Genomic DNA, 57,671 nt, shown 5'->3' on the forward strand with positions numbered 1-57,671 from the left:
AAGGCCACCAAAAGGCGGACGGTCACTCCTCCCTGCGCAGCAGATACTAGCAATGCGACTAAGTTTTTACAATCACAGGAAGGCGCAGCGCGCTTGTGGAGCGTTTTTTAATATCTCGTTCTCAACCCTGAGCTGCTTCACTTCTTCCCGCAGGCGACGATTCTCGTCCAGGGCGTCTAGTCGCTTCTCTGCGTTTTCCAGCTCACCATCCTCCATCAACTCCGAGCGCCACTTGGACAGATACTGCGGGGAAATCCCAAGCTCATCCGCCACCTCGCCTACCGTGATGCCCTCTTTCTGGGACATGGCGACAGCCTTCTTCTTAAACTCTAGAGGATAGCTCTTTCTAACCTTCTTCCGTCCCATTCTGAAACCTCCGTAGAATGATGAGTCATTATACAGAGTGTCCGGTGATATGGGGCCACTTCAAACACCGACTTGATAGACAATCGGCAGTTCAGTGAGTTAAACCGCTGTATGAATGTCACCAGCGTTAAGGTATTTATCTGTACGTCATCAAAGTGCATGCCATCTCGCAGTCATCACAAAACAAGCCAATCATCTGGAACTTCGGAGACCTTAATTTGGAGTTCAGGATCAGGTACAGTAAATTGCCGATTATTTTGGATCAGCTCTTTCAATTTTTTAACTACGATAGATCTTTTTTGGGCTTTATTCCAAGCGACTAATAACTTGATTTTTATCGGATCTCCCACGTGGAATCCGATTATGCTTTCCCGATTTTGGGGAAGATCAATAGTCTGAGTTGAAAGCGTACCAATAGCGCGACCTCGTCTGATCAAATTCAAGCAAAATTCCCGATGATCGGTGTTTACAACCTCCCGCGAATAGATTCCAGCTTGCTGGAGCCGGCTAACGACAGCGTTATTAATCTCTAAATCCCAATTGGTCCGTACTAACGGCAGCACTCTCAGAATTTTGAGCGGATCGCGAAATTTTTTGTAAATCGATTTTGCGCAGGAGAATGCGATTTCGAACTCACCAATTTCAGCATATTCGATGCCGGGGATCTCTGGTGAGGATAGCAAAATCGCCCAGTCGATTTCGTTGCAAATGAGTCGCTCTAAAAGTCGACTTGAAAGCACTTCGCGGATTGTGGTGACTATCCCAAAGGGGGCGAACGTATCCCAGTAATCGCAGACAAAATTCATACCAACCAACAGACTAGTTTCTGGCATGCCAACTTTGACCGTCTGGCCGCCTAGTTGATGTGGTGTCATCATCTCCAACATTTTGTGGCCAGCACTAAAAATAGTTTTTGCATGCTCAAAAAGAGCAAAACCATCATCTGTAAGACCGAGAGATCGATGCTGGCGAATAAACAAATTGAGTCCTAGTAAAGATTCCAGGCTTTTGATCTGCTCGCTAATGGTTGGAACTGACACGCCAAGGCGCTTCGCTGCTTGACTCATAGAAAGTGACTTGCCAACCTCATAAAAGCAATAAAACTGGTTCCAGTTTACATCTTTGAGGTTCATGCTGTTAGGCTTCTTTTCGTTGCAATTAGTCTTTCAATGGAAATCGAATTAGGTAAATCCTAATCTAGCCATAATGTCAATGGATGTAAATCTGAACTACTACCGATGTTTCTTCGCTACCGATTTATAGCTCTCAATTCCTGCTGTAATAGGGACTCCGATCGTCCCAGTCACTTGGCCGTGGCGGGTCCTGCCTATTGCAGTATCAGAGAAACGCATTTGCTGTAGTTCGGCTCTTTAGTCTGGAAAAGTGTGCGAAATCACAGGGTCGGTTTAGTTGGGTTAGATTGGGCATATCCGAGGTAAAGTTCTAAATTAGGTAACGCGATGATCCAGCAACGTGATTAGTAACTTTATTCTTGGGCGCTAGGGATTCATTTGAAAACGCCAATGTGGGTCTCCAGTCCGAAGTAACGCTAGAGCATAGTATTTGCGTTCATCGAGCCACCATTGATCGATTGAAAAACCACATGCATCAGCATATCTCTGAAGTGCATCTTTCGTGAACTTGCGAGAATTTTCTGTATGGATGCTTTCACCTGCAGCCAAAGTGAACATGCGATCTTTGACCGTGACCGTCTGACGGGTGGTACTCACTAAATGCATTTCAATTCTAGAATGCATCTGATTGTATCTAACTACATGCCTAAATTTATTTAAATCAAAATCACCACCCAATTCATTATTAATTCGGTGGAGCAAGTTTTTATTGAAATTAGCAGTCACACCATTTTTATCAGCATAGGCCGGAATTAAAATTGACTCAGGTTTTACCAAATCGCAACCAAGCAAAAGGTATCCACGCCCACCTAATATTTTTTGACAGAAATTTATAACTTGCAGGGCCTCCGCTTCCGATAAATTCCCAATCGTCGATCCAGGAAAAAAGACCATAGGGGTGTAATTGTGGTCTGGATAAAACGCGGAGAGACTCTCAATCTGCAAATAATCGGCGCATACAGCCGTAACATCAATGTTCGGAAAGTCTCTTGCCAAAGCAAAAGCATCTTCAAAAAGTGCATCGCGGGAGATATCGATGGGCATATATGCACTTATCTCAGGTAAAACTTGCAAAAGATTTCGAAACTTATAACTGGAAGCACCACCCAACTCTACCACTAGTAAAGGGCTTTGATTGGCATCAATGCGTGATGAAAGTGATCTAATGATCGACATCTCAGTTCGCGTGACATAGTACTCATCCAATTGACAAATCTGATCAAATATCTCGGATCCTCTTCGATCATAGAAATACTTTGGAGAAATTGACTTCTGTTCTCGTTCGAGTCCCGCGAGCACATCAGTGGCAAAGTCTGAACTTTGGGGAGAAAGATCTATGGTCTTCAAATTTGCAAGAGTCACTTTGATCACCGTTTCACTAAGGTAAGTTTTCTATGACCGATTGAAATAGGGAGGAACCCGCACGACCTATACCTTTGTCCCAGAGGTCAGACGTAGTGTCGAAAAGTCGGATCCCTCCCCGGACAGGAGATGCCTCGGTATCGTTGCCATACCGAGTGACCACTGTAGTCAGTTTATTCGCGTAGCTTGTTGCTGCATTCTGTTATTTGACAGGTTCGGTGGTTTTTGTGTCAGCTGGCGATGATTCCCCCGTTGGTTGTTTTGCCGATTCTGTCGGCTTTGAGGTTTCGACCTTTATTGCCTCTTTGGTCTTATTCTTGGCTTCCGTGCTACTAGGGGCATTTTTTTTCTTGGACTTGCCTTTTGTTTTTTCTACTTCAGCCTTAGGAGCTTCAGCCTTAGGAGCTTCAGCCTTAGGAGCTTCAGCCTTAGGAGCTTCAGCCTCAGGAGCTTCAGCCTTAGGAGCTTCAGCCTTAGGAGCTTCAGCCTTGAGGTCGTTACCTGAATCTTTAGAAGCTCCTGCGACCCGTGATTTTGTCACTGGAGGGGAAATGCCTTCTTTTTGTCCGCAGTCCTTAGATGTACCCACGCAACCCACAGAAAAACCCAACATTAGACTCAGTCCCAGAAACTTCGAACTTCTCAAAAACATCTTCTTCTCCCCCCAAACAATTGCATAAGCCTGTTCTATTAACTCATAGTCCATGAAACGCCAAATCAGGTCAAACACATGAGATTTAGAGTTAGGTAAAACCTAACTGTATTTTGGCTAAACATGATTTGTAAAATAACAAAACGATGCATATGCAAGACATTAACTCGAGCCAATTTTAATGTTTTTACTACATCGCTAAAAATCATTCGTTGATGAGGGGTGCGAACTAAGCCCTGCCGAAAAAATATTTGGCGTGCGAGATTGATTAGGCTAGTCACGCGCGCCATGCCTAAGCCTATTTGCAGTAGGATTGTCTCAAGAATGGAAGAGATGGTCGACATTTCAATAGAGTACCGTTGCCCTCACGACCATTTCATAGCGTCTCATACCAGCCAGGGCTAGCCGCAAATGCAGCGTTGATAAGACCAACGTGTGAATAGGTTTGAGGGAAATTACCTAGTTGAAATCCTGTCTTTGATTCGAAATGTTCCGCAAATAAACCTAGATTCGTTGCGCATTTCAACGTTGATTTTATTATTTCTCGACTCAATTGCTGCTGACTAGCTAAAGCATATGCATGAGCCATCCAGAAAGAACAGACGACAAACGGATCCTCCGGTGCGCCAAAGTCATCTTGCCGCCGATAGCGGTACAGTAAATACCGGTCCGCTTCACCTGAACCGTCCCGGACCTGCAAGCCCTCTGCAATCGCCTTTAAGGTCGAAAATGTGAGATTCGGATCCGGAAACCTTAACGGTGCCATCAGAAGCATAGACGCATCTAGGCTTGGGTCACTAGGGCTGTTGCGCACACTTCCATCCACTACTGCCGCACGTATCCTGCCTACCGCGCGATCCCGAGCCAAGTTAGCGGTCGAAATGAGTTCTGTTGACGGCGCATTTATTTTGCGAGATGTAGCCAGGTTTAGCCAGCGATCTAGTCCCGCCCAGCTCATTAAATTTGTGAATGAATGCTCCAGTTGGATACCGCGCATTTCCCATAGACCAGCGTCTTTTTTGCCGACAACGTCGACGCATTTACTGGCAAGCCAATGCATAGTTCTGTCCAATTGAGTCGAGCGTAAGTGATGGAATCGCTCGTCAAGAAATATTGGCGCTAAACTAAGTATCAACTCACCGTATACATCATTTTGAACCTGAGCAGCGGCAGCATTGTTGGTTCTCACCGGACTTGAATTTAGATAACCTGTCCACTGCCTGTGTTCCACCTCAGGCAGCGGTATCTTCTGATCGATGGAATAAACTGGCAGCAAGTTGTCATTGAAGTTCACTATATTCAGAATAAACTGGAGAAAACGCTCCATCTCGTCAAAATGACCCAGTTGATGAAGCGCATTTAATGTAAATGCAGCGTCTCTTATCCAGCAAAGCCTGTAGTCCCAATTGCGGACGCCTCCCCTTTTTTCGGGCAAACTTGTGGTCGTAGCTGCAATGATAGCCCCGGTGTCCTCGTAACAATGAAGTTTGAGTGTGAGAGCCGATCTGATCACTTCTTCCTGAAAAAGCGTGGGAATCGAGCAGTGCTTGACCCAGGTGCGCCAGTAGTGCTCAGTCCGCGTACAAAAGTCTTGGGAAACCTGCTTAAGATCCGCCTCCAGAGGCATATCCCATAGAATCGCTAAATAGGCGGTCTCCTGGAGCAAAAAGGACTCGCCTGAAAGTAGATAAGTTAAAGGAATATTGGTCACCACTCGCAATTGTCCAGTCGTCATTTCGTAACGTATGTGGCTATTGCCTCGGAGTGGCTGAAGCTGAGTTTTATTCCAGCCATCGATGGGGTTGCATTTCACATTGATGCGAATTCCAGTCTCTAAAGGCTCGATGATTCGAAAAACAGAAGCGGGCCTGTACATGCGTCCATGCTGCTCGAATCGAGGGCAAAAGTCTTTGATCTTGATTACGGGCTTTTGATGGTGATCGAATTCAGTCACCAAGATGTTGGTGTTTTTCAAGTAGGCTTGCCGACTGGCATCAAAAGACTGGGGCTTCGACTCAAGGTATCCAGCCTTGGTATCGAGCAGCCTACCAAAGATCGGGGGGCTATCCAGACGGGGCATACAAAGCCAGTTGATAGTGCCATCCCGTTCAACAAGTGCTGAGACCTGGCAGTTGCCTATCAGACCGAAATTATACATAATCCTCCCTAGGGGCTGTTATTATTTTGATATCAAAATAATTGGCGGGGTGGAAGGTGAAGTTCTTGCTCAGGTTCCTTTTGCCGCTAGCATTGGTGCTAGGTTGTATTCTCGTAGCAGCGGCTCCATTTGTAGACCGTTTGATTACTAAATGGTTTACCCGTGATCTCGATATCCGTGCCAGATTAATTTCGAATGTATTGGATGAGCCGCTGTCAGTCCTATTGGCCGACTCAACGCCCTCCAGTCGACTAAAGATAAAGAAGATCCTCACAAAAGTGACTCAAGATGAGCGCCTATTGGCAATCGCTCTCTGCGAAGATTCTGGAGAGATACTAATTCAGACTGATTTGTTTCCAAGTCAGTTGGGCTGTAGTGGGTTGGGTAATTCTCAACTGGTTGCGGGGAACACGTATCATTTGCCAAATGGCGATGTGCACGTTGCTACCTTTGAGACAGTCATTGATGATAAACCAGTTAACACCTACGCAAATGTTAATAGCTCAAGCCCAGGCGATACAGGACGGAGAATTCGCGTCCTTTTGCTCCATGATTTAAGTTTTGCCTCGCGGCGCAGTGAGGATACAAAGTTTTACTTGTTTCTTCTTTTTCTGTTCATGGGCCTAGTGACATCAGCGATTACAATATTGGTCGCTAGATGGAGTAGGGCTTCATGGGTCAAATCAGTACGCCAGTTGGTTGGTGGTGTTCGTAACACTCAAGGCAGGCCTGAGAGTATAAATGAAAATCGTGATTTTCTACCAATCCTTAAGGATTTAAAGGGTTTAGTTCGCGATCTTGAATCAGCGAACACGGGAGCAATTGGTCCCGTTGGTGAGTGGGACGCTCAAGCACTTAGAAGCATTTTGACAGAGAAATTGTCAGAGGATGAGATTCTTGTTTTATCAAATCGGCAACCGTATATCCACAACAGAAGTGGCGACAAGATAGAGGTTCAATCGCCAGCCAGCGGTCTTGTTACGGCCCTAGAACCCATTTTGAAAGCGTGTTCGGGTGTGTGGATTGCCCACGGAAACGGAACTGCCGATGGTGAGGTTGTTGACGACCAAGACCGCATAGCCGTGCCGCCGGGTCGTCCTCAGTATGATATTCACCGAGTCTGGCTAACCGCCGAGGAGGAGCATGGATATTATTACGGCCTCGCCAATGAGGGTATTTGGCCGTTGTGTCACATAGCTCATACACGCCCAATTTTTCGCCAGTCGGATTGGGCACAGTATGTAGCAGTGAATAAGAAATTTGCTGAGGCCGCAATTAAGGACTCAAAAACTGAAGATCCAGTCATTCTTGTGCAGGATTACCATTTTTCGATGGTACCTAGGCTGATCAGAGAGCGGTTACCCAGGGCGACCATTATCACGTTCTGGCATATTCCATGGCCAAATGCGGAGTCCTTTGGCATTTGTCCTTGGCGGCAGGAAATCCTTGAGGGATTACTCGGGAGTTCGATCATTGGATTTCATACACAGTTCCACTGCAATAATTTCATGGAGAGTTGTGACCGATACCTAGAGTCCCGCGTTGATCGAGAGGTTGATTCGATTTCGTATCGGGGTGAGGTGACTGAGGTGAGGCCGTATCCCATATCTATCGAGTGGCCTCCGGAGAGGATGGCAGATGTCTCCGATGGTGCGGAATGCCGAAGGACGATCAAGTTAAAGTATGGCCTGAAAAATAACGTGAAGATTGGCATTGGTGTGGATCGCTTAGACTACACCAAAGGGCTTATTGAACGTTTTCGAGCCGTAGAGCGCTTTTTGGAGCTCTTTCCGCAGTGGATTGGGGAATTTGTTTTTATTCAAATTGCGGCACCATCGCGTTCGAACATTACTGCCTATCATCGATTCGCCGATGACTTGAGGTTGGTTGTTGAGGAGATTAATAGTCGCTTCGGCAGGCCAGGCTATTATCCAATTATATTGGTAGAGTCCCATCACGATCCACTAGATGTTTTTGCCCATATGCGCGCTGCCGACCTGTGTATGGTTACAAGCCTGCATGATGGAATGAATTTAGTGGCAAAAGAGTTTGTTGCGGCACGGGAAGACGAACAAGGAGTATTGATTCTAAGCATGTTCGCTGGCGCCTCTAGAGAACTCGCTGAGGCACTGGTTGTAAATCCATACGATGCTGAATTGTGCGCCTATGCATTGGCGACAGCACTCACTATGCCTGTATCTGAGCAGCGAGATCGGATGCGCACACTGCGAGCTATCGTTAAGGAGCGAAATGTCTATCGTTGGGCGGGTCGGATGTTGATAGATGCTTCACGTATGAGAGCAAGAAATCGTTTTATGGGCCGAGTTAAGGAGTTCTATCAAGGCAACGGCGAGAGTATAGATCCAGATCGAGTCAGATTTGCACGTGCGCTTTCGAGTATCGATATTATCGGTGGCAGAGGGGTTATAAGAATATGAAGTATTTACTTGGAGTTGATGGCGTTCGGGCTCTTGAGGCTTTTGCAATGGCTAATACGCTAGTCGCATTTGATTATGATGGTACGCTTGCCCCTATCGTTGAAAACCCAAGAGATGCAAAAATGGGTCAGCAAACTAGAATCCTTCTCGATGAAATTGTTTGCATGGCCCCGGTTGCTATCATATCCGGGCGAGCACGAGATGATTTGCGTAATATTATCGACGCAAAAGTTGATTTTTTCATCGGTAACCACGGACTCGAAGGATTGCCGAGCGGATCAGCATCACTAAAGAACGCGAACTCGGCCACACAGAAATGGAGCGAAGTACTCAGAAGCGATTTGGATTTTAATGGCGTCTGGGTTGAGGACAAGGTGTACAGTCTGGCTGTACACTACCGTAGTGCAGAGGATAAGCGATTTGTTAAGGGTGAAATTCTGCGGATCTGTTCGCAGCTGGATCCGGCACCACGAATTGTTATGGGTAAGTTCGTGGTAAATCTAATTTCGGCTGGTTCGCCCCACAAGGGAGTTGCGCTGCTCGAGTTGATGTTGAAGGTTGGATGTCGATCCGCCGTTTATTTTGGTGACGATGATAATGATGAAGATGTTTTTAGATTAAGTGATGAAAGCCTATTGACTGTTCGAGTCGGCAACAACACAAACTCGGCTGCTCTCTTCTACATCAAGGACCAGGGTGAAATTGATCGAGCGCTATCGATCATGGCGCGCGTCATGCGTGATTCTGGCAAGCCTAAACGACAGTCTTTCGACTGTGTCGGGATTCTAGATGCAAATAGACCAAATTAAGATAAAGGCCAGTGCTGCTAACTTTAATGGACGTAGTTTTTTTACTGCTCTTATAGAGTTGAGTGTCGACCTGCATAATCTCAACGCTCGGGTACAGCGAGTGTGCGGAGTATCGTTGGTGCAATGGATGGTGCTCAATAGAATTTTAGACCAACCGGGTATTTCAGCAGGGTCGTTAGCAGAGACCACAGGAGTGCACCCAAGTACCTTAACCCCGACCATCACGAGACTAGAGGCAGCAGGGTATATTTACATTCAGGATCGACCTACGGATTTGCGACGACGTATGCTCCTCGGGAGTCGGGATGGGGTTCTTAAAAATAACCGATGCATAGCCTACTTGGAATCAATCATAGGTTCGATTTGTGAGGCTGACAGGCTTGAGAATGAAGCTAGAGGGCTCGCCTCAGTGGCTAAACATCTGATAAAAAATATGGTATAAAATCCACAAGTTAGGGTGACACCATGCTGCCAGTTTATGTTGAGCTGATCTTATTGACGGGCGCAATTTTATTTATCGGCTCCCTGCTTGTTCGTTACGCTGAGAGCCTGTCGGAGATCACTGGTATCGGACAAATATTTATCGGCAGTATTGTCCTTGCAGGTGCAACGTCGCTTCCAGAACTTGCAGTCGATGCTCATGCTGTCCTAAAGGGTATGCCAAATCTTGCAGTCGGCGACTTGTTTGGTAGTTGTCTGTTCAATCTACTTATTTTGGCTGTCGCTGACTTGATCCACAAGGAAAGGGGAGCGATGTTTGGGCCCGCTGCTGCTCGACATGCGCTATCTGGCGTGTTGAGTATTGCGATGGTGAGTATCGTCGCGATGATGGTGCTACTTTCTAAATTCGACCGTCATCTAACAATTGGTGGCTTGGGTTCTGGGCCAATCATTGTTGGGATTGTTTATATATTTGGGTCCAGAATAATATATAGAGACGCTTTGAGATCTGGTCAAATAAAGACGTCAATTAATCTAAAATTAAATATGTCACACCCCCTTTGGGGTGTGCTGATTAAATACGCCTTATGCACCATAGCTCTGCTGATTGTGGCGCCAGAATTAGCTAGAGTTGCAGATCAGATAGCAACCAACTCAAACCTTGGCCGCACCTTTATAGGTACCACTTTGGTTGCAGGTATCACTTCGATGCCGGAAATGGTCGCAACTATCATTGCAGTGAGACGTGGTTCGTTTGGGCTAGCCGCAGGGAATATATTCGGCAGCAATGCATTCAATATGGTCATCTTATTGCCATTGGATGCGCTTTTTCCCGGTGATTTGTTAGGCAAAGTCGATTTTTCTCATATGATCACATGTCTTTCCGTTGTGTTCATTACTTCGATAGCTGTGTCAGCTCAGTTGTATCAAGTCGCTCAACGTCGGCGCTTTATTGATCCAGATGCATGGGTGGTTATTGGTCTAGTGATAACGGCGCTTTTTTTACTATATTTGACGCATGACTTTGCTGGGGTTTTTTAATTACACTCAGCAAATAGCGCTCGTTCTTTTTCGACATCGCGTACTGATTCTAGACTTCCTAACGTGCCCAATTCAGTCAGGGTTTAGGGACGATATTGACGGACTCTGTTTCAGCATCAAAAACGAGTATCACCGTACCTGATCGTAACTGGCGCATCACTTGATTGATTTTGGCTTCAAGTGAAACTTCATGATCACCGTAATCGGTACCTTCCCGAGTGATGAAGTTTTCGATCACGTTGCGGAGGGTGTCTTGTTCCAGTAAGTCGATAGGTATCTGCATGATATAGCGCGCTGACCTCGTTTTTTTTCCGATTTGGGAGTGTGAAAGGTGTCACCGTTAACGATCCTGAGACAGGTGAACCTCTAGATAACTCAGTTATGTTGAGGGAACCTGTCAGTTCTGAGGTTTGCACCCAGATTTTTCGATATACCATAAAATACTAAAAATATTGAAATAATATAATCCTCTAAAGATTTCGTCTCATTTTGCCGAAAGATATTTTTGCGAGCGCTCCGGTTAGCGTAGTGCTCTTTAGGCTGGGCTTGCACCAGCGCGTAGAGGCAGAACGGTCTAAACACACCAGAGAGACACTGCCTTTATGACTTTGATGCGACACACTCTGCAATCTTTCAGAGCCGTTGGGCTCTGCGCGATCGTTTTGGGCGCGTCGGTTTTGCCATGGGGCTGCTCCAAACAGGATAAAGGGCTCGCCGCAGCAAAGTCGGTTGATCTTCGGAGCGGCAACAAATGTGACAAGGGTGGTGCCTGCGAAGCAAATTTGGGTAACGTCACCAAGGCGGAGAGCTTACTGAGTTTGGATAAACTACTTGAGAGCGTTCAACCTCTGAGCGACGAGGCTGCCATCAAGTACCTCATCAGTCAGTGTGCCACGTGTCACGATACCAAGACTGGTTCTGTGCCTAGCTTTTGGCCGATGGAGCTGGATAGTTTCAGCAAACAGACTTTGATTGTCGACACAGCCGCCCCCAAAGTGTTCGCCTCAGTCCTCTTTAAGGCTCGAGATCTCATGGGTACTAAGCCGGAACCAATGCCCCTGGGGCAGATGTCACCTGAGGCTAAAGCACAGTTACTGCCATTGGTGAAATGGATGACCATCGAGATGCCAGCGGCTGTTCAGGATGCACTGCCGATCTTGTCCGGTAGCGAGCTGAAAAATGAAATTGGCAACGTAGGCGTGATCCTGAACTTCAAATGTACCCAGCCGTCGACCGCGAGAGAATTTATCCGCCGGCTGATCAATGATGCGTTTAGTCGAGAGCCTCTTGAATCTGAGTTTAAACTTGCGACAGGCCCTCTCGATGACCCAGTCTCTGAGGCAGATCGCCGAGCGCTCAGTGCGCGTATCCTGAGTGATGCTGCTTGGAAGGCCGAGTTCGAGGGTAAAACGCTGCGTAAGTTTGCCAATAAGCTCTCAGGAAGTGGCAGCATCAAGCCCTTCGACAGCGTGATTAGCGCCGTACAAGCAGATGATCTCAAGCAGGAATTTTATCAGCTTTTGCTGACCGCCTACGACAAAACTAGTTACAGGGACATCTTACTCGGCTCTGATGTGATGGTCACTCCCAATACGGCAGCTCTTTATGGATGCCAGGTTCCGCAGTCAGGTTGGACCCCGTGCACGATGGCCTCTCCACGGGGGTCTTATTTTACAACTTTCGGCTATCTAAGGTCGAAGCCTAGTTCCTTCCTGAACGGTAACAACAATTACGGACGTGCTGCGCTCATGCAGTACGTACTCAAAGGCGACGTACTAAAACCTGGTTTAGATGGTGTCAAAGGCGGAGCCGACATTAATCCTCTCCCTGCTTGTCTTAAGACTAAGGATTTCCGCGGGGAAAAAGGTTCAGCCACTGTAGCTTGGATGGGGAGTTCTGCAATCCCAATGTCTGCAAACCTTTGTCAGAGTTGCCATATCGATCGGCACATGGCAGCGGGTTCGATTTTGTTCAGGCCCTTTAACGTCTTCGGTAAGATATATGGCAAAGACGCCAACATCGATAGCAGTGACCCAGATTTTGCCACGGCTACCAGTCAACATATGGTCAATCAGCTGAATCTGACGGGTCCTATGCAAGCAGTGACGGCGGACTTCTTGAAAAGTCTACTCGATGTCGATGAGACAGAACAGGCATGTATCGGCGCTTCAAGTAACGCTGGCAACGAAGTCATCATGAACTCGGTCAAGGATCTAGCTGCCTACATGGTTGGTAGCGACGGGCGTATCGTCGCGGGTGGTTTAGCGCGGCACTTACCAAGGGCCCTTAGTAACCTTTCCACAACAACGGAAGAGGTTATCGTCAAAGTCAAGGAGGCTTCCGAATCTGGGAAGGGTTTGCTGGCTCCCATGATCACAGCTTATTTTGGCACCGAGACCTTTGCATGCAAGAGGTAACGAGATGATATTCAGGGTTTCTATAGTTAAACTATTAGTCTTCACGATCGCATTCGTAGGGTGCTCTCGTGATGATAGAGCAAAGATAACCAGCTTAGTCAAAAAAAAACCAGGATCCACGCCGGCGGTTTCGCCGGTGGCGGAGGAGCGTATCGTACAACGTGACATCAGTAGCTCCGGTGCGGGATTTCAAGTTAAAGATGTTATGTTGCTTCGTAGTTCAGTGGAGAGCTGTGTTGGTCCTGATATGCTTAAGGTGACTACTGATATGCTTATGCCCGATAACCTGAGTTCGACCCCAAAGGGAGCTGACGGCCGCATTCGTTTTCTTCTACCAATTCAATACGCGAGCAACGATGATATCATCGATAAGGAGAGAGGTAATTTGCTCGATCTCGAAGCGGGTTCGCGTACCAGTGTCTCGGCGGATGGATTGACCGACACATATCTCAGATCTTTGGAGACGATTGGCAACGTCGTGGCTCATAACTGTGCACCGAATAATCCTAACTGCAGCTGTGCGGGCAAGGAGCAGGCTCTGGCGATGATGACAAGGTGTCTGCCGGGCATTAACCCGAATACAATTGAGATGACCGAATCAGCAGCACTGTTGGGTGCTATATGTGCCGAAGGTGTTGATGGGATGCGTACCGCAGTGGCTTCACTCATTGCGTCTTACGCCTTCGCATTAGCGAGATAACAATATGAAGTATCAATTAAATCGGCGGTCTTTAATTAAAATCGGTGCCAAAGGCGCGGTCGGTGCTATCGGACTTGAGCAGCTCCTAGGGATACCGTTGATCGGTGATTACATCGATCATTGGCCGAGTTCGCGACTGGCTCACCTGCTTGGTGTCAATCCTTACGATGCCTTTCAGATGATGGACCTTGCATGGCGCGGGGGACTCGGCGTACCGTTTGCAAACGCTCAGGCGACGCCAGCCGGATGGACTCTGGTTCAGATCAAGGTGTGCAACCATGTTTTCACGCCACTGGTTTTTAAACTTGGGCAGCTGAACCCAGACAATAGCGTCACGATCGATACTGCGGCTGGTATGAAGCTGGGATCGGAAAAGATGGGCGCAGCTAAAGATCTTTTAATAGGTAAAGGCCTGGATCTCATCAGTGATAACGCGCGTTGGCGTAATCTCCGTTTTAACAAATGGTTTGCCGACATTTTACAAAACGGCACGGCCGATGGTGATGCAGCACAAACGTCCGCTAACGCTCGCGGGCTGAGCTCTGCCGACATTGCGCCTCTCAGTGCTGATAAGGTTGCGGTACAGGCCTTTCTCGGGCTCGGCCAGATAAGCATGAACAATCATGCGCTGAAAGGCTGCAAGCTACGTGCTACTCAGCCGGACGTCACATTGTTTGCTCAGTCTACAGGGCTAATTACGAGTCCTCTGGGTATCACCTGCTTCATGATGGGCGAGGCTTACGACCAAGCTGAGGGCTCGATCAGTCGTAATGCAGTGCTGGGTAAAGATGGTGAGGCAGTAGTTGTCAACAGCCGTTCGGTTCAAGCTTATGTGTCGCAAATCAGTCAATTTGTCGGCAAAAGCTATGCTGACCGTCAGCCACTTGAGCAAAATGTGATTTATAAGATGGACCAGATCGTTCAGAAAGATCCGAAACTAAGGCGCGATTTAGTCGATAGTATTGCGCAGTTTCAAGCTGGCATGACAAATCTGGATGCAGCTGCGAGTTTGGAAAAGACACGTCAGACTTTACAAGCGGCGCAAGGTAACGCGCAGAATCAAAATCGTCGCATGGTCGGCGCTGCGAGTGAATTTCTCGGTCAGTGTAAATACGTCGTCACATCGCTCGATTTACCGGGCAATCCCGTGCGTAATTTTTCTCTCTTTTTAAATGCAACTGATCTCGATGGGCGAACGGCAGATAGCGCCACCGACGGAGGCGGCGGCAACCCTACCGTGCAGGCACTTAGTTATGTGGAAGCCATGCGACAACTCGGAATGGGGCTCAATGTCCTGGCAAAGGCCATAGCCAACGGCAAGAAAATGGTTGTCGTCGTTCATTCCGAGGGCGGACGTGACGTAAACATGGCCGACAGTAAGACTAGCTTTGCCCTAGTCTTAGGTCCGAAAGGTGCGAGTCTTCTAGACGATCAACTCTACGCCAATAAGGCGATGATCAATCAGACAAAGAATGACGTGATCGCCAATCCTGCACAGCCTACAGCGGCTGTCCCTTGGGATGTTGAGGGGCTTGTAGAAGCTAACGGAGCGGCATCAGCTAACACAGTGGTTCCGAACACTGGTGATGTGCAGCTGGGAGTGATTGAATTTCTTGAATCACAGACGGGTATTAAAGCTCGAGCCGGATTGACTGGAGTCGACGGAAGGTTTGTCAAACTCAAAAGGGTTTCTTAGTACGATGCTTTGTCATCGGTAGGTGCTGGCGCGTGCAAACGCGGCCCAGTCCGTCATCTTCGTCACCACCTAAACCAAGTGCTGAGGGTAATGGGGGGTTCGATGGCTCGTCCGAAGCCCAAGCAGTTGTGCCAACGGGCGTGTAATCCCCGGTAGGGCTAAGGAGCATTGTCGTGGGATCTATGCGGTGATCGCGCACCCAAACCTCGTAATGGACGTGAGATCCAGTGCTGTGGCCGGTGCTACCTGCGAGGGCGATCATGTCGCCGCGTTGGACTTCGTCGCCAACACTTACGCGCAGTTTTGCGTTGTGCCCGTACCGAGTCTTGATCCCGCTAGCGTGATCGATCGTGACCGTGTAGCCCAGATTACGTCGCCAGCCAGCTTCGGTGACAACTCCTGCGGCCGTGGCTCTCACCGGAGACCCGTAAGCAACGGCGATGTCAAGTCCGCTGTGATGCTTGCGTCTGCCGCTAAATGGAGACCGCCGCATGCCGAATCCACTAGAAATATATCCGGCGCTCGGAAGTACGGTTGGTAGATTCTGCAGCAAAGGCACAACAGCGGCACTGCTTGCATGTTTGTCCATTAAGCCGAGTTCTGCCAGTTGCGAGCGCATCATCAATTCGCGCAGGCCCTCGTTTAGACTTAAGGTGTAAGGTCCGAGTAAACTCGCAGACTCGCGGTGGGATTGTGGCGCCACGGTTCGATCTTTAGGAGTTCGATCTTTAGCGCTAGCAGGCAGCCCGATCAGAATACCAAAACTCAGAGTCATCACGACGTGAGCGCACTTGCTATATGCACGCACAGGATTTCTCTTTGTTTGGGTCAAAATCATCTATTTCCCGCTAATTCTCATTAATTCACACATTCATTTGCATCTCAATGCTGCAAAAGCTTGAGGACCCTAATGCAAAAAGTCTGAGAGAATCATTAGAAAAATGGCTGATGCAACGATTTCGGTGGTTTAGCGTAGATCTAGCATCACGCCTCACTGTCGTCTTCTTGGCTGCGAAAATGGCTGAAAAGTGCCACAGCGCTGCTTTCTCTTAAACCTTTGACGGCCTTTAATTGTGCGAGCGTTGCCTGCCGTAGACCGTCTAAACCGCCGAATTCTGTGAGTAAAGTTTTGCGCATTGTGGGTCCGATGCCAGGGATAGACTCTAAATCGGAACCATGCGCAAGCTTGCTGCGACGCTGCCTGTGATGGGTGATGGCAAAGCGATGCGCTTCATCTCGAATTTGCGTTAATAAACGAAATTCAGGTGTGCCCGGAGCGAGTGGTTGTGCGGCGTCGCGATCCGGAAAAAACACGCGCTCAAAGCTACGCTCAGGTGCGCTTTTGTCCATAAAAGTCCGACGATCCCGTTTATTTGTGCGGCTTTTTGCCAGTGATACTAGATCAAAATTTAGTTCTGGATAGTCGTTAGTTGCCGCAGCCGCGGCGCTGAGTTGGCCCTTGCCGCCGTCGATGACGAGGAGATCAGGCAAGTCACCATCGCGCGCGGCGCGCGCCAGTCTGCGCCGTACAACCTCGTTGATGCTCGCAAAGTCGTCCGGAGCGCCACTCACTTCTTTAATGACGTAGTGGCGATACTGATCTTTGGCAGGCCTACCGTCGATAAAGCAAACATTACTAGCGACAATTGCGGTACCCTGGATGTTCGAAATATCGATACATTCCATGCGACGCGGAAACCTAGCTAGTCTCAAGTGTTCCTGCAGCATGCGGAGCTCGACCTGAGTTTTTTCATTAAGCCGCGCGATTTCTGTCAGGCGATAAGCGGCGTTTTTTTGCGCCATCTCGACTAGATCAAGGCGGGTGCCACGCTGTGGCCACCGGAGATCAAGTTTCGTAGCCTCTGGGTGCCCCGAGAGCAGGGCGTTGCGGAGATCATCATCGTCTTCGAGTTGTTCCGGTACAATTATTTCGCTCGGGAGGCTCCGTCCGTCGTAGTACTGGAGTAGGAACGCTGCTAGTGCCTCCTTGTCGTCCTGCAGCAGCGCTTCGAGCAAAAAGTTATCGCCGCCGATGAGCTTGCCGTCACGCACGGTTAGTACGTGAAACGACGCTTTATGATCCGTCAGTGTACAGGCAAAAATATCGGCATCATCAACGTCACCAGTGACCACTGACTGCTTCTCGGTGACCGCTGCAAACGCCTGTAACTGATCGCGGTAAATCGCCGCTAACTCAAAATTCTCTGCCTCAGCTGCTGCGAGCATGCGTTGCTCGATCAGCTTAGCTACCTCTTTGCTGCGTCCCGCAACGAAATCAACGGCGCTCTGCACAATGGACCGATATACCTCAGGATCCACCGGCAGATTGCATTGACCAAGACACATTTTCATGTGGTAGTAGTTGCACGGGCGCCGGGCATTAGTGAATTCGTGGCGTGAGCAGCGTATCAATGGAAATATGCGGTAGGCTGCATCTAGCAGCAGACGTAGCTGCCCTGAACTGCCAAACGGGCCCAGATAGGTCGCGCCATCATCGCGCCGTCGTCGGACCCTCTCAAGTCGCGGCCAGTCCTCTTTAAAATTAATGCGCAAATAAGGATATTCCTTATCGTCGCGCAGCAGGACATTGAACTGGGGCTTGTGGTGCTTAATGAGGGTGCGCTCGAGCAGCAGGGCCTCGAGCGGCGTCTGAGTGATGATGATTTCGACATCATAAATTTGGCCAGCAAGGACACGTGTTTTCAAATCTAGTTGCGACGGCGGCACAAAGTAGTGGGCCACTCGAGATTTCAGACTCTTGGCTTTGCCGACATAAATAATTTTGCCCAGGCTATTTTTCATTAAATAGCAGCCGGGATCTTTCGGTAGCTGGCGCAATTTTTCGCGCAGATCAATGCTAAGGTCGGCTCTCAAGCACCGCCCTCCGTGAGTCCGGAGCCTGGAAGGGCGGACGCATCACCGGCCAACGCCATGAGTGCTGATTTGAGGCGTGAAATCTCGTCGCGGAGTTCGGCGGCTTTCTCAAACTCAAGGGCGGCGGCGAACTTTTTCATTTCTTTCTGTTTTGAGCCGATCAGTTTCTCAAGTGCTTCGACATTTTCGACTCCAGCCTCGGCGAGTTTGGCGAACGCTGCAGACTCAACTTCAGGCTCTGGATCTAGGCCGTAAAGTTTACGGAGATCAAGTGGCAGGCTCTTGATAATGGTCTGTGGTGTGATGCCATGCTTTTCGTTATAGGCCTGCTGAATTAGGCGGCGTCGCTCAGTTTCATCCATACATGCCCGCATCGAATCGGTGATGCGGTCGGCATAGAAAATCACGCGGCCTTCACTATTACGTGCAGCACGTCCGACCACCTGGATGAGCGATGAGCGCGAGCGAAGAAATCCTTCCTTGTCAGCATCCATCACGGCGACGAGTCTGACTTCGGGGAGGTCAAGTCCCTCACGCAGAAGGTTGATGCCGATCAGGACATCGAAGACGCCTTTACGTAAATCGCGGAGTAATTCCACGCGCTCCAAACTGTCGATATCAGCATGCAGGTAGCGCACCTTGATGCCCATTTCAGCAAAATGGCGGCTCAAATCCTCGGCCATGCGTTTTGTCAGCGTCGTCACCAGGACGCGGCCTGTTTGCCCTACGGTTTTGACGATTTCTCCGTAGAGATCGTCTACTTGACCCTTGGCTGCACGCACCTCAATTTGGGGATCGATGAGTCCCGTGGGGCGGATCACTTGCTCAATCACCTGACCGCCAGCGGCCTGGAGTTCGTAGGGGCCCGGTGTAGCAGAGACATGAATGAGAGCGCCTGAACGCGTCAGAAACTCGTCAAAGTTTAGCGGTCTATTGTCCAGCGCTGATGGTAAGCGAAATCCGAAGTCAACTAAAACCTGTTTACGAGCGCGGTCGCCACGATACATCCCGTTGAGCTGCGGGTTAGTGATGTGGCTCTCGTCAATGATCGTTAGAAAGTCGCGCGGGAAATAGTCGAGCAGGGTCGGTGGCGGCTGTCCAGGCGCCGTACCCGTGAGATACCTTGAGTAGTTCTCAATGCCAGGACAATAACCAAGATGCTCGAGGGTTTCGACATCATGCATCGTCCTCTGTTCCAGGCGCTGATATTCGACTAATTTATTCTGGGCCTTGAGTTCCCGTAGGCGGAGGCCGAGATCAGCCAGGATTTCGCGGATAATCTGGTCGCGATCACCGCGGTCGGTGACGTAATGGCTACCGGGATAAATCGTCAGCTCCTCCACGGTGCGGATGACTTTGCCGGTCAGCGCATCAACGAGTTGCAGGCTGTCGATTTCGTCGCCAAAGAACTCGACACGCACAGCTTCGTCCCTTTGGTGAGCGGGTAGGATGTCGACCGTATCCCCGCGGACGCGAAAATGTCCCCGCGTCAGATTCATGTCGTTGCGTGCGTACTGAATTTCGATCAGGGCGCGCAAGAGGTCGTTGCGACTGATCTCCTGCCCCTTAGCTAGCGGCACGACGAGCTTGGAGTAGGCCGATGGTGACCCCAGACCGTAAATGCAGCTAACGCTGGCCACGATGATCACATCGCGGCGCTCAAAGAGTGATCTGGTGGCGGCGTGGCGCATCTTGTCGATGTCGTCATTGATCGAGGCGTCTTTGGCGATATAGGTGTCACTACTCGGGACGTAGGCCTCGGGTTGGTAGTAGTCGTAGTAGCTAATAAAGAACTCGACGGCGTTGTCAGGGAACAGCTCCCGCATCTCGGCGAACAGCTGGGCGGCCAGGGTCTTGTTGGGAGCGATGATCAGGGCCGGGCGCCCGAGCTGGGCAATGATGTTGGCCATGGTGAAGGTCTTACCCGAGCCCGTGACCCCCATCAGGACCTGATGGCGTCGCCCGGACTCGACACCAGACCGGAGGGCACCGATAGCCTGGGGCTGGTCACCCTGGGGCTGGTAGGTAGTCGCCAGCTTAAAGGTGGTGGAGGTCATGATCGGGCTTCCTTACTGTCGCGGGCGTTACAGGTTATACTTAACACAATCTTCACCGGTGGGCGGTCGGTTTCGGACTTATATTTTGCTCACAAACTATTGGACCTTCAGGAAAATTATGCTACAGCTAATAAGCACATTCTTGACAGTATCATGCGACGCCTGAGGGTGTGACGTATGCGTCCGGAATTGTGAATTTTTGCGCTACTACCTGTTGCTCGTTGTCCATAAGCTGCGTCCCTTTTTGCAAGGAGGCCGTTGTTGCGATCCTCTATCAGCTCTTGCCTTAAGCCGTTTCTGGCCCTGGTTCTGTCATTGGCTGCCCTCGTGGTCGCCCAACCGGCATCCGCCTGGTGGATGTACACTCCGGGTGACACCGTAGATAACGTCGGCTACAAGCCGGAGCAGCCGATCCCCTTCAGTCATAAGTTGCATGCGGGCAAGAACGAGATCCCTTGTCAGTACTGCCACTCTGCGGCGCGCCGCTCATCGTCGGCAGGTATTCCGCCGCTGAACACTTGTATGGGTTGTCACCGCTTGGTTGCGACCGATAAGCCCAACATCCAAAAAGTGACGGAACATTATAAAAACAACGATCCCATCAAGTGGATCAAAGTCCACGATCTTCCTGACTTCGTGCGCTTCCCGCACAAGATTCACGTGACCAACAAAGCCGACGGCGGTGCTGGTATCGAATGCCAGGAATGTCACGGCAAAGTTCAAGAGATGGATGTGGTCGAGCAGGTAGCGCCGCTCCAGATGGGCTGGTGTATCGGTTGCCACAAAGAGCGCAAAGCCAAGCTTGAATGCGTTGCTTGTCACTACTGAATTGTCTGAGCGCTAGTCGTTCGTTAGCGACGCGGCGCTGCCATTGACCGGGGGGGATTGCGGTACGTGACCCCCAGATTTCCCGAGGAGCGAGACTTGAGTACGACCAGAGAACCGGATCACAGTTCGGAGACACCGTTTGCTCCCGTTCCCGCCGGCGACGATCCGCGTCGCGGACAAGAGGTGTTTGCACCGACGGACGGACCGTTTGAGGCTCCCGCCAAGACTTTCGTCGAGGGTCCTTACTACAAGGGCGTTGAGGAGCGCTTACCGGATCTAGCGCAGCGCAGTGAGTCTGATGGCGAAAGTCCGAAGGCCCGTGCCTTCTCGGTCGATCGTCGCGACCTGCTCAAGCTGTTCAGCGCATCTGCAGTGGCCGGCACGGCTGCCTGTGTCCAGCGCCCAGTCGAGAAGGCGATACCGTTCGTCAATCAGCCCACCGACACTTGGCCGGGCGAGCCCGTACATTTTGCCACGACCTGCGGCGAATGCTCGGCAGGTTGCGGTGTTATGGCGCGTACGCGCGAGGGTCGTCCTACCAAGCTTGAGGGTCTTCCCGAGCATCCGGTCAACACCGGCAGTTTGTGTACCGTTGGTCAGGCCAGCTTGCAGGCTCTGTTTCACCCGGAGCGCCAAGCCCGTCCGACGATCCGCTTTGGCAGTAAGATCGAGCCGTCTGAGTGGAATGATGTATTCGAGAACTTTGCGGCTAAACTGACCTCTCCCAAAATTGGTATCCTAACCAATGGCTCGACGGGCCATCGTCATGGGTTCTTCAAGGAATTCTTGGAGAAGGTCGGGTCGAGCGCAGATAAGCTCTACACCTACGACAGCAACTCGCTAGCAGAAGCCACCGCTGAGGCCCACAAGATCGCCTACGGTCTCCATGCGGTTCCGCGTTCCGATCTGTCAAAGGCTAAGGTGATTGTCGGTGTAGGTGCTGACTTCCTCGACGTTGGTACCTCGCTTCTATACAACACCAAGACTTACACCGAGGGCCACTCGTTCCGCGGTGCTGACAAATCCAAGCATGTTCAATTTGAGTCGTTCTTCACGCTGACAGGTGCCCGCTCTGATTACCGCCATCCGATCGCTCCGGGTAGTGAGACGGTGGTGACCCTGCTGCTGGTTAACTCCCTACTGAAGAACTCCGCCGTCAAGGGCTCTGCTGCGGCACGCTCCCAGGCGCAAGCTGTCCTTAGTGCGAACGCTGCACTGCTGAGTGGCGCTTACGACCGCGTTGGTTACAGCGAAGCAAACTTCGACAAACTGGCCGAAGAGATGCTCGCTAGCCAATCCGTAGTTCTCGCTGGCGGCTCCGCCTTTGACGAGAATGCGACTACGCTGCAGCTAGCGGCTATTTTAGCCAACGAGCTCGTCGGTGCTTACGAGACCGTCCTGTTCCTGCAGAAGGACTGGCTGACGGCTCCCGTCGCTACGGGTGACCTCCAGCGCTTCATGACCGAATCCAGAGACATTGACGTACTCTTCCTGATTGACGTCGATCCGGTATTCACGCTGCCACCATCGTGGGGAGTGGGCGAAGTGTTGGAAAAAATTCCAACTGTAGCCGTACTATGTGACTTCCCCAATGAGTCCTCGCAGTATGCGAAGTACGTGCTCAACACCCACCATTGGCTCGAGTCCTGGGGCGATGAGCAATCCGTTGCAGGGCTATGGAGCGTGCGTCAGCCGGTAGTACGTCCGACCACGGACAGCCGTCAGACTGAAGACATCCTGATGTGGATCGCAGCCTACGCCAAGAAGCCCCTGGGCTACGAAAACTATCGTGCCTATCTTAAGAAGAAGTGGGACGATATCCGCACATTGGTTGGACGCAATGACGTTCCAGCTGACAACTACTTCGATCTCGTATTGCAGCACGGCTATGACGGGCGCAACGCGACTCAGGTCGTACCTGATTTGAGCGGCAACCTAGCGAGCAGCTTCCGCTACACCGATACCGGTAGTGGTGGCCTGCGCCTGGTGGCGCCTCTCGATTACCGCCTCCGTGACGGGCGCCATGCCTGGAAGCCGGCCCTGCAGGAGACTCCAGACTCCCTGACCACGATCACGTGGGATACTTGGGTCGCGATCAACCCCGTGACCACGGCTAAGCTCGGTCTGCGTAAGTTTGATGTGGTTAAAGTCGAAGGTCCCGCTGGCAGCTTTGAGGCTTCGGTTTACCCGCTTCCTGGCCTTCATCCCGACACCGTAGTAGTGCCTCGCGGTAACGGCCATAGTAAAGCCAATGGTACAGTTCAAGGTGGCAACGGGGTCAACCCGCTGGTGGCCTTTGCGCGCGCTCAGGACCAGTTCACGGGAGCTCCTGTGACCTATGGTCAGCAAGTCAAGCTAACGGCGACTGGACGCGTGTTTGAACTAGCGCAGACGCAGAAGCACAACGACATTGCCAACCGTAAGGACATCATCAAGGAAGTGCCCATCGCAACAGCGGTGGCTAACATGGGTAAGACCCAAGATCTTGACGATGTACCGAACCTCTACCCAGCGATGCCCAAGCAACAGCACCGTTGGGGTATGTCGATCGACCTCTCTAAATGTACCGGTTGTAGCGCTTGCGTCGTCGCCTGTACGATCGAAAACAACGTGCCGCAAGTTGGCCGTGAACAGGTCTTGCTCGGCCGCCAGATGCACTGGATGCAAATCGACCGCTACTTTGCTGGGTCGGTAGAGGCCCCAGAGGTGACGTTCCAGCCGATGCTATGCCAGCACTGTGCGCAGGCGCCTTGCGAGGGTGTATGTCCGGTGTTTGCGACCTCGCATGATCCTGAGGGCATCAACCAGATGACCTACAACCGTTGTATCGGTACTCGTTACTGCGCCAACGCTTGTCCTTACAAGATCCGCCGCTTCAACTGGTGGACACATCGTTGGAATACCATGGGAGCGCGTCTTACTGACCGCAACCCGCGCGCACTCAACCCAGATGTCACCGTTCGGACGCGTGGTGTGATGGAGAAGTGTTCGTTCTGCTACCAGCGTGTACGTGACGCGCGTCACAAAGAAAAACTCAACGGCATTCCCGTGGGTCAGCCTGGTAACGTGGTGAAGACCGCTTGCCAACAAACATGTCCTGCCGAGGCGATTGCCTTCGGTAACCTGCTTGATCCGGCCGCACCAGTCACGCAGCAGCGTAAGGATTTGCGGGCCTACTTAGCTCTGAACGGCGAACCTTCGCTCAAGGAGTACGGCCTGAAAACCATGCCAAGCGTAAACTACTTGGCTAAGGTCTCGTTCACGGCGAAGCCAGCTCACCACGGAGCCCACGGCGGCGACCATGGCGAGGCTGGTCACGGCGAGCAGCATGGGGCACGGCCGGTTGAGAAGAGCAAGAAGAAGGGATAATCAGGGGTGCAGGTTAACTCTGAGGGAGTGAGGCTAGGCTGATGAGTGATGATTCAAAGTTGTGGTCGAAGACCATCTCGGATGTAAATTCGGAGATCCTGGTTAACCTGGAGAACCCGCATCCTGCCTACTACGTAGCGCTTGCGCTGTCGGTGTCGGCTTTACTTGTGGGAATCGTTTTTGTAGCGCTGCATTTCACCTACGGTTTGGGTCTCTGGACCTTCCGGCCGCCGGTGTACTGGGAAGTCGACATTACCAACTTCGTCTTTTGGGTCGGTATCGGTCATGCCGGTACGTTGATTTCGGCTATTCTCTTTCTCTTCCGCGCCAAGTGGCGGAATACAGTGAACCGAAGTGCAGAGGCTATGACGATCTTTGCGGTGATTTGTGCTCTGGTCTTCCCGCTCATTCACATGGGACGTCCTTGGCACGGTGCGATCTGGGCTGTTCCACTGCCTAACACCAACAACCTCTGGGTTAACTTCCGCTCGCCGCTGTTCTGGGACGTGATGGCAATCTCGACGTACTTCACGACCTCGCTACTCTTCTGGTACATGGGTCTGGTGCCGGACTTAGCTAGTATCCGCGATCGATGCAAAGGTTTCAAACGCCTGATCTACGGCATCATGTCGTTCGGCTGGCGCGGAACGGCTAAACAATGGTGGCACTACGAGGCTGGTTACGGCTTCTTAGCAGCCCTCGCAACCCCGCTGGTACTTTCGGTGCACTCCGTAGTTTCCTGGGACTTCGCCATGTCGATTCAGCCAGGCTGGCACACGACGATCTTCCCGCCGTACTTCGTTGCGGGTGCTATCCTCTCGGGTTGTGCGATGGTGTATAACTTACTCTTGCCCGTGCGCTACATGTTCCGGTTAGAGAAGTTCATCCTGCCCGAGCACTTAGAGGCCTGCTTGCGCCTCACACTGCTCACATCGACCATCGTATTCTATGCCTACAGCTTGGAATTCTTCGTTGCCTGGTACAGCGGCAACCCTTACGAGTGGGCTCTCTTCGAGAAGCGGGCGATCGGTCCCTACAGCTTCTACTTCTGGGTCATGATGTTCTGTAACTGTATCTTCCCACTGGCCCTATGGTCACGCAGGGTGCGCAACAACATCCCTGTTGCTTTTGTCATCTGTGTCTTGATCAACGTCGGCATGTGGTTCGAACGCTACAACATCATCGTCTCCTCGCTGGTTGAAGACTTCGTACCGGCGCGCTGGGGCCACGTGCAGCCGGGTCTGTGGGAGATTGTGATCACCCTCGGCAGCTTTGGTTTGTTCACCACGTTCTACCTGGTGTTCGTGAAGTTCTTCCCAATTGTCTCGCTCTCGGAGATTAAGCTGATCATGCCGAAACCGCTCAGTTCGAAGGCGCATGGAGGGGCTCACCACCATGGCTAATACCCAAAGTCCTGACACTGGCATCATTGGAATCTTTAGACATCTTGATACCGTGTGTACGGCTATCGAAAAAGTGCGTGATCGGCCAGATTTTGCTGGGCATGAAGTGTTCAGTCCTACGTCGTACCACGAAATCGAGCACGCTAGCGGCTTCGGTGCAAGTCCGGTGCGCGCCTTCACGCTGATTGGCGCTCTGACGGGAACTTGTACTGGTTTCGGCCTGGCTCTGGCCTGTGACTGGGATTGGCCAATTGTCGTTGGCGGTAAAACTGCAGGTATTGCTTCATTGCCGGCTTACGTGGTCTTAGGCTTTGAGTTTACGATTCTACTCGGTGCCATCTCCACAGTTCTTGGCATGCTAGTGATGGGTCGGATTCCCAATCCTAAGCGCCGTGTCCTTGACGTCCGTACTACCGATGATCGCTTTGCTATCTTTTTGCCGGGAGCGCAGCTCTCTAGTCCCCAGGCCCAGTTCTTGCGTGACTGCGGTGCGGAAGAGGTGAGGAACACATGACCACATTGGCGACAAGAATTGGAATGACTGCAGCAGTCCTAGCGACTGGTCTGCTGGCTAGTTGCCGTTACGATGGCACTGGTACAAAAATGCAGTGGGCTCCGGACATGGCGGATTCGCCAGCGCCTAAAGCTCAACGCGACTACCTAGACCCACCTGAGGGCTCGGTAGCCATGAACTCCATTCTTTACGTGAAGACTCCGGAAGAGGCTGAGCAGCTTTACGGCATGCCCGAAATGATCGCCAACGATCCACAGGGTATGGAAAAAGGTAAAAAACATTACGAGACCTTCTGTCAGCCTTGTCACGGCGCCAACGCCAAGGGCGGTAAGCTACCCGGAATCGTACCTCCGGATCTGACGCACGAGTCCTACCAAGGTCGCAAGGATGGCTTCTTTTTCTACCGGATCACTTTTGGTGCGAATGTCATGCCGGCCTACGGTTATGCCATCACGCCATCGGAACGTTGGTACATCGTCCGGCACTTGCGCTTGTTGCAGAAGGGGGCGTGATGAGCTCGCATTCGCTATACGAACATCGTCAGCAGTTCTTTTTTCCACCGAGTGCAACGGCTCGCGGTGGACTCATGTTCTGTATCCTAGCTGGGGTGGTGACCTTTATCGCCGGCCTTTACACCGGCGAGGCGGCACGAACCTGGGGTAGTTACGTCTTCAACTTGTTCTTCTTCTTCGCCATCGCGCTTGGTGGTTCCGTTTTTGCCTGCATGCAAGACGTGATCAGTGCCAAGTGGGGGCGCCCGGTAATGCGCTTGCACGAGTCGTTTGCCAGCTTTTTGCCGGTGGCTTTCGTGCTTTTCGCCGTGCTTTTTGCATGTATTCTCGGCAAGGTTGGGCACGCCACGGATCTCTACACATGGATCAAAGATCCCAACATCATCGAAGAATTCCCCGGTAAACGGGACTGGCTGAAGCCCGGCTTTATGGTGGCTCGCGACCTGTTCGCACTGGCCCTCATTGTCCTCGTCTCGTTTTGGCAGCTGCGGGTTAAGCTCCGTGGTGACATGGCCATGATTGGTGGCAACAAGGCCGAGGGTGAGCAATTAGGACAGCAGGCCCAAAAAAGTCTGCGCCACTGGTCAGCTCCAGTGCTGGTGATCTATGCGTTGACGTTCTCGCTACTCGCCTTTGACGTGACGATGTCGCTCTCCCCAACCTGGTACTCGACGCTTTGGGGCGGCTGGTCGTTCGCGGCGATGATGCAGTCGCTAATGGCGTCGCTGCTGCTGTTCATGTACCTAACCAAAGGCACAGCGATTGGACAGCTAGTTAAGCGCCAGCAGTTCCATGACGTTGGCAAGATGATGCACGGGTTCACCATCTTCTTTGCTTACCTGACTTACGCCCATATCCTGACGATTTGGTACGGTAACATGCCTGAGGAGACGCAATTCTTCATCACACGTCTACAAGGGCCGTGGAAACCGCTCCTCATTATCATCTTCTTTGCGGTCTTTATTTTGCCGCTGTTTTCGTTGCTGCCGAAGTTCGCTAAGTGGACAGCTGGCTTTGCCATCCCGATCTGTAGTTCGATCCTGTTGGCGCAGTGGCTGGTGTCACTCATGATTGTGATCCCGACCACGATCGAGCCCACCCGCTGGACCGTGCCATGGATTGAGATCGGTGCGTTCTTGGGCTTCCTAGGACTCTTCCTGACCAGTGTCTTCCGGTTTGGCCGTCGCTACCCCATGGTGGCTATTGCTGATCCGCTGCTCAACGAGGCTATGGCTGGCGCTCATCACTGAGTGAGTTAGCCAAGTGTCGGAGAGTGCAACCAAAAATAAGCGATCATGGCGATCATCAAATCGATGGTCCAAATGTAAAGCTGATTGATCATGGGATACCGCCCGCCAGCAAAGCTACCCATCTGGGTATCGGCTGCCGGGCGGTAATCTTTACCCACCGCTGCAGATCGTTCTCATACCTGTGAGATAATCAAAGCAAGATCAGCGGAGGTGTTTATGAGCAGTGCATTTGAAGGTGCCACCAGGGCGGCGATCGAGGAAATTATCCAGTCGCATGCCCAAGCCTCTAAGTTCGGCTATGTTGTCACGACTGATGCAATGCAGGACATCGTCGGTGATCTCTACGCGCTATTTTTGACCAGTCGCTCTCTCAAGGCGGCCGGAGATCGTCTCCTTGCCGGCGGCCCACTGGCGCTGGGCGGCTCAAGCAAAGCGGTGGGTACCAGTCGGACGCGGCGGTTCTAGTCAACTAACCAGCTTAACTTTGTCGGCAGCCTCGGCTTCGTAGTCGGAGTACGGGGTGCTGACTATATCTTTCTTGCCATCAGCGGCAATCGTGCCTTTGACCTTAAAAAGTGACAGCACCTCGGATCGCCCCTTGACCTCAGTCTTGCCGGCGAGTTCGATCATAAAGCGCTCTTTGACCTTATTAGCCAGATCCTCGCTAATGAGAAGATCAGCGCCAAAGGCTTTGGTCGATGCCTCGATCCGGGATGTAGTGTTAACTGTGTTACCGATCACTGTGTATTCCATGCGATTTTCTGATCCAATAGTGCCAGAGATCGCCTCACCACAATGGAGACCCGCGCCGATCATGATGGGGTCCTCGCCACGGCCGATGCGGATTTTGTTCAGGTCGGCGAGAGCAAGGCGCATATCTATCGCGGCACGCACCGCGTGATAAGTGTCGTCTCCCGTACTCTGCGGCGCACCCCAGACGGCCATGATAGCGTCACCGATAAACTTGTCGACCACGCCATGATTTTTATGGATCACGTTCACCATGTAGCCGAAGTATTCGTTCAGCATGCTGACGACTTCTTCCGGTTTGCGGCTCTCGCTGTAACTCGTAAACGACCGAATATCACTGAACAGCACAACCACGGCACGTTTGGTGCCACCGATCGAGACTTGATCATTGGCCAGTAAGCTCTCGGTGACGCTAGAGCCATGAAATTTATTGAACAAAGCCTTCACTTTTTCGCGTTCACGGAGACCATGAAGCATGGCACCAAATGCAGTAGCTAGTGTGCCCACTTCGTCCCTAGCTTTGGCTATGTTGCCAGGGTCGACATCGAAGTTACCTGTGGCGACTACTTTTGTCAGTTGCACTAGCTTTTCGATCGGACGCGTAAGCGTCAGTGAGAATAAAAATATAATGAAGAAAGCCGCCGATACCACGAGTCCTGTGATGAATAGCGCTTCGCGCTGAACTAATCGAGCTGGTTCCAAAATCACGGACTCAGAGGCTTCCGAGATCACCGATAGGCCAAATGAAGTGCGCGAGAATGCTGAGATATTAAATTGCCCCGTATCTTTATCTTGATACCTAAGCTGCCCCTGGGCCATAGGTGAGTTGATGGCCTGCTTGACCACAGGCACTTTGGCGAAGCTGGTATGCTTGAGCGCCAGCTTTTCCTGCGGATGCGCTAGCACTACGCCTGATTTATCGACGAGATAGATGGTGCGCTCACCAGTGTTGCGAAAGGATTGCTGGATGGGAGCCAAACTAATATCGGCCAACACCGCATGTGTCACCTGACCGTTACCACTCTTGGCGATGGGAAGGCCGATGGTGAGAATCCCCAGCTTGCCGACAACACTGCGATTTTTGGTTGTGACCTCGCCTGCCAAGGCGGCCGCCAAAGGCGGCTTTATCACCTTGTCTAAGGTGTCGAGAAAACTCGGCTTAAGATTGTAGTTTTTCAGTGTGTCCTGATTTACTAGGTTGGCGACAAGTACAGTTTTCTTACCGTCGCGATGGTAGACCTTGAGGGAAATGAGGTCGCCGCCTCGGTTAAATATAAATCGGATTTCCTCGAGACTTTTTAGGAATTCCTCAGACGTCGGGTTGTTGCCATGCGCGGCGTAGCGCTGCAAAACCAATTTGCCAAGAGTTGAGGACTTTTCCTGAATATTACGCAGTATAGCTTCGATTTGAGCCGAGCGTGTCTGCGTCTGAGACATATTGGCATAGGCTTCCCGCTCGCCAAACTTGTCACGAAATAGTTCAGACGCATTAAATGCAATCGGGATCACCGCTGCCAGGAGCACTGTCAGCGTGACGATGATGATTTTTCCCGCGATGGGAAAGTGTAAGCGTCGCGTCATGGGAGGTCGCAATTGGTGTCAAAAATCTGACAGGAGTGATGGATTTTTATGGCAGTAATTTTAGATGGTTGGGTTCATAAAGGCGGCTGAAAGATATATACTAATTATATCCCAAACAAAACTTATTTACCACGGGTGACGCACATGCAGAGCATGTCAATGCGGCTTATTCCGGCCGCATGCGTTTCGGTGTTAGGAATTTACGCTACGTTCTGGTGGTATCAGCGCACAGCGCCGATTGCCAGAAGGCGTCTAAATATTCCGCCAATCGCCTATCTCGAGAGTGACCCGCAATTTATTCAGCGTAAACCAAGTGACAATTTGATTTGGGAAACAGTGAAAAAGGGCGAAACACTTTTTCCGCACGATACCATTCGTGCATCCAGACTTGGTGGCGCAAAGTTGCGGATGAGCGAGTCTAAATCGCTCATTGAACTCGAGCCCGACTCCGTCATAGTGCTCGAGGAAAAACAGGGAAAAATTTCCTTGGACTTAGTAAACGGCGGTCTTTTTGTCAAAAGCGAGACACCCAAGTCAGGCGACAAAGATAAGGCTGCCGTGGCACCTGCTCTTGAGATCAAGATCGGTGGTACTAAGTTAGCTACCGGCAACAAAGAACTTGAAATGAACATACGCCGCGACAAAGGGGGGAAGGCTAGCGTCGCGGTTGTGAAAGGGGAGGTTAAGGCCGAGGCGGCAGGGAAGGTATTTGCCCTGGACCAAGGCAAGAGCGGGAGTCTCGATGCGGCCAAGGGCCTAGAGACAGAGAAATTACTACAAATAACTGAGCCCAGTGCGGGCGCTTTAATTGATATCGGTAACGGTGACCTGCCGGTGCAGTTTAGATGGTCAGGCGTCCCAGACGATTATCTAGTCTCTATCGAGACTGGGTCGAGTCCCGCGGTACTCAAAAAAGTATCGGGGCTTGAGGTCAGAGGTAGCGTTGGGAAGGCGTCCTATAAATTCACGTCTGGGGAACACTACTGGCGTCTCAATGCCGTAAAGAAAGATCAGCCAAACCTCAAGATGAGCAGTATGGTCAGTAAGCTGACGACGTTTGCGGTCGCGCCTCCCGAGCTTGCAACCCCGGGAGATAAAGAAAATATCATGATGCCGGCAAAAGCGAATGCGACGCTGGTCCGCTTTTCCTGGATCCCGAGTGCCGCCTTTCAAAGTTACGAGGTGAAAGTGGCGCGTGCCACCGATTGGTCGGATGCTACGGTGATGCCCGCAAACGCGGAGCAAGATGAGATCGCCGCTGAGCTCGCCAACCTGGGTACCTATAAATGGCGCGTCGTTGGTATTTCAAAAATCAATCAGCGCCGCGTGGAATCGGCAGTACGAACAATCGCTATTATCAAAGGAGAGATCAAACCACCGCCGGCAGTTCCTAAACTAAAGACTCCAGAGAATAACCGCGAGGTGAGTCTTACCGAGGCCCAGAATGGCCTGATTATGCAATGGGATTCTATCGCCAATGCTCAGGGCTATGCGGTCAAACTAGAGCGCTTGGGGGCTGACGGCAAGATTTATCCGGTGCAGGGCGAACAGAGCGTAGCACAACCAACTTATACCGCAAAATTCGCAACCGTAGGAGTGTACCGCTGGAGTATCCGATCAAGCAACGACGTCGGGGTTTCGGATTGGTCGGAGACCAGAGCCCTGCGGATTGCACCGTCCAAAATGGTTGTCCAGAATACTGCTGATCCCAAGGCCGATTTGCCGAAACCACGCTTAAAACTTGCGTGGGGTAAAGGCCCGCAAGGCGTGACACGTTGGCGCCTCGGGCTTAGCCCCTCGGCAAATTTTGAAGCTGTTGGATGGCATCCGGCGACCCCCAGTGGGATTGAGTTAGAGCTAGGTAAATTCGGTACCATTTATGCCAAGGTGGAGGGTTTGGGTAATGGCGATGTGGTGCTCGCTGAATCGGATATTCTGGCAATCAAGCTCGAAGCACCTCCGGTTCTTGCGGCCCCAGAGTTATCTATACCCGAAGGTCAAGCCACTTTGGTTGCTGATGCTAATGGTGACGTTGTGATTGCCTGGAAGCCAGTTGCAAGATCTCATGGCTATACTTTCAACCTTAAAAATGCGGCCGGTGTATCCGTTATAAAAACAGAGACCAAAGCTACTAAAGTATCGGCTAAACACCTTATGCCGGGCGAATACTCCGTAGAACTCGCGACGATCAATGTGCTCAGAGAACTTGGTAAAGTCAAAACCTATAAGTCCTCCGTCCTAGTGCCCGCCGTTAGTGCCGTCAAACCCCCGTCGAAGATTGGTAACTTCCAGATTAAGTAGGCCGATTGATTAAAGTCACAGACAAAGCGTTGACGCAGAAAGCATGGGAGCTAGCCCTGTGGCTCGCCTTATGCTTCGCGTGGACATTTTGTCAGGTGACCTACGCTCAGGATGAGGCGCAGGCGCCTCCCCCTGTGGAAGAAGCAACCCCACCTGCTCCAGTCGAAGCCCCACCTGCTCCAGTGCCGGTTGAGGCTGCGCCTGCGCCGGTTGAGGCTGCGCCTGCGCCGGTTGAGGCTGCGCCTGCGCCGGTTGAGGCGGAGCCGGCAGATGTCGAGCCTTTAGAGGCTGCGCCAGCCCAGCAGCCAGAGCCCGCAGGCCCGGAGCCTGCAGTTCAAGAGCCTGCCATTCAAGAGTCTGTTCCAGGAGCCAAGTCAGTTCCAGCCGAGGCAGATAAATCTAAAGAAAGACTACCTGGCAAAGATTTGAGTTTCTCCTGGGATCCTATTCCGGGAGCTAAATCCTACGAGGTCGAGTTTAAAAAGAAAAAGGGAGACCAATTTGTCACAACCGACGACAGCATACGAAGAACCAAGACGGCTGACTTCTCGGGGCGAGTCGCCACGGGAGTTTACCAAGTGCGGATCCGCTCGTTAGACCGTCGCGGTGTCGCGGGTGCTTGGAGTGATCCCATTGATTTAACGATTCCCATGCCTGCAACCGAAGGTGTGAATCCAGGTGCTGACCAAGTCATAAGTGCCAAGAGTATGACGGTGACGCCGGTAGTGTTTCAGTGGCAAAAGAACGTCGATGCAACTTCCTACAAATTAACGATTCTTGATAGCAAGGGCCAAGTCGTGCAGGAGCAGACGACCGCGGCCACGGAAGTATCGGTCAATCTTGCGGTCGCTGCAGCTTATACATGGTCCGTGGTGTCCACGGGAGCCGACGGTGATCAAAGTTCACAGTCACCAGCGAGGAGCTTCAAAATTGTCGGCGGACGATTGGCGCGACCAACGCTGGAAATGGATACTGCGACCCCCGATACTCGTCGGATACGGTGGAAGGCGATTGAACACGCGGATAGCTATGAGGTCGAGCTGAAAGTTCTCGTCGGCAAAGCTTGGCAGACGCTTGATAGCAAAGTGGTAAGCGGCGACGGTCTATACGAACCACCCGCGGACTTAAAGCCTGGGCGTTACCGTGTTTTTGTACAAGCCAAGGCAGCGTGGTGGCAACCGTCCAAGAAGGGGGCCACAAAATTCAAAGTCGATCCTCCTAAAGTCGAGGTGAAGGCTCCACCCAAAAAGAAACCGAAGAAAAAGAAAGATCCGATGCAAGAGTTGGCTAAGATCTTGAACTCCAAATCTTGGCGTCTCGCAGCTAAATACACCCCATCGCTGTGGAACCACGGTGCCGCTGATGATGACGAAGCGGGAGTCGTTTTTGATATCCTCCTGTTCTCGCGGATGCGGCTTGATACCGAGATGTGGGCGCTCGATCGGAGTCTCAGCTTCAGCCTGACTTATGACAGGTGGGCTACCAAGTTATTCAGCGGTGGCGTTGAAGCCACTGGTATCGATGCGGAGCAGCGTCAGCTTACCCTCAACAGTAACGAGATTGCTGCCAAGGCCAGGTATCATCTGCCTATCTTGTTCTCGGAGTGGACTGGGCAGCTTGGTGTGAGGCGGAGTAGTGTTATCTTCTTCTTTAAAGATACCCCTGCAACGATCGACATCGTGAACTCGTACATGACTAGCTTGACGCTTTCTGCCGGAGGCCGGATTAGTCTGGGCCAGTTAGGCGAGTTTCTGGGTAGTGCCGAGTTTGGGTATCCCATTGGTGGAACTGGATTCAAACTTAAGAGTGCCAATGATTACCGCCTAACGGCCGAGTACCTGCAGTTTCTTGGCTCACCGACGTGGTCACTCTCCGTCTACTATCAATACGACTTCCGCAACTGCCAGTATGAACTTCCAAACTTAAGCACGAGCGGGCATGTCATTGATAAGCTGCATACGGTGGGCGCAGGTATGGAACTGCGTCTTTAGGTCGAAGGTTTAATCCTGAGCTACGGTGTCACGGATGAATAATGCTCATGAGCCCACTGCGCAGGAGTGAGGGTGGTTGTTCCGTATCCCCGGCACCACTAGTCACGGTCGTCTCCTTGATCGGGGATAGCCAAGCCTCGCTTTTGAGTGGTGCATCCGGTGGGGACTTCAGCATACCTACCATGGCAGCGCCACCAATAGTGAAATCTCGTATCTGCACAATGATGTCGGCCTGATAGGTTGGGGTATCGTCGGCATACAACGTTAGCTGCAATGTATTGTCGCCGTACACCATAGACTTTGTGGCGATAAGTGTGCCCGCGTAGAAGCTGATCTTGGCTCCACCGGTGGCTAGGTGTTCTACGGTAACATCACCGCTATTAGTGGTCGTGCCACTGGATGGTATCAGTGTCGGCGCCGTTATCTCCTGGCTGGGCTCAGGAGCCTTGCGTCGAAGCCCCAAATGAGTGCCTTGCAGTACGACATCTTCCGGGATCATAAAGGATACGGACTGTCTAGTTTGGTATGCACCGGCACGAATAGCTTCACCTTGTTTAGCGTTTTTAATAATTGGCGGCGCTAACTGCTGCGGTCTCGCTAGGCCGTTTACCTTGATTTTACCGCGGTCAAGTTGCGAAAGAGGATTGTTGCAACCCCCAAGGATTGTCACGAGTAGCACTAAGTTGGTCGCCTGGCGAAGGATCATCTGCCCACCTCACTCATCTTATCGAGCGGCTGGGTGGAATCTTTAGCCTTTTTTAACAAATTAATATTTAGGCAGTTGATACGAGTGTTTATGGCTGTCTGAAATAGGCGATTTATCGCCTCCAAAGGGAGGGGGCGGAAGGTTTTTTGTGAACGACTGTAAAGTTTATTTGAAATCTCCCGACACGCTCCATGTGGAGGGTGGATTGAACGCATGGTCATGACGCATAAACACTTACTGATCTACTTAGCTGCCAGCATCGGCCTAGCCGGCTGTAAGCTACTTAAGTCTTCAGCTGGTGAAGATGCCAATGCCAGCGTGGTCACCGCTGCTGCAGGCGAGAAGGTTGAGATAGGTAAAGACGGCAAGCCGGTCAAGAGGACGGCACTGAACGCCGGGTTCCTCTGGGGTGAGTCACCGCTCATTACCTGGAAGTACACTTCGACCAAGATGAACTGGGCGACGGCCAACAACTATTGCCTAGAGCTGGCGCGAGTGCAGAAAAAGCGTTGGCGTCTGCCGGTGCCCGCCGAATTACAGCGTGCGCTCCAGAGCGGTATCAGCTCAAGTAAGAACCCTGCCTTTGGCTGGGTTTACCTGAATCAAGTATGGACCTCGTCTTGGGAGACGGCTCAGGGTCAGGAAGTATCGATGTTTGTCGACATGGGTGATGGTAACGCCCTGCGGACCAGCACCGACCACGAGCTCACAACGCTCTGCGTGGTCACGACCAATACCAATGGACGGAGTGATCTCTGGACTGATGAAACGACTCAGCTAGTGTGGCGTGATTTAGGGATGACCTTAGAGCGCAGCGGTATTGATGCTAAGTGCCGCGAGGCTGCTCGACTCGATCATCTGCCCTGGCGCATGCCGACAGCTAGTGAGCTGGAGACCGCGATTAAAAACGGGATTCAGACATCCAACAACATCGCTTTCGGACAAAACTACATTACGATTACCTGGTCCTCAGATCGGGCCTACACCTTCGGGCAGGACGGTGTCGCTATCGATCTGCGTAACGGTAACCGCTATGTCATCGCGACAGATCAGCCGCTTGCTGGCATCTGTGTGCGGCCGAAAAATCACTAATTTTGACCGAGGGTCAAAGATCAGTCACTCGATTGCCTCAGGCTTCAGGTCGGATGGCAGGTCGCTGTGAAGGTAGGCCTTGCCGTGTGCTGCGCGCATATGGCCCCATTTGATGACCGTAACGTGTTCACCGCGGACTTCACTTTGGCTAGGCCGACCGTATGGGCGTCCACCATGAGTGACACTAACCGAGAAATCATCAAAGTAAGTCCCAAGCAACAGACTTAGGTCGGGATGGCTCAGGGCGTCCCATGCCACGGCAAAGATCTTGCCGTCTTTATCAGCGTATTCTCTGATGGTCAGGGTGCCGTCCGAAAGCTCATAAACTGTATAGTTTTTATAGGGAACGGGTGGCTTTTTGGTCAGTTTGGTTTTGGTCGCTAGTAGATCGATTGATGCTACTTTGTCACCAAGCTGACCGAACGATGGGCTGCTGACAAAGCTGCTCATCGTGAGAACAAACAATAACCCTCTGAGTCTGTGAGTAATGACCTGCATAGTGACCTCCCCCTACCCTGAAGGCTCCACTATAACAGTACAGCTGCACTTTTTGGAGCGGTGTCACTCAAGATCGATGCCAAATAGGTCACCAAGGTCACTTTGGTCCAGCGCTTGCGCGGTTGGCTCCGCTGTCGCGGCGCTAACGGTCGAGGCTATGATAGCCGCCGGGTCCACGCCAGCGAGGACAAAAAGCAGCTCAGGGCGATGATCGAGGCGCACGCCAACAGCGTAAAGCACTGCGGCTGAGTGCTCGCAAAAATCAGCCCACTGCGGGCAATCGCACGACAAGCGAATGGCATCGGGGGTAGGCAGTAGGCCTTCATCTGGCTCGGTGATAGCAGTCATGAGAGCCGCAGGAATTTTGCCTTGAAGAAATGCGGCGACACTCGCGACACATCCAGCAGCAAGCTGCTTGATCGTGTCCCAACTTTCCGCGGGACAAGGACTCGTCCTGATCGTTACATGGTAGACCCGATCAGCGCAGACCATCGCTTCGATCAGCGAGGTTTCAATCTTAAGATGAAGCACACTCCCGTGTCGCAGTAGGCTCCGTCCCCTAGGTAGTAAGGGGAGAGAGTCAGCGTACTTTTCCAGATGCAGACACCAAGCTCGTCCCCAGGCGGAGGTTGCCAAGCCTTTTGGTACCTTGCCTTGCAAGGTAACCGGATCAAGCTCATAGCCTTGCGCGCGCAAGTCGGCGGCGGCTTTAGCTGCCAGTGTCGCTAGCGTCTTGACTGAGGTGCGGCCGTGAAATTCCTCAAATTCATCCATGGTCACGTACCTCATCTGAAGTAGTCATCAAGTCGTTTTTGTCAGCAACCTGGGTTAAATCGAGCGCTACTAACTGCATGAGTTCGTCATCACTCAGGGTGGTTAAATTCAACTCTCCTCCGGACCCATCCGGCAACACATGGCGTGACACCGAGCGCTTATCTGAGAGCAACGTCGCAATGCGAGCCTCGATGGTGCCGCTGCAGGCAAACTTATGCACCAGGATATTACGACGCTGGCCGATGCGATAGGCGCGATCGGTGGCTTGATCTTCAACAGCTGGATTCCACCACCGATCAAAATGCACGACATGACTCGCTGCGGTCAGTGTTAAGCCCGTGCCGCCGGCCTTCAGCGACAGAATAAAGAACGGCGGTCCATCGAGACGCTGGAATTCATCAACCATGCGACGGCGCTTGTCGATCGAGGTGTCGCCGTGCAGGACAAAGCCAGGACGTCCAAAGATAGTGCCGAGAAATCCGGCAAGTACATCCGTGAGCATCCTGAACTGGGTGAAGACCAGCATCTTTTCGTGACGCTGTGCGATGTCTTGCGCAATGTCTCCAAGGCGTAGAAATTTACCACTCATCCTAGGATGGTAGTTGCCATCACCAGTGATCATCGCTGGGTGATTACAAATTTGCTTAAGGCGCATGAGCGCTGAGAGTACGGCGCCACGGCGTTGTACGCTGTCTTTAGGCAGATCTTTGAGGTCCTTCTTGAGATCATCGACAATCTTGGCGTAAAGGGCTGCCTGCTGCGGGACCAAGGCGCACCTAGTCTCTATTTCAGTCTTATCTGGTAAATCTGGTAGAAGACTGCGATCCGTCTTGAGGCGGCGCAGAAAGTAGGGGCGAATTAACGCGCGGACGCGCTGGTAGTTGGCGGCAAGAGTCTCCTGATTGGTGGCGTCATCGACACTCGCTGCAAAGAGTTTTTGAAAGTCTTTGGCCTTGCCAAGTAGATCCGGAACGACGAAATCAAAAATGGACCAGAGATCTAGTGGGCGATTCTCCACCGGTGTGCCGGTGAGCGCGATGCGCTGCACGGCACGCAGATCTTTCACAGCTACCGTCTGCTGTGCTGCGGGATTCTTGATGGCCTGAGCCTCATCGAGGACCACGATGTCCCAGTCGATTTGTTTATGCCACCCAAACTGCAGTAGTCCACCGTAGGTCACCACGACCAGATCAGCCGCGCCAATCTCGTCGCTGGGCATCTGTCTTAGACGTTGACTTGGGTAGGCTGAACCGTGCGCGAGGAAAACTTTGAGATCTGGGGCAAATTTAGCGGCCTCAGCCTGCCAGTTGGGAAGCAGCGTTGCCGGTGCTACGAGCAGGTGCGGTTTGTGCGGAGCATCGGCGGTGCGTTCTCGTTTGAGAGCCACCATGAGAGCAAGCATCTGCACCGTCTTGCCAAGACCCATATCGTCGGCTAGGCACGCGCCAAGTCCAAGGCGGTGGAGCGTGAGTAGCCAGTGCACTCCCGCTTTTTGATACGGTCTGAGACTAGCGCGAAAGTCATCCCCGCGAGGTGCCGGATCATCCTTGCTAGACTCGGTGGCCAGTCTAATCGCGCCGAGTTGATCGCGGAGCCAATCACCCGCCGTGACCTCTGTCCACTGTCTCTCGCTCTCGGGGTCGAGCGTAGAAGTGCCTGCGCCCGGCATTACGGTGGCCGCAGGGACACGACTCAGGATCCGCATAGCCTGGACAAAGCTCATGCCCTGGCCGCCGACTAGTGCTTCGATCTGACTCCAGTGACTTAGGACCTTGTCGAGTTTTTTGCCGTCGGCTTCGACCCACTGACCGCGCAAAAGCACCAGCCCATCGGCATTGTCGCGGAGTTGGCGCCATTCGTCATCTGATAGAGCTTGTCCCTGCAGCGCTAAGCGCATGCGGAAATCAAGAATCGCACCTGCGCCATTGGCGCTTTTAGGTGGCGTAGAGCCAAGCTCGATCGCCACCTTAACGCTGGGGCGACTCTGAGACTCCCACCACGCGGGGACCCGTACCATCACGCCGCAGGCTTCGATGTTGCTGATCTCCGATAGGAGTTGATAAGCCTCGGCAGCGTTGAGAGCCTGAGGGCTGTAAAGGCGTCGCGATGTTGTCATAGACGCCACAAACTGACTGACTGCTGCGGCGGACTCCAGAGCGGCGCCGATCTTGGTCATCGTCGTCGTCTGGCTCTTAGCCACCAACTCCTGGAGGACGCGGCCCAATGGTGCGTGTTTAGGTTTGGCGCCCAGCGAAAGCCGTGTCGTGTAGGTGGCGAGAAAGGCGAACGGCTGCGCCGCATCGGGACGATTTTCTGCCAGATTAAAACAAATACGACCAATGGTATCCCAAGCCGGGTGTATGCGTGCGAGCGATTCTTGTAGCGGCTGGTCTGACTCTGCCTCCCATGCAGTCGTGGCCTGGTCCATAGCGCGCCAAAGTTCAGACAGCGTCGCGGTGCTTAAGTGTTCCCCTCCGGGTAGAGGCGGTGCGCTACGGAGAAGTCGCTGTAAATCTTGCTCTGAGAGCGTCGTGTCAGCCTCGGCCAGACTACGCGTCAAATGCAGGCGCCCAAGATCACGCCAGTAGCTGACGCTAGCCCTAAGTGGCTCAGTTGGCCAAGTACTGGCTAGATGGAGTAGGCCACGACCTGGATTAGCTAATAAATAATTATTTAGATTCAGCGCAGCATCGCTCATGCGGTCAGCGCCCGCTCCATCAGTGACGAGGCGCAGTGCTGGTTCTGGATATAAAACGATGTCAAAAGGCGGCAGAGCCGCCTTGTCGCTATGGCTCATAGCGGGCACTATAATGCGGAGTGCGGCAAAATCTAGGCCTTAGTTCTGTTGCTCGCCCATCGGTGTCGCCGCCAAAGCACCGGCCTCGTTCCAGATATTGGTCGGCACTTCTAAGCATGCGTTTTTAAACACTGTTTTGGCAGCCGCTACGACGGAATCCGCAGGGGCGGGAGTCGGTGCGGCATAGATGGTCGCCCGCTCCATGGTCTTGCCCTTAGCATTAACGCAGGATCCTAGCGTGCCGCTGTCAGAGCACGCGGCTGTGCTGAACGTGCCACTCTTCTCACCGCATTTGGCCTTATAGCTGTCGAGCAGACGGTTATCACCGAAGGCGATACCGGTATAAACCTCGCACGCGCTGTATCCATCCGCTTGGGTCACCTTGCACGAGGCGATCGGAGCGCCGTCTACATAGGCACTAGAGTCAGTCCCAGCGTCGTTAGCCAATGCAGCATTAGCTATGGGCATAGCACCACAGAAATACATCTTATAAACACCAAGCCACTTAGTCTTAAACTTAAAGCGACCGACTATCTTAGTGTCCATCGTCATAGAGCTACGACGCCACACACGCAGGGTTCCGTTGCGTGCTTTAGCAACAGCGCAGAGGTTGTCGTAGACCTTGGGTACGTTAGTAGCTAGGGCAGTGAGATCCAAAGTCTCAGGAACGTGAATGGCCAGAGTGAGCGGGCTGTTGGTCTCTCCGACATCCGTGCCATCAGCCCCCGTGGCTAACACCGAAACAGAGGCCGAGGCTGAACTACCCCCAATATCACCAACGATGCCGAATTCTGATGGATCATCTGCAGTCGCTGTCTTTAGTTTAGTGCCCTCAGCTAAGGCGCCAGCGGCGTATGCGACCTCTGTACTACCTAGCGTCAGCACCCCTGGAGCGGTATAGCTTGAAGTCTCACTCCCGTCGCCCGAGTTACTGGCCGCCGATACGCCGCCGTCCTTCTTGCTCATCGAGCCACACGCGGCTGCGATGCTCACTGCCGTGAATATAGAGACGGAGGCGATCAGGAGGGATTTTGGGTTGTGAGTGTTCATGGCGCACCTGCCTTAGGTTTGGTTGATGTCTTAGCGGCCGGGGACGTGGTAGCCGTGGAAGCGGAGGGTGGGGGAGCTGTAAAGGCGATAAAATATCGCCATCCAGTTGCCGTCAGCATAGAGATCGGTCACCAGCTTAATTGGGTAATCCACCAGATCAGCGACTACAACTACAGGAGTAGAGTAAGTGTCAACGGATGAAATAATAAATTCAGTGGTCTTTATATCGTATTTACTGCTGGGACTAATCTGTCTCTCAGCGTAGGTTGCAACAAAACGTCCAGAAGAAGTGAAATGAATAGTGGGGTTATAGCATTCTCTAGATGTAAATTTGATAGCGGCTGATGGTTGAAGGTCACTGCCGACGCGTCTGAAGTAACAATCCCCGGAATTAGTCCTGTAGACCACAGCTGCGAAATTAGAACCAGCTACTGTACCTACGGCTAAATCCAAAGATTGCATATTTGAGCTTGTATCAGAGTTGGCGAATGCTGCTGCTGTTAAGGTGGCGCTTGACTCGCCATACCCGGAAGCGTATTGCGACCGCATTCTTAAGATTTTAAGGTCTGTATTTTGTCGATAAGCGACGTAGAAATAACCTGTGCCAGATTCATTTAGCCATCTCATGCGGATCCTGTCGATGCCGTTAGTAGTCACAGGCATTTGAAATCGAGAATAAACTCCGGAGTTGGCAACACCGTACTTAACATCGTCTAGGATTGTTGTTAGATTTGTCCCGTTTGGGTTAATTTTTGCTACAGTGAGATTACTTTGAGAACTCGAATCGTTTTTTCTTACAAAGACGATTCCCATTCGCTCGGTTCCGTTATCCACAAAAGATTTTGTAGTGCTTACTTCAAGCGCTTTTTCAGTTGTGTTGCTGAAGCTAGTTAGTTGCACTCCAGGTCCGTTAATCGTAGGTGAGGATGTTGAATCGTTTATTTTGTTGAATAAAATATCGAAACTTCCAGTTGTTGCGATTCCGCCAACAACTGCCCAGGAACCATCCGATAGTTGATTTATTGAAAAGTCTTGAGAAGTAGCGTTCGACTGTTCCAGTGGACTACCGTTTAATGCGATCCCAGTTGAGCTGCCGCCTGGTGTTGACTCTCGATCAACAGTGACCCTCTGGAAATAAGCTCTATCGCCGGATCCCTGATCCATGTAAATCAGTCCTGCAATTGGAGATACTGGAGTTGAGTTGCGATCACTCACAGCGATGCCGTAGCGATACTTCAGTGAATCAAAACTATTTGAAGAGTCCGGATCATTAGCTGCAAGGATTTCGATATTTCCCAGGGGCTGGCGCGGAATCGAGGCGCTAAAGCTTTTACTCGGTAGTGTTGTTTGTCCGCCCTCTATTGTGATTTCCGGGATCATGTCAATAAAATAACTGCCTTGATCGAAAGCGCTCCAACGCCAGTGGAGCACTAACCCATTGTTTATGGTGCGATCGCTTGATGACGCAGTACCATTGCATATGTAGGAACCTGAAGATGATCCGCAACTCGTGGGTAGCATCAGGCCAGGGATATCGCTTGAAATTGACTTTATCTTAAGTGACACGTCTGCCATCGAGCCGTCCCACTTGCTGTCCAAAGTGGATGTGTGTCCAAGGTCGAAATCTTTGTTGTTATTAGATGTCCCATTGTTTGAGGTGTCTAGAGCATTCGACGAGGACAAGATTGAAACTAAACTAGTGGTCTCAAGTATTATGGTTCTCGTACTAAAAGGCGTGCCAGTAATACCGTTGATAAAAAAATCCCAAGTTTGGTCTGAGGAAGAAGAAGGTGCTGTCCCTGTAAATGACAAAGAAGTGCTACTAAATGTGTTATTTAGGAAATAAGGAGAAGTTTGTGACTGCACATCTGAGATTGATTGGGTGCAAGAAAAATTTTGCAAAATTGATGAACCAGCGTAAAAATACGAGCGCGTAGGGTTGGGGGTGCAGCGTATACTAGTGCTATTGGTGCTAGCGCTTCCATCTTGATTCTCGACATCATCACCGGAAATTTCAGGTTTGAGCAAAGTTGGTCCGAATGTGCTTTTCTCGCAGCCTATAACGTTAATCGTACTCAAGCCGATCAATATGCGAAGTTTCATGAATTTGATTTTCATCAACTGATTGGCCCCTTATTTTGCCGACTACATACCAGGTTTGTAAAATTCTAGCCGAATATCTGCGGCATCGTTATTGCAGTCTGAACCAGAACTGCCACCTGATATTGCCTCGATACTGACTATGGCTATTCGCGGATTATCTAATCCTGCAGAAGGGTAAGAATAATGTGCACCCATGTTACATATTATTTTTTTATCTGACTGGGAGCGAAGCGAGCGATCACCGGTTACCTCAACCTGCTTTATTTTTGTTACCGAATTACCTGATTTCATATAGGTAAAATCAGAATAATATGTTGCGCCGAAAGAGTTTGGTCCACCTTGTGACCATACCGCCATAAATCTATTTAATGATTTGTTCCAGAATAAACTGACAAATCTGCAGTCGTTGATTATCCCGCCGTTCTCCGTGATATCCTCGTCGATTATCAGATCCGCCCCACTGCCCAACTTCACTAAATTACCACTTTCATCCATACCGTAGGCGCGAAAGAGGCATCGTGCTGGGTAGGTGTCTTGCGAGTAAATGACACCAAGCACATTTGAAGGCGTTGCGTCATTACTTTGACCCGCGGCAATAGCGAAAGTGGAGCGGCCCCAAGCGCCGGTGCGAGTTAGATGATCTATCGATTCAGCGTCCGAAACAACGATGGGTGTAGGAGATGAGTCGCCGTTGGCGACTACTCGGGCGATGTTTAGTACCTCGTCCGTCGAAGATTTTATTGTTCGCCAGCCTAGGTAAAACACATTGGTGCCGCCCTCATTTCCCGTAACGATTTTGAGAGAGTATGGTGAAAATGATCCCAAATCCTTAACTTTGATCGCCTTATCAAAAACTGTATTCATGGGGATGGATTGGGTCTGGAAGTAACCAGTTCGGTCCAGGTATCCAGACTTAGTCGAAGTAGATGGCGTGGATCTCAACTTTGTTAGGTATATTCCATATTGGAAGGGGCTGGTGGTTCCAATCCGAGCGGAAAATGCCATCCCATGTCGGTAATTTGAATCGTCATCCAGAAATGCGTTGGTTAAGGTTGTGTTAGACAAATTTACCTTTTGCTGACCATCTCCAGTAGGTTCGGATAGGCGCAATCGATCGATCGCGAACGGTTGAGTTTTTGTTTTGGTGGAACTTAGTTGAATGTAATTGCCGTTGGCGTCTTTTAAGATGCTCACAGCGATGAATTTTGCATCCTCAGCCGATGTTTCAGCGTTTGACACAACAGACGAATACTCAGTGTCTGCAGATGTCGCTGCAATTTGATGACCGCTTTTACTTGTAGGAGGGCTACTACTATCAGGTGTATAGACCTCATCGAAATCGGAAGAAACACTCGCAGTTCCGTTATTTGATCTTTCAACCGAAAATAAATTCAGAAAATGATTTCTATTTCCCTCAAGTGCTGGGTAAATAATTGCCATAGACTGTTGGGTATTGGTTGAAGCTCCTTGAGAAATCGCAACTGTGGGGCTAAACGAGAACCAGGAAACTTTGTTGCTGAAACCAGAGGTCAAAGATCCTGAGTCAGAGAACAATATCTCCTCATTCCCCAGGTTACCCGTATTCACTGTAATTTTGCCCTTGCTTGGATCGCTGACATAATTTTGGCCGTCTAAATACAATCGGCTCAGAGTGTTAATAAAATACTCACCCTGGTCGAATTTGGTGTAATTCCAAGTCAGGACGCCTTCTGTTGCAACGGTGTAGGCGTTAAGGGTTGTAGTTCCGGGAGTCTTTTCAGAGACTTCTTTTGCGCAAAACAAAGGGGTAGAACTCGCAGAGCAGGACCCTGCGCTGGCGGTCTTATAAGTTAGGAACGGTATGTCCGTATCCGATGCAGAAACCGCCCCAGTGGAACCTGTAGCGTTTGCTGTTACTGGTTTCAGTGAGAGATTTGTATCGGCGAAAATACTGTTAAACGAACGCGCTATGTAACTCGATACGGAGCCAGATGTGATTGTACCAGAGGCATTCGCGGTAAAGTTTAATGTAGCTGTGATGTCATCAAACGTTGGTGGAAAGTATTTTGCTACGACGCTGTCTGATTTTTCGTTTCCAAATGCGTCTATCCATGAAACCTTATAACAGTAGGTGTTATTCAAGGTCCCTGCTGCATCAGCATAGGCATGGGTTGTTGTACTGATTGAAATCGCATTTAGCAGTAAATTGCCAGTTCCTAAACATTTATCGTCGTTGAATCGGGTTAAAGATGTCTGACTCGGGAGTGTCGGCGGATCAGTCGACGGAAGCGCTGTGGGCTGCGTAATCAAAATATTGATTTTGCCACTCGTCATACTGTCAACAGAAATGTCGCCACCGGACAGGCTTGAGTCTGGTGAATACGCTGTTGTTTTCGTTGTAGCGTTACCGAAACTGTCGTACCAAAATATCTTATAGCAATAGTTCTGGTTCAAGCTGAGAAGTGCGGGATCTCCGTCTCTGAACGGGGAGCTGGCCGGTGACGCGACCGGGTCGGTTACAATCACAATGCCTTCTGTGGCTGCTTTGTTCTCACACGAAGCAGTAAGGTACCTAAAAATCTTGGTTTCCAGGCGTTTAGTAGCAGCTGTGAATCCTGAATCGTCCGGATTTGTCCAACTCAAATTTATTTTTTGCGTTTCCAGCGATCTGCTGATCGTGCCCGGGCCGGGCGGGACACCGCTGTAACTAACTGTACCATCACCCGTGCCATTTGGGTTATTGCTGTTCCCAAAAGAGTCGCGCCAGAAGAACTTGTAACAATAGGGCGTGTTGTACTGCAGGCCGGTGTCAGCGACAGTTACAATATTTTTGTTGGCAACGGTTACGACGGTGCCATCGGAATCGCTTTTGTCTGCACAGGTCAGCGACTCGAAACGACGCACGACTAGATCGTTGTAGTCACGGCCTGTGGCTGTTGCCGGTGGGGTGTGGCTAAGGGTGATGCTCTGGGTCGCCAGAGACTGTAAGGCGACCGTACCCATATTTGGTCTGCTATTGGCGTACAAATATGCAACGGCAGGGTCACCAGCATTAGCGGGATAGCTACTATAGTTACCGAATAAATCTGACCAGAAGATTTTGTAGCAGTAATTGGTATTGTAGCTCAGATTGGCATCGCTGTAGGTCGTATCGTTGAGACCTATCGGCACCTCAGCGCCGTCAGTTGGAGTCTTGTTCCAACACGATGTATCTTCGAACCGGCGCAATATTAACTTTTGATATTTGGGCTCATTGGGCGGCGTATGCGTGAACTTAATCGTCTTGTTTTCGTAACCGCTAATGGCGAAGGTGCCAGGACTCGGTGGCGTACCGTCGTATCCGCCATGCGCTACAATCTCGTTACCCTTGTCGTCGGTCCAAAACGCTTTAAAGCAGTACGAATATCCTAGGGGGAGATTAGAGGATGTCACCAGCACGTCACCAGGGTTAACGGCAACCTCCGTAGAACCTGCTGAGGTTTTTGTTTTGTTCGTGCAGTCGTACTCTGGGAAGCGTAGCAATTTAACGGTTCCGTAATGCGCATCGGAGGGTGGTACTAAAGATACAGCAAGGGTACGATTGCCAGCAGCCTGCACATCCAGCCCACCAGCGGTCGCCCTCACAGCGTAAAGGATACTCGCCGACAGCGGCACATCCACAACCCCAGCAGCGATCTTGCGCCAAACAAACATCACGCGGTTACCAGCTGCTCCGCTTGCCAAAGTGCCTACTAGGGCATCGGCTGTCGTGGTGCAATCGACAAAGCCAGCATCATCGCTACCTGGCTTGGTCTTGGACGATGTGAATAGGATCTTTTCACCGGCGGTGCAGTAAGACATCGTACCTGTGATGCTTAAACTCGTCGTGTAGGTGGCGTTCGTGCCTTTGATAGTCAGAACTGGTGGTAGTTTGCCGTCGCTTCCAACCGTGGCTCCACCGGGTCGCGATGTGGCGTTGTTGGGATCTGTACTGGCACTAAACTCTTCGCCGTCGGAGTAGGCATCACCGTCGGCATCGGTAAGGCTGCGGTTGCCTTCGGCCGGCTTAAAGTTGTTTTTAATCTTCCAGCACACACCGATGCCGTCACCGACGAGGTCTTCGTCGCAATCACCGGTGCCGTTGCCGCCGAGTTTTTTGTCGTGCTTGGTGTTGTCGCTATCGGCTTTGTTGGGATCAAACCCTAGTTTGAATTCCCAGTAGTTACTGAGCCCGTCTCCGTCTGGATCCTGTGTCGCGAGGGTAGGATCAGCGGGGTCGAATCCCGCTCGGATAGCTTGGATATCGGTGATGCCATCGCCGTTGCGGTCGTAATCGGCTGGGTAGACACGGCCGGCTAAGTTGGTGCGGAAATAGCGGGATTGGCAGCCGACCTCTGTCAGCAGCACCAGGCTGATTCCAATGGTGTGAAGTACCCGCATAAAAGCCCCCGATTTCCACCATCTTTGTTGTCGGCAGATGGTACGGGTGAGTTTAGGCGTTTCTAGATTTGCATTGTGATATCAACGACCTAAGTCTTGTAGAATTAACCTTGTACACGAAGCCCCCGGGTCGGGTTTCGCTGTACAGGTTCTTTTCCCACTTAGCGGGTCAAAATGTGACCCAGGTCAGGCTCCGGTTGCTGTCCTGGATTACCGAGTGAGTGGTGACATGCCCAGTCACTCCTCAGTAGCTGATTTCGAAGCCAAGTTTAAACACTTGGTACCGGTGATCGACCTTTAGCATGGCTGGTGTGCCATCAAGGCCGAGATTTCCGTCAGTGTCTTCTGGATCGGCTTTTCCAGCCTTAAATTGATTACGCGTCAGGCCGCCAACAATATTGAAAGCAACAGAATCCCATTTAGCGTAGTAACCGACACCGTAGGTGTACTCGAGGCCGAAGTTGTTCTTAGCCTCCAGTGAGGTCAAGTAATCGATCCGTGCGTGGGTCATGAAGCCCGTCCCATCCATCTTGTAGAGATTGAATCGGGTTCGTGCGCCAAAGCTTAAGCCATTATTTTTCCTGATGAACGCCGGAGGTGCAGCAGGATCGGTGTTGTCACCAATCTGTGTCACCTCAAAATAGCCAATCGCTGGCTGGATCCAGTCGATTGCAGGGATGTAGATGCTAGCAAACGCCGATACTTCGCTGCGCTCAGACCAATAAGACACATCCTGGGGTTTCAAGGCCCGGTAGTTAATTTCTAGCCCATAAAACCGATCGAAGCTCATCGCCAGCCGACTGTCGGTTCCTGATAGTTTGACATCGTCGAGTCGCGCTTCTTGGCTTTTCAGTTCGCTGTAGGATTGCTCGGCGTACATGCCGCTAAGCACAGACCCCGAGAATAGCAGCCGCGGAACAACAGCGATACCACCGCCTGAATCTCCACCAGGCGTATAGCTCTGACCGAACGCAATGGATGTCATCTGTGTCAACGCTGCGACGGCAATCAGGTAGTTTCTGCTCACATTAAACAACATCTAAAAAAGTCCCCACTAGATGTGCCGGATCTACCCGAACTACAGCCAAAATGACACCATGCCATAAGTCGTCTTGACGTCACTTTTAATCGTCAGCATGCCGGTTTCGTCTGGGGTAGGTTGCGCACCCTTATAAGAGTTCATAAGGTAGCCAAAACTGACGTCCATGCGCAGCATGCCAAAGTTAAGTTTGCTGCCGACGATGATTTCCATCTCACTGCCAGTGTTTTTGCCACCGGGATTTAGTAGATGATATTTGCCGCCAAAAAAGGCGCTGATCTCCTGCGGCTTGATCCAGATGTTGTGAATGTAGTCGACACCGAGAAGTAGCGCAATGACGTCGAGTTTAGTCACGTCTGGCATGTTGGGCTCGGTGCCGATGAAACCATTCCACATCTTGTACATACCGATGACCGGCATAACAGGTATCTTGGGCATGGGCATAAGCCCAAATTTGATCGTGTAAGTGCGTTGATACTCCCACCAAATCCGGTCTGTGCCGTCGTCACGGAATTCCATGGCACCGTAGCCGTACATCGACTTGGCGGCATCGGTGGCAGCATTAAGCAGAGCGTAGCCTTCGGCCATGACACGCTTGCCGGTCAAATTGACGCCGCTCAGAGATTGATTAAGGTTCGAGATGTCGCTCGATTGTTGATCGGTGTAGGTACTCTTGGTTCCGCCTAAGGACAGGCGTACTGGCCAGGTCGGATCGACGATGCTGCGATCAGTGCCGAGTTGAGTGGGATCTTTGCTGGCGTCTGCCTGCTTCAAGCGACAGCCTACCATGAGACCCCCAGCTAAACAGAGTATGCAAATATGACGTAGGATGAGGACCACCATGAACCCACCGAATTTTTAGATGAATGCATTATTATTGTACCATAGCGCTGCACTATATTTTAAACATTTCGGTCTATCCAATGCCTCCCAATGAGGCTGGATAAAGCGCAGAAAATTAGTTAGTCTCGTATTAGTTTTTAAGAATTACCAAATGCGAGGCAGACTATGCGTCAATCACTTAAGGCCAACTGGGGCCACTTGATCCATGCCGTGAATCTAGTCGGTGCTCTAAGCTTAGCCACAGTGGCGCAGGGGCAGCCCTCTTATCCACGAACCGCTGACGAGGTGCATGTGGACCGTATTATCAATCGGCTCAGTCTTAGTGAAAAAATTGGGCAGATGATTCAGGCTCAGATCATCAACCTCCAAGATGAGATGGCACATGGACGCCGACCTATCAAGGAGCTTAATCTCGGCTCCATCCTCGCAGGTGGTGATTCCATAATTGCTGATAACACGCCGGCTGGATGGCGCACGTTCTTTGCCACGATGCAGGCCGAGGCTAAGGCAAGCTCGTCGGGTCTGCCCATGCTCATCGGCGTAGACGCTGTCCATGGTCACGGGATCGTGCGCGGAGCCACGCTCTTTCCTCATAACATCGGCCTTGGTGCAGCGCGCAGTCCGGAGCTTATTCAGGGCGTGGGAGCGGCGGTAGCACGGGAAGTTTTAGCAACAGGATTTAATTGGAACTTTGCTCCCGGCGTGATCGTAGCTCGCGATATCCGGTGGGGACGCACTTATGAGAGTTTTGGTCAGAATCCAGAGCTTCAGGAGCTCCTAGCTGGCCCGTTCACACGCGGCCTTCAGGAGACACCTCTGGGCGGGCTTTACATGGTTGGTAGTGCCAAACACTTTCTCGGTGACGGCGGTGCCACCTGGGGCACCGGAATGCCCTCAGTCATCAACGGTAAACCACAGATTGATCGGGGTGATACCAGCGGTGATTTAGCAGCTATCAAGGCACTCCATGTCAAGGGATACGAGCAAGCCATCGATGCCGGTGTCGATACGGTGATGGCGTCTTACAGTAGTGTTAACGGCGTGCGCATGCATGCCAACAAGGCATTGCTTACCGATTACTTAAAGGCCGACAAAGCTGCAGATGGTCTTGGCTTTACTGGTTTCGTGATTTCCGATTGGAATGCTGTCGACGAGTTAGATGTCGGTACCCCTGATAATCCAATAGACAATCCGATTGCCCGGTACAAGGCGCAGCTGGTGACTTCGGTCAACGCTGGTGTCGATATGATCATGGTGTTTGGCAAGCTAGATTTCGGAGCTGGTCGTGAGGACCGTGAGTATCGCTATCGCCGCGTCCATCAGCTCCTGACCGAAGCAGTAGAACAAGGTCTCATCACTGAGCAGCGTATTAATGATGCTGTCTCACGCATTCTGCGTATCAAGTCACGTATAGGTCTCTTGGACGGTGAGCGCGCCTCCGCGAACCTGACGGTGAATGATACATCACTAGACCAACTCTTCGGCGCCAAAGAACATCGTCAACTCGCACGGACGGCGGTGCGTGCCTCGATGGTGTTGCTCAAAAACGATGCCGCTACATTACCGATCGATACATCCAAATATAAACGGATATGTGTCGCTGGTAGCAAAGCCAACGACTTCGGTACGCAAGCTGGAGCATGGACGGTGGGGTGGCAAGGCCAAGTGGGCAATGCCAATAAAACTGCGGGAGCATCGACCATACTGGACGGCATAAAGTCACTAGCTGCGGCGCGTGGTCTCGAGGTGATCTATGCTGAGGACGGCAAATTTAGCCGTGAAGTGTGTAAAAACGATGCGTTGGTCATTGCGGTGATCGGCGAAAAACCCTACGCCGAATACTACGGTGATGCGCCTAATCTTAGCCTCAGCAACGAAGATCAACAGCTCCTCGAAAACGCTAAGAGCAATCAGGCGCCGCTCGCCGTCGTACTGCTATCCGGGCGTCCACTCATCATCACTAACGAGCTACCGAGTTGGCAGGCCTTCGTCGCGGCGTGGTTGCCAGGTAGTCAGGGCGAAGGGGTCGCCGACGTCCTTTTTGGTGACTTCAACTTCTCGGGCAAACTGCCCCTGCCATGGCCACGCGATATGAGCCAGATCCCGATGAAAGAAGGCATGGTGCCACTCTTTCCCTACGGGACTGGGCTCAGCTACGGAAATGGCTCTGATCCAGTGCCAACAGGAGCTAGTTAGAGAATGAGAAGAGTTGGTCAGCGTTAAACGACGGAGCGTTACTGAAGTTACCGCTGCCGTCCAGGCAACCAACGCGCACCGTCCAGTTAGTGGCAACTGGGAGCACGATCCACCCCTCGGCCGTCGGTCCTGGGGTGATTTTATTTAGCGTTAAATTCGCTGCTGTTTCGGTTGCTATGGTTAGGCTACGCTTGCCATTACTTGCGGTACCCTTGGCAAAGGTGAACGACTGATTCGTATGCAGGTTGGCTTGGTCGCAGCCTGCGGTGGCTTTGTAGACCAACAGTCCATTGTCGATGCCGATAATGTCGCCAAGTCGCGCTACGTGAAATGTTTCGACGTTTTGACTGTAGTCCCAGCACTCCCAGCCCTTGGCAACTTTGAGTTTATCTTCGTTGATCAGTGTAAAAGCCTGGCATTTGATACCGTTGGTGCCAATGCCGAAACTGCGGTCCTGCGTCGGCGACGCATCCTGCGGGGATAGCCACCAGCCACTGATGTCTGCCCGGTTTATTGCTGTCGCATTCGCATTCGCAGTCGCCCCTGCACCGGCTGTTGCGCTGGCTGAGGCGGAAGTGCCAGAAGTTTGCGGCTGAGTTCTCGGGGCTGCTATCGGTGCCGGCTTTGAGGTGGTTGGTTTAGCGGGCTCACCCTGTACCGGTGTTTCGCCAGACGTCTGTGAGTCTACCGTTGGGTACTGTCTCTTCGGGATTTGGGGAGCCTCGCCACTGCGCGAGCAGGCGAGTGTCAGGAGGAGCACGGTGGTCCAACTAGCAGAATTCATTAACATCAAAACTCCACAGCAGAAAATCAACGCAGGCGAAATCGTAGCAGCAGCAACGGGGAGCGGTCCCCTGAGCGACCGGGGGACTTACCACATAGGAGCAACAGCCATGCCGTAATTAGTTGATTTATGTTCGTGGGTTGAGCAGACGGCTGGTGTCAAACTTTTAGGCAGTTGCCAACTGTCAGCGCTCCAGGCGCTTCAGCGTCAGTTTGAGCGCCCTCACTCTGGCCTGCATGGACTCTACGTCCATGCTAATCGCCGCACTGAGCGAGCAGCGCAGGGCGCGCCGTCGGACCGGGTTTTTCTTATAGCGACGGAAATTCCACGCCGGATGATCTTTGGCCGCGCGGAGGCGTTGACGTGCCTGGCGCAATTTTTTCTCGACGCCACGCCTTAGACTCATGATCTCACTAATGGGCAATGCGGTTAGATCGGGGTCATGCTTGGCGGCCTTCAATATGGTGGCGCGAATGCGCTCAAGTGCCTCAGCATCCCTAGCTGCATAGGCGCGCTGCACTTCGTGCCAGAGTTGTGGGTGTGGCCGCTCCGGATGGAGATCAGGATGGAGGAGGCGCACTAGTTGTTTATAAACATCGCGTAGTTCGCTCTCGCGGCGTGGCTTGCTATCCTGTGGGTGGGGCTCTGTCTCAGGAATCTCGTGGTCCATACCTTGGGGCTCGGACCAAGTCGTGTCTCCCCATAATCTATCAATATCCCCACTATCTTGAGCAGCTTGAATCGTCTTACATGCCGCTCTTAGACTGACTCCTGCATAGGCAGCGTAAGTCTCGATTTCGGCGAGTTGTCGTTCAAGCTGATCTAACTCGCGCTGCAGCAACCGCATCATGCCGAGTGGACCAGCTAACTCCGATTCAAACCACGAGTGAAACTCCGGTATGTCAATGGTTTCGAATGCATGCAGTTTAGCGTGGCTGGAGGCAAGAGCACGCCTGCGGGCCTGATATTTGGCTTCTTCATCCCGGCGCCGCGCGCAACCAGAGATTACAACGAGCCAGTTGCCTGGGACGTTGCCCTCGGATCTACCCGCAGCATGTGAACGTGACGTATCCATGGCCTGAAGCTATTCCGGTCTCACGCTGGCGTCAATGTGACAACGCTGCTGTGATCTGGTAGGGTCGCCCCATGAAAAAGAACGGTGACAAGGCGTGTATAGAAATGACGAGGCGATCGGCACCACTGATGATGTCGATAGCTCTCCTGTTCACGTTGATTAGCACGCTGCCGGCCTGCCATGCTCCTGGGACAGATCCCAGTTTCGCTCGTATCTACGGAGGTATGCCGGTTCCGGACGGGGGATTTGCTGCCGTCGTCGCCGTTGCGATCGGTGACGAGCCGTATCCCTTTTGCACCGGGGTGCTCGTCTCTCCGACTGCCGTGCTGACTGCGGGACACTGCGTCACTGTCCAGTCGCAGGTGGACGACTACGATGCCAACGCTAGGCGTCATCGGCCGTCGGATCTCCGGGTATACGTCGGCAATGCGCTACGAGAGTCTGGTGAGCATCAACGGTTTAGCGTGCGCCAGGTCCATTTACATCCGATGTTACGTGCTAGTCCCATTGGGTATGCTGACTACGCCATCCTGGAGTTAAGTGAGCCAGTGGCTGGAGTCGCCCCCGTGCGCATGGTCCTTGATAACGCCGCTCGTATCCAGGCGCTTAGGCGTGGTCAAGCCACTTTGATTGGGTTTGGCTACCGGGAGTCGTCTCTGTCGGGCGAAAAATATGCTGTCACCACTAAACTACGTTCGCTAAATACTGCCGAAGTCTTGGTTGGCGGTAACGGTCAAGACACTTGCACGGGTGATAGTGGCGGACCCGCTTTGGTTCCGCAAGAGCCAGGCAAGTTGGCGCTTCTAGGTATCGCCTCGCGTGGCCTCAACCTTGCCTGTGGTGATGGTACAGTGGTCGAGTTAACTAGCGCGGCCGCGTGTTGGCTATCGGGGCTAAGAGCATTAGAAGATGGGCCCACGAGCATCGCTGAGTTGGCTGGCTTCTGCCCTAGGGAAGGCAAGCGTTACGCGGATGAGGAACTTGCTGCTACGAGCTTCGAGCGCCTTTGCCATGCGCCTGCCGCGCATCCTGATCAGCGCGCTTCTATTGCAGCGATCATGCAGGCAATGGACACAGCGCATTGTGAGACTGCTGCCGTGCGCCTACAGGCGTCGAACCATTTAAATCTGGACGGCCTAAATCTCAGAGACTTGAGTCCCTTGGCCGGACTGACGCATCTGCGCTACTTGTCGCTCAAGGGCAATGCCATTAGAGATCTAAGTTCACTGCGAACACTCACTAATTTGGTGAGCCTGGAGGTCGAGGGTAACGACATCCGCGATGTTTTTCCCTTACCTGAACTAGTAGCTAAAGGACTCAAGATTAGAGGACTGAAACGGCAAAATTGGAACCACCTGGATACGATGTTTAGACGGCATTGCCGCGCCATGAAAGCTGGCATGATCGACAGTGAGACTGAGCACACGGTGCGCGCGCTTCTTTGGCATGCAAGCAGTGATGACTGTGACAGCGCCAATGCCAGGCTGCTCATGCGGACTAGGCTCAATCTGGCTGGTCGTGGTTTGAGTCGTGTCGGTTCGCTGACGGATTTCACGAACCTGGAACACCTGGATCTTCAAGACAATCCGCTCGTGGACATTACACCTTTGAGCTCACTTGAGAACCTCGAATCCCTCGATCTTCGCGATACTAAGGTCGTTGATACGGCCCCACTCGATGCATTGGTCGCCTCCGGTTTGCACATTTGGCGCTAACTCGCGCAGGTACTGCTATAATTAAATAGATAGAGCAGGCGAGAACCAAAGGTGGACTATCGCCGCCAGCACAGCGGATCATCACCTCCAGCGGGCTATAGGCATGATGCAAACCCAACGAGAGTTCTGGCGCGGATCGATGGTGTTGCTGGGTTGCAACACGCTGGCTGGAATTTTTAACTACGGCTTTCAGGTGCTGGCGGCGCGTCGGCTGGCCGTGGCAGACTACGGCAGTCTCAATCTTTGGATTGCCGATATTACGATAGCGCTATCAGTTGGTACGATTGCGCAGATGACGGCGAATTATTTTCCTTTGAAGGCGACGACGCTGCGCAAGGTCGCTCCCGTGGCTTTAGTCCTAGGGCTAGCAGTCGCCACGAGCATCGTCATGGTGGCAGTGCATGGTGGCTTAAACGATTTAGTTGCCGGTGCCGCAGCGGTGGGACTGGGAGTAATGGCAGGATGGCTCGGTGGTCAGGTGCAGGCCCGCATGCAATTCGCGTTGCTGGGACTCTCCCTAGTATTTGCTGCATTGCTGAAAATCTTAATCGCGGGGCTAGTGCCACCGGGAGCTGGTTCTGCGACTGATGCCCTGACGGCCTACCATCTTGCCGTGGCGATAAGTTTCATAGCTCCGATAATATTGATCGCGTTGCGCTCGCTGACGCATCCGTTTCAGACTGTGCCGCGCGTCGCTGAGGACCGCGTCCAAGCAAAAATCATATGCGCATCGTTGCTGGCTCTGGCGACGGCACTCATACCCCAACTCGACATCATAAACCTGAGACAGTTTCAGACGAGTGAGGTGCTTGGGCAGTATGCGCGCGTGATGCTAGCAGCTAAGGCAATATTTTTCGGTGCGGCAGCGATCTTGCAGGTAGCCTTGCCTTTTCATCTGCGCGCTCAGGACGCCAAGATGGATCGCAGCGCTGGCGGTGCCATAAGACGCACCGAGCTTACGGTGGTCGCTGCGTGTTTTGTGGCATCGGGGCTCGCGGCGGTCCTGTTACCTTGGCTTAGCCTAATTTTTTTGGGATTCGACCTTGGTGGTTACCAGCTCTGGATTCTACTCACGGGATGTATCGCCTCGCTGCAGTTTGCTCTGCTGCAGGAGATTCAGCGCGACTGCGCTAAGCTCGCATGGAAGCGTGCCGCCGTCGTGCTGGCCGCCTTGGGCGTAGTGCTCGTTTGGGGGGCATGGGGGGGCCAGTCCGGGGCGCCTCAGAACGTCGGTCATTACCTAGCTGTTGTGGCTGTTTATTATGCTGCCGTTCTTGGGGTGCGACTTCGTGTCGTTAGGTAACTTAAAAAACCTAGTAAATTCAGATTCTTAAGCTTGTTGTCCGCGTGAAAATCGCTGGACAGCATGACATTTTCCTGGTACGCCCAGTGCCTAAATACTACGTCCGCGTACTATGTAGGTTGTGTTCATGAATCCTAGGTCCGACGATTCCAATTCTCAGCCAGAAATCCTTACTCCTGGTGAGCTGCTGCGCAAGTCTGTGCTCATCTACGGCGTCATGGCGATGATCGGTCTTACCGTGATGCGTTTGGTTCACAATAACTTGGCCTCCTCTTTTGTCTGGCCCCATGACTTAGCGGCTGGTGGTCGTCTCGTGGTGATCGGCGTGGTCGGTGCCGGGTTACTGTTGATAGCCAGTTATTTTTTCGAGGACTGGTTTCCCTCCTACCGAGAGCTTAAGGCACAGGTGACACGTCTGCTTGGCCCGAGCAGTGTGGTGACAGCACTCACACTTTCGCTGATCACGGCCGTGGGTGAGGAGACTCTGTTTCGTGGCGCTCTGCAACCAGTCGCAGGTATTTTTGTCGCCAGCTTGCTCTTCGGTATCCTGCATATGGGTCGCGATGGCCTGCTTTCGGCTTGGAGCTTGTGGGCTTTTTTGGCGGGGCTCTTGCTTGGTTGGATGTACATTGCGACGACCAGTCTTTGGCCCTGT

42 protein-coding genes (1 of these 42 running past the window's edge) are annotated in these 57,671 nt (G+C 51.9%); 21 read left to right on the plus strand and 21 right to left on the minus strand.

Features of this window, described 5'->3' with window-relative positions; translation table 11 throughout:
- Positions 1-72: 72 nt before the first annotated feature.
- The 5 genes from FJ146_05995 to FJ146_06015 all read right to left on the minus strand — a co-directional run bounded on the left by FJ146_05995 (position 73) and on the right by FJ146_06015 (position 5,671).
- Entirely contained in the window at positions 73-366 is a 294-nt protein-coding gene (locus FJ146_05995) for a transposase (GenBank protein MBM4251503.1), read from the minus strand.
- A 176-nt stretch (positions 367-542) separates the two neighbouring features.
- On the minus strand, positions 543-1,499 hold the full coding sequence (locus tag FJ146_06000) for a LysR family transcriptional regulator (protein MBM4251504.1): 957 nt from the start codon (positions 1,497-1,499) through the stop codon (positions 543-545).
- 366 nt (positions 1,500-1,865) lie between these two features.
- Positions 1,866-2,870 carry an L-histidine N(alpha)-methyltransferase gene (gene egtD, locus FJ146_06005; GenBank protein ID MBM4251505.1) on the minus strand — a complete coding sequence of 335 codons (1,005 nt, stop codon included), beginning with the start codon at positions 2,868-2,870 and terminating at the stop codon, positions 1,866-1,868.
- A 193-nt stretch (positions 2,871-3,063) separates the two neighbouring features.
- Positions 3,064-3,513 carry a hypothetical protein gene (locus FJ146_06010; GenBank protein MBM4251506.1) on the minus strand — a complete coding sequence of 150 codons (450 nt, stop codon included), beginning with the start codon at positions 3,511-3,513 and terminating at the stop codon, positions 3,064-3,066.
- Positions 3,514-3,889: 376 nt separating this feature from the next.
- The gene (locus FJ146_06015) at positions 3,890-5,671 is read right to left on the minus strand and encodes a glycoside hydrolase family 15 protein (protein ID MBM4251507.1); all 1,782 of its coding nucleotides are present in this window, start codon (positions 5,669-5,671) and stop codon (positions 3,890-3,892) included.
- A gap of 56 nt (positions 5,672-5,727) precedes the next feature.
- On the opposite strand from FJ146_06015, the gene FJ146_06020 reads away from it, so the two are divergent.
- From FJ146_06020 to FJ146_06035, 4 genes are read left to right on the plus strand one after another with little or no spacing between them, the layout of a single operon-like run.
- Entirely contained in the window at positions 5,728-8,109 is a 2,382-nt protein-coding gene (locus FJ146_06020; protein ID MBM4251508.1) for a trehalose-6-phosphate synthase, read from the plus strand.
- A complete protein-coding gene (gene otsB, locus FJ146_06025) occupies positions 8,106-8,918 on the plus strand; it encodes a trehalose-phosphatase (protein ID MBM4251509.1) in 813 nt (270 codons plus the stop codon). Before FJ146_06020 ends, otsB begins: the two co-directional genes overlap by 4 nt.
- Positions 8,899-9,360 (plus strand): MarR family transcriptional regulator, encoded by a 462-nt coding sequence (locus FJ146_06030; protein ID MBM4251510.1) that lies wholly within the window; start codon positions 8,899-8,901, stop codon positions 9,358-9,360. Before otsB ends, FJ146_06030 begins: the two co-directional genes overlap by 20 nt.
- 23 nt (positions 9,361-9,383) lie before the next feature.
- A complete protein-coding gene (locus FJ146_06035) occupies positions 9,384-10,400 on the plus strand; it encodes a hypothetical protein (protein MBM4251511.1) in 1,017 nt (338 codons plus the stop codon).
- A gap of 76 nt (positions 10,401-10,476) precedes the next feature.
- On the opposite strand, the gene FJ146_06040 is transcribed toward FJ146_06035, so the two are convergent.
- Positions 10,477-10,683, minus strand: coding sequence for a YheU family protein (locus tag FJ146_06040; GenBank protein MBM4251512.1), 207 nt, complete (start codon positions 10,681-10,683; stop codon positions 10,477-10,479).
- 319 nt (positions 10,684-11,002) lie between these two features.
- On the opposite strand from FJ146_06040, the gene FJ146_06045 reads away from it, so the two are divergent.
- The 3 genes from FJ146_06045 to FJ146_06055 are packed head-to-tail and all read left to right on the plus strand — an operon-like array spanning position 11,003 to position 15,213.
- Positions 11,003-12,817 (plus strand): hypothetical protein, encoded by a 1,815-nt coding sequence (locus FJ146_06045; protein ID MBM4251513.1) that lies wholly within the window; start codon positions 11,003-11,005, stop codon positions 12,815-12,817.
- 4 nt (positions 12,818-12,821) lie between these two features.
- Positions 12,822-13,517, plus strand: a complete 696-nt coding sequence (locus FJ146_06050) for a hypothetical protein (GenBank protein ID MBM4251514.1) — start codon at positions 12,822-12,824, stop codon at positions 13,515-13,517.
- 4 nt (positions 13,518-13,521) lie between these two features.
- A complete protein-coding gene (locus tag FJ146_06055) occupies positions 13,522-15,213 on the plus strand; it encodes a hypothetical protein (GenBank protein ID MBM4251515.1) in 1,692 nt (563 codons plus the stop codon).
- On the opposite strand, the gene FJ146_06060 is transcribed toward FJ146_06055, so the two are convergent.
- From FJ146_06060 to uvrB, 3 genes are all read right to left on the minus strand, one after another.
- The gene (locus tag FJ146_06060) at positions 15,197-16,051 is read right to left on the minus strand and encodes a M23 family metallopeptidase (GenBank protein ID MBM4251516.1); all 855 of its coding nucleotides are present in this window, start codon (positions 16,049-16,051) and stop codon (positions 15,197-15,199) included. The genes FJ146_06055 and FJ146_06060 overlap by 17 nt on opposite strands.
- A gap of 146 nt (positions 16,052-16,197) precedes the next feature.
- Positions 16,198-18,087: an excinuclease ABC subunit UvrC gene (uvrC, locus tag FJ146_06065; protein ID MBM4251517.1), complete on the minus strand. Its 1,890-nt coding sequence runs from the start codon at positions 18,085-18,087 to the stop codon at positions 16,198-16,200.
- On the minus strand, positions 18,084-20,144 hold the full coding sequence (gene uvrB / locus FJ146_06070) for an excinuclease ABC subunit UvrB (protein MBM4251518.1): 2,061 nt from the start codon (positions 20,142-20,144) through the stop codon (positions 18,084-18,086). Before uvrB ends, uvrC begins: the two co-directional genes overlap by 4 nt.
- A gap of 357 nt (positions 20,145-20,501) precedes the next feature.
- Here uvrB and FJ146_06075 point away from each other — a divergent pair, with 357 nt between their 5' ends.
- The 7 genes from FJ146_06075 (at position 20,502) to FJ146_06105 (ending at position 28,485) form a co-directional block, all read left to right on the plus strand.
- Complete coding sequence (locus FJ146_06075) at positions 20,502-20,972, plus strand: cytochrome c3 family protein (protein ID MBM4251519.1); 471 nt, start codon at positions 20,502-20,504, stop codon at positions 20,970-20,972.
- Positions 20,973-21,068: 96 nt separating this feature from the next.
- Positions 21,069-24,341 (plus strand): 4Fe-4S dicluster domain-containing protein, encoded by a 3,273-nt coding sequence (locus FJ146_06080; GenBank protein ID MBM4251520.1) that lies wholly within the window; start codon positions 21,069-21,071, stop codon positions 24,339-24,341.
- A gap of 41 nt (positions 24,342-24,382) precedes the next feature.
- Positions 24,383-25,744, plus strand: a complete 1,362-nt coding sequence (locus tag FJ146_06085; GenBank protein MBM4251521.1) for a hydrogenase — start codon at positions 24,383-24,385, stop codon at positions 25,742-25,744.
- Positions 25,719-26,258 carry a DUF3341 domain-containing protein gene (locus FJ146_06090; protein ID MBM4251522.1) on the plus strand — a complete coding sequence of 180 codons (540 nt, stop codon included), beginning with the start codon at positions 25,719-25,721 and terminating at the stop codon, positions 26,256-26,258. Before FJ146_06085 ends, FJ146_06090 begins: the two co-directional genes overlap by 26 nt.
- The gene (locus FJ146_06095; GenBank protein MBM4251523.1) at positions 26,255-26,770 is read left to right on the plus strand and encodes a cytochrome c; all 516 of its coding nucleotides are present in this window, start codon (positions 26,255-26,257) and stop codon (positions 26,768-26,770) included. Before FJ146_06090 ends, FJ146_06095 begins: the two co-directional genes overlap by 4 nt.
- A complete protein-coding gene (locus FJ146_06100) occupies positions 26,770-28,020 on the plus strand; it encodes a hypothetical protein (GenBank protein MBM4251524.1) in 1,251 nt (416 codons plus the stop codon). The genes FJ146_06095 and FJ146_06100 overlap by 1 nt, the downstream gene beginning before the upstream one ends.
- Before the next feature lie 216 nt (positions 28,021-28,236).
- On the plus strand, positions 28,237-28,485 hold the full coding sequence (locus FJ146_06105; GenBank protein ID MBM4251525.1) for a hypothetical protein: 249 nt from the start codon (positions 28,237-28,239) through the stop codon (positions 28,483-28,485).
- On the opposite strand, the gene FJ146_06110 is transcribed toward FJ146_06105, so the two are convergent.
- Positions 28,486-30,351 (minus strand): HAMP domain-containing protein, encoded by a 1,866-nt coding sequence (locus FJ146_06110; protein ID MBM4251526.1) that lies wholly within the window; start codon positions 30,349-30,351, stop codon positions 28,486-28,488.
- A gap of 144 nt (positions 30,352-30,495) precedes the next feature.
- On the opposite strand from FJ146_06110, the gene FJ146_06115 reads away from it, so the two are divergent.
- Together FJ146_06115 and FJ146_06120 are read left to right on the plus strand one after the other, a co-directional pair.
- Positions 30,496-32,652, plus strand: coding sequence for a hypothetical protein (locus FJ146_06115; GenBank protein MBM4251527.1), 2,157 nt, complete (start codon positions 30,496-30,498; stop codon positions 32,650-32,652).
- Between the two features lie 5 nt (positions 32,653-32,657).
- Positions 32,658-34,643, plus strand: a complete 1,986-nt coding sequence (locus tag FJ146_06120; protein MBM4251528.1) for a hypothetical protein — start codon at positions 32,658-32,660, stop codon at positions 34,641-34,643.
- Between the two features lie 28 nt (positions 34,644-34,671).
- Here the strand turns inward: FJ146_06120 and FJ146_06125 are convergent, their stop codons facing one another.
- Positions 34,672-35,349 (minus strand): hypothetical protein, encoded by a 678-nt coding sequence (locus FJ146_06125; GenBank protein MBM4251529.1) that lies wholly within the window; start codon positions 35,347-35,349, stop codon positions 34,672-34,674.
- Between the two features lie 213 nt (positions 35,350-35,562).
- On the opposite strand from FJ146_06125, the gene FJ146_06130 reads away from it, so the two are divergent.
- Entirely contained in the window at positions 35,563-36,441 is an 879-nt protein-coding gene (locus FJ146_06130) for a DUF1566 domain-containing protein (GenBank protein MBM4251530.1), read from the plus strand.
- 24 nt (positions 36,442-36,465) lie between these two features.
- On the opposite strand, the gene FJ146_06135 is transcribed toward FJ146_06130, so the two are convergent.
- The 8 genes from FJ146_06135 to FJ146_06170 all read right to left on the minus strand — a co-directional run bounded on the left by FJ146_06135 (position 36,466) and on the right by FJ146_06170 (position 49,943).
- A complete protein-coding gene (locus tag FJ146_06135) occupies positions 36,466-36,939 on the minus strand; it encodes a DUF2844 domain-containing protein (GenBank protein MBM4251531.1) in 474 nt (157 codons plus the stop codon).
- A 63-nt stretch (positions 36,940-37,002) separates the two neighbouring features.
- Entirely contained in the window at positions 37,003-37,713 is a 711-nt protein-coding gene (locus FJ146_06140) for a hypothetical protein (GenBank protein MBM4251532.1), read from the minus strand.
- Complete coding sequence (locus tag FJ146_06145) at positions 37,706-40,510, minus strand: DEAD/DEAH box helicase (GenBank protein MBM4251533.1); 2,805 nt, start codon at positions 40,508-40,510, stop codon at positions 37,706-37,708. The genes FJ146_06140 and FJ146_06145 overlap by 8 nt, the downstream gene beginning before the upstream one ends.
- Before the next feature lie 39 nt (positions 40,511-40,549).
- Positions 40,550-41,560: a hypothetical protein gene (locus tag FJ146_06150; GenBank protein MBM4251534.1), complete on the minus strand. Its 1,011-nt coding sequence runs from the start codon at positions 41,558-41,560 to the stop codon at positions 40,550-40,552.
- Positions 41,561-41,590: 30 nt separating this feature from the next.
- On the minus strand, positions 41,591-43,678 hold the full coding sequence (locus tag FJ146_06155; protein ID MBM4251535.1) for a hypothetical protein: 2,088 nt from the start codon (positions 43,676-43,678) through the stop codon (positions 41,591-41,593).
- Positions 43,679-43,705: 27 nt separating this feature from the next.
- The gene (locus FJ146_06160) at positions 43,706-48,061 is read right to left on the minus strand and encodes a hypothetical protein (protein MBM4251536.1); all 4,356 of its coding nucleotides are present in this window, start codon (positions 48,059-48,061) and stop codon (positions 43,706-43,708) included.
- A gap of 244 nt (positions 48,062-48,305) precedes the next feature.
- Positions 48,306-49,100, minus strand: coding sequence for a hypothetical protein (locus FJ146_06165; protein MBM4251537.1), 795 nt, complete (start codon positions 49,098-49,100; stop codon positions 48,306-48,308).
- 39 nt (positions 49,101-49,139) lie between these two features.
- A complete protein-coding gene (locus FJ146_06170) occupies positions 49,140-49,943 on the minus strand; it encodes a hypothetical protein (GenBank protein ID MBM4251538.1) in 804 nt (267 codons plus the stop codon).
- A gap of 165 nt (positions 49,944-50,108) precedes the next feature.
- Between FJ146_06170 and FJ146_06175 the strand changes: the two genes are divergently transcribed.
- The gene (locus FJ146_06175; protein ID MBM4251539.1) at positions 50,109-52,139 is read left to right on the plus strand and encodes a beta-glucosidase; all 2,031 of its coding nucleotides are present in this window, start codon (positions 50,109-50,111) and stop codon (positions 52,137-52,139) included.
- On the opposite strand, the gene FJ146_06180 is transcribed toward FJ146_06175, so the two are convergent.
- Together FJ146_06180 and FJ146_06185 are read right to left on the minus strand one after the other, a co-directional pair.
- Positions 52,132-52,929 (minus strand): hypothetical protein, encoded by a 798-nt coding sequence (locus FJ146_06180; protein MBM4251540.1) that lies wholly within the window; start codon positions 52,927-52,929, stop codon positions 52,132-52,134. The two genes, FJ146_06175 and FJ146_06180, sit on opposite strands and share 8 nt — an antisense overlap.
- A gap of 178 nt (positions 52,930-53,107) precedes the next feature.
- Complete coding sequence (locus FJ146_06185; GenBank protein MBM4251541.1) at positions 53,108-53,998, minus strand: hypothetical protein; 891 nt, start codon at positions 53,996-53,998, stop codon at positions 53,108-53,110.
- 71 nt (positions 53,999-54,069) lie between these two features.
- Here FJ146_06185 and FJ146_06190 point away from each other — a divergent pair, with 71 nt between their 5' ends.
- From FJ146_06190 to FJ146_06200, 3 genes are all read left to right on the plus strand, one after another.
- Complete coding sequence (locus FJ146_06190) at positions 54,070-55,713, plus strand: trypsin-like serine protease (GenBank protein ID MBM4251542.1); 1,644 nt, start codon at positions 54,070-54,072, stop codon at positions 55,711-55,713.
- 103 nt (positions 55,714-55,816) lie between these two features.
- Entirely contained in the window at positions 55,817-57,016 is a 1,200-nt protein-coding gene (locus tag FJ146_06195; GenBank protein MBM4251543.1) for a hypothetical protein, read from the plus strand.
- A gap of 127 nt (positions 57,017-57,143) precedes the next feature.
- Positions 57,144-57,671: the 5' portion of a CPBP family intramembrane metalloprotease gene (locus FJ146_06200; GenBank protein ID MBM4251544.1), read on the plus strand. Its footprint extends 135 nt past the window's final position; only the first 528 of its 663 coding nucleotides appear in the window; the start codon lies at positions 57,144-57,146; the stop codon falls past the right edge of the window.

It is taken from the genome of Deltaproteobacteria bacterium, from assembly GCA_016874735.1.
Classification (GTDB): domain Bacteria; phylum Bdellovibrionota_B; class Oligoflexia; order Oligoflexales; family CAIYRB01; genus CAIYRB01.

Bases quoted from the DNA above. Each gene is read 5' to 3' on its own strand.
- FJ146_05995 (MBM4251503.1), bottom strand. From the start codon at position 366: ATGGGACGGAAGAAGGTTAGAAAGAGCTATCCTCTAGAGTTTAAGAAG.
- FJ146_06000 (MBM4251504.1), bottom strand. From the start codon at position 1,499: ATGAACCTCAAAGATGTAAACTGGAACCAGTTTTATTGCTTTTATGAG.
- FJ146_06010 (MBM4251506.1), bottom strand. From the start codon at position 3,513: ATGTTTTTGAGAAGTTCGAAGTTTCTGGGACTGAGTCTAATGTTGGGT.
- FJ146_06015 (MBM4251507.1), bottom strand. From the start codon at position 5,671: ATGTATAATTTCGGTCTGATAGGCAACTGCCAGGTCTCAGCACTTGTT.
- otsB (MBM4251509.1), top strand. From the start codon at position 8,106: ATGAAGTATTTACTTGGAGTTGATGGCGTTCGGGCTCTTGAGGCTTTT.
- FJ146_06030 (MBM4251510.1), top strand. From the start codon at position 8,899: ATGCAAATAGACCAAATTAAGATAAAGGCCAGTGCTGCTAACTTTAAT.
- FJ146_06035 (MBM4251511.1), top strand. From the start codon at position 9,384: ATGCTGCCAGTTTATGTTGAGCTGATCTTATTGACGGGCGCAATTTTA.
- FJ146_06040 (MBM4251512.1), bottom strand. From the start codon at position 10,683: ATGCAGATACCTATCGACTTACTGGAACAAGACACCCTCCGCAACGTG.
- FJ146_06045 (MBM4251513.1), top strand. From the start codon at position 11,003: ATGACTTTGATGCGACACACTCTGCAATCTTTCAGAGCCGTTGGGCTC.
- FJ146_06050 (MBM4251514.1), top strand. From the start codon at position 12,822: ATGATATTCAGGGTTTCTATAGTTAAACTATTAGTCTTCACGATCGCA.
- FJ146_06055 (MBM4251515.1), top strand. From the start codon at position 13,522: ATGAAGTATCAATTAAATCGGCGGTCTTTAATTAAAATCGGTGCCAAA.
- FJ146_06060 (MBM4251516.1), bottom strand. From the start codon at position 16,051: ATGATTTTGACCCAAACAAAGAGAAATCCTGTGCGTGCATATAGCAAG.
- uvrB (MBM4251518.1), bottom strand. From the start codon at position 20,144: ATGACCTCCACCACCTTTAAGCTGGCGACTACCTACCAGCCCCAGGGT.
- FJ146_06075 (MBM4251519.1), top strand. From the start codon at position 20,502: ATGTACACTCCGGGTGACACCGTAGATAACGTCGGCTACAAGCCGGAG.
- FJ146_06085 (MBM4251521.1), top strand. From the start codon at position 24,383: ATGAGTGATGATTCAAAGTTGTGGTCGAAGACCATCTCGGATGTAAAT.
- FJ146_06090 (MBM4251522.1), top strand. From the start codon at position 25,719: ATGGAGGGGCTCACCACCATGGCTAATACCCAAAGTCCTGACACTGGC.
- FJ146_06095 (MBM4251523.1), top strand. From the start codon at position 26,255: ATGACCACATTGGCGACAAGAATTGGAATGACTGCAGCAGTCCTAGCG.
- FJ146_06100 (MBM4251524.1), top strand. From the start codon at position 26,770: ATGAGCTCGCATTCGCTATACGAACATCGTCAGCAGTTCTTTTTTCCA.
- FJ146_06105 (MBM4251525.1), top strand. From the start codon at position 28,237: ATGAGCAGTGCATTTGAAGGTGCCACCAGGGCGGCGATCGAGGAAATT.
- FJ146_06110 (MBM4251526.1), bottom strand. From the start codon at position 30,351: ATGACGCGACGCTTACACTTTCCCATCGCGGGAAAAATCATCATCGTC.
- FJ146_06115 (MBM4251527.1), top strand. From the start codon at position 30,496: ATGCAGAGCATGTCAATGCGGCTTATTCCGGCCGCATGCGTTTCGGTG.
- FJ146_06125 (MBM4251529.1), bottom strand. From the start codon at position 35,349: ATGATCCTTCGCCAGGCGACCAACTTAGTGCTACTCGTGACAATCCTT.
- FJ146_06130 (MBM4251530.1), top strand. From the start codon at position 35,563: ATGGTCATGACGCATAAACACTTACTGATCTACTTAGCTGCCAGCATC.
- FJ146_06135 (MBM4251531.1), bottom strand. From the start codon at position 36,939: ATGCAGGTCATTACTCACAGACTCAGAGGGTTATTGTTTGTTCTCACG.
- FJ146_06140 (MBM4251532.1), bottom strand. From the start codon at position 37,713: ATGGATGAATTTGAGGAATTTCACGGCCGCACCTCAGTCAAGACGCTA.
- FJ146_06145 (MBM4251533.1), bottom strand. From the start codon at position 40,510: ATGAGCCATAGCGACAAGGCGGCTCTGCCGCCTTTTGACATCGTTTTA.
- FJ146_06150 (MBM4251534.1), bottom strand. From the start codon at position 41,560: ATGAACACTCACAACCCAAAATCCCTCCTGATCGCCTCCGTCTCTATA.
- FJ146_06155 (MBM4251535.1), bottom strand. From the start codon at position 43,678: ATGAAAATCAAATTCATGAAACTTCGCATATTGATCGGCTTGAGTACG.
- FJ146_06160 (MBM4251536.1), bottom strand. From the start codon at position 48,061: ATGCGGGTACTTCACACCATTGGAATCAGCCTGGTGCTGCTGACAGAG.
- FJ146_06165 (MBM4251537.1), bottom strand. From the start codon at position 49,100: ATGTTGTTTAATGTGAGCAGAAACTACCTGATTGCCGTCGCAGCGTTG.
- FJ146_06170 (MBM4251538.1), bottom strand. From the start codon at position 49,943: ATGGTGGTCCTCATCCTACGTCATATTTGCATACTCTGTTTAGCTGGG.
- FJ146_06175 (MBM4251539.1), top strand. From the start codon at position 50,109: ATGCGTCAATCACTTAAGGCCAACTGGGGCCACTTGATCCATGCCGTG.
- FJ146_06180 (MBM4251540.1), bottom strand. From the start codon at position 52,929: ATGTTAATGAATTCTGCTAGTTGGACCACCGTGCTCCTCCTGACACTC.
- FJ146_06185 (MBM4251541.1), bottom strand. From the start codon at position 53,998: ATGGATACGTCACGTTCACATGCTGCGGGTAGATCCGAGGGCAACGTC.
- FJ146_06190 (MBM4251542.1), top strand. From the start codon at position 54,070: ATGAAAAAGAACGGTGACAAGGCGTGTATAGAAATGACGAGGCGATCG.
- FJ146_06195 (MBM4251543.1), top strand. From the start codon at position 55,817: ATGATGCAAACCCAACGAGAGTTCTGGCGCGGATCGATGGTGTTGCTG.